This window comes from Streptomyces sp. GQ60, from assembly GCF_059758875.1.
On the sequence record NZ_JCAXEG010000003.1, the window covers coordinates 507,882 to 564,758 of the forward strand.

A 56,877-nucleotide genomic window follows, 5' to 3' on the forward strand; every position below is an offset into this window, starting at 1 on the left:
CGGTCGCCTCGCTGACCGCGGCCTGCGCGGCGATGTCCGTCAGCCGCAGCGGGGAGGTCATCCCCGCCACCACACCGCCGTGTCGGCCGGCAGCTCCGACGGGTCGGGCAGGTCCCCGCTCGCCAGCAGTACGGTGCCCGGCGCGGGCATCCGTACCGGCTCGGCCGTGGTGTTGACCGTGCAGGTGAAGTCCCCCCGGCGGAAGGCCAGGACGCCCGCCGGGGCCTCCAGCCACTCCACCGCGTCGCCCGCGCCCAGCTCCGGGTGCGCGCGGCGCAGGCGCAGCGCGGCGCGGTACAGCTCCAGGGTGGAGGCCGGGTCGCCGGTCTGCGCGGCCACGCTCAGGCCCGCCCAGTCGGCCGGCTGCGGCAGCCAGCTGCCGCCCTCACCGAAGCCGTACGGGGCTTCGGTGCCCGACCACGGGATCGGGACGCGGCAGCCGTCGCGCAGGCCGTCCTGGCCGGCGCCGCGGGCGAAGGCCGGGTCCTGGCGGACGGCGTCCGGGAGGTCGACGACCTCCGGCAGGCCGAGCTCCTCGCCCTGGTAGACGTACGCCGATCCGGGCAGCGCCAGCATGAGCAGCGCGGCCGCCCGCGCCCGGGCCAGGCCCTCCGCCCCTCCCCCGTACCTCGTCACATGACGCACCACGTCGTGGTTGGACAGCACCCACGTCGTCGGCGCGCCCACCGGGCGCATGGCGTCCAGGGACTCGTCGATGGTGGCGCGCAGCGCCTGCGCGTCCCATCCGGTGTTCAGGTAGTGGAAGTTGAAGGCCTGGTGCAGTTCGTCGGGCCGCAGGTACATGGCCGTCCGGTCGGCGCTGGGCGTCCACGCCTCGGCGACGCCGATGCGGTCGCCGGCGTACTCGTCGAGGACCCGGCGCCAGGAGCGGTAGATCTCGTGGACGCCGTCCTGGTCGAAGAAGGGCAGCACCTGGTTGCCGAGCAGCTTGAGCTGTTCGCCGCGGCCGAGGTCCGGCAGGCCGGGGGCCTTGACCAGGCCGTGGGCCACGTCGATGCGGAAGCCGTCGGCGCCGAGGTCGAGCCAGAAGCGCAGGATCGAGCGGAACTCGTCCTGGACCGCCGGGTGCTCCCAGTTGAAGTCGGGCTGCTCGGGCGCGAAGAGGTGCAGGTACCACTCGCCGTCGGCGACCCGGGTCCAGGCGGGTCCGCCGAAGATGGACTCCCAGTCGTTGGGCGGCTCCGCGCCGCCGTCGCCCCGCCCCGGGCGGAAGTGGAAGCGTTCGCGCAGCGGGGTCCCCGGACCTTCGCGCAGCGCCTGCTTGAACCATTCGTGCTGGTCGGAGCAGTGGTTGGGAACCAGGTCCACGATGATCCGCAGGCCCAGCTCATGCGCTTCGCGGATCACGGCGTCGGCGTCGTGGAGGCTGCCGAACATCGGGTCGATGGCCCGGTAGTCGGCGACGTCGTAGCCCGCGTCGGCCTGCGGCGAGGCGTAGAAGGGGCTGAGCCACACGGCGTCGACGCCGAGTTCCTTGAGGTAGGGCAGTCGGCTGCGGATGCCTTCGAGGTCCCCCATGCCGTCTCCGTTGGAGTCGGCGAAACTGCGCGGATAGACCTGGTAGATCACCGCTTCTCTCCACCAGCCGGGCTGGGTGCCGGTGGAGGTGGGGAGGCCGTCCAGCGAGGGTTCGGCGGCGAGGTGCTGGGTCATGTCGTCCTTGAATGGGTCGGGCCGGGGGTGAGAGGGGGCAGGCACCGGGTGGTCGGCCCGTGCGCGCGGGGGCGGGTCAGCCCTTGGTCGCGCCTGCCGTCATCCCGGCGACGAGGTGACGCTGGGCGAAGAGGAAGAAGAACGCCGCGGGGATGGCGATGAGGATGGAAGCGGCGCTCATCGCACCCCAGTTGGACGTGTATTGGGTGACGAAGGTCTGCAGTCCGCCGGCCAGGGTGAGGTTCTCGTCGCCGACCATGAAGGCGGAGGCGTACGCGACCTCGCCCCAGGCGGTGATGAAGGCGTAGAAGCCGGTGACGGCGAGGCCGGGCTTGGCGAGCGGCAGGATGAGGCGCCAGAAGGTGCCGAAGGGGTTGAGCCCGTCGACGCGGCCGGATTCGTCGATCTCGACCGGGATGGTGTCGAAGAAGCCCTTCATCATCCAGGCGCAGAACGGCACGGCGATGGTGAGGTACGTGATCACCAGGCCGAGCGGCTGGTTCAGCAGCCCCAGGTCTCCCATGAGGTTGTAGAGCGGGACGATGAGGATGGCCATCGGGAACATCTGCGTGATGAGCAGGGTCCACATCAGCGGCTTCATTCCGGGGAACTTGAAGCGGCTGACGGCGTATCCGGTGGTGGCGGCGATGAACACCCCGAGGACGGTGGTGATGCCGGCGACCAGGACGGAGTTGCCGAACCAGGAGAGGAAGGACGTCGACTCCAGCAGGTAGCCGTAGTTGTCGAGGGTCGGTTCCTTGACGAAGTCCGTGGAGATGGCGTGCTTCGCGGGCTTGAGGGAGGTCAGCAGGACCCACAGCACCGGGAAGACGGCGATCACGGCGGCCACGGTCAGGGTGGCGTGCAGGCCGGCGGAGGCGAGCGGGGAGCGGGTGCCGCGCGGGCGGCCGGCGGCCGCCTTCACTGAACTCACGGAACTCGGGGAACTCGCGGAACTCGCGGAACTCGCGGAGTTGGTCGTCACGGTCACCACACCTCTCCCTGCTTGCGCAGCGAGCGCCGGTAGACCAGCGCGAACATCGTGAGCAGCAGGAGGATCAGTACGCCCCAGGTCGCCGAGACCGCGAAGTCGCGCGGGCTCGTCACGAACGCCTCGCGGAAGGCCTGGGTCACCAGGATCTCCGTGGAGTCGCCGGGGCCGCCCCGGGTGAGCAGGAAGATCACCGGGAACATGTTGAAGGTCCAGATGGTGGAGAGCAGGATCACCGTCATGCTCACCGTGCGCAGGCCGGGAAGGGTGATGTGGCGGAACCGCTGCCACGGGCTCGCCCCGTCCATCTCGGCCGCCTCGTAGAGCTCGCCGGGGATCGACTGCATGCCGCCGAGCAGGGCGACCATCATGAAGGGGACGCCGAGCCAGACGTTGACGGCGATGACCGCGATCTTGGCCCAGGTCGGGTCGTCGAGCCACGGGACGGCGGAGATGCCGCCGCCTTCGAGGATCTTGTTGAGGATGCCGTTGTCGCGGTTGAACAGGAACCGCCAGGCGAAGACGGAGACGAATCCGGGGACGGCCCAGGGCAGGATGAGCGCCATCCGGTAGGCGGCGCGGCCCTTGAACTCGCGGTTGAGCACGGTGGCGAGGCCGAGGCCGAGCGCGAAGGTGACCGACACGCAGGCGACGGTCCACACCACCGTCCACACCAGCCGCTGCAGGAACACCGGGTCGGCGAGGACGTCGGCGTAGTTGTCGAGGCCGATGAACTGGTACGTGGCCTCGATGTGGTTGGCGCCGATGGTGCGGCCGACGTTGCGCTCGGTGGCGTCGGTCAGCGACAGGTAGACGCCGCGGACGAGCGGCCAGCCGATGATCACGCCGAGCACGAGCACCACGGGGGTGATCATGGCCCAGGCGTACCAGTGGGTGGCCAGGGCCCGCTTCAGCCCGGGGCGGTTGCCCCCTCCGGCCTTGCCGCCGGCCCTGCTGTCAGTCCTGCGGCTCCGGCCGCGGGCGGCGGGACCGGCGTCAGGACCGGTCTCGCTGCCCGCGGCCTTCGCCACCGACTGGCTGGTGTGAGCAGCCATGGTTCGTTACTTCCAGCCCTTGAGGATCTTGCGGAATTCGACGCCGGCCGCCTTGGCCGCGTCCTCCGGGCTCGACGCCCCGGTGACCGCCTTGGTGTATTCGACCTTGAGCGGCTCGAAGAGGGCGCCGTTCTCCGGGATCCAGGCGCGCTCGACGGCCTTGTCCACGGCCGGCTTGAAGAAGGTGACCATCTCGTTGGACTTGACGTCGGGCTGCTCGTAGGCGGCGGTCCGGGTCGGGAGCAGGCTCAGCTCCTTGGCGGACTGGACCTGCACCTCCTGCGAGGTCATGTAGTCCACGAAGGCGTTCGCGGCGGCGATGTTCTTGGAGCCCGCGTAGACGGCGAGGTCGTGGCCGCCCTGCGGGGCGCCCGCCTTGACGGAGCCGGCCGGGACCGCGGCGATGCCGAGGTTGGCCTTGTCCTTGAACTGGTCGCCCGCGTAGGTGTCGGCCACGGCCCAGGGGCCGTTGATCATCATCGCGGCCTCGCCCGTCTTGAAGGCGGTCTGCATGTTGGTCCAGCCGTCGGTGGCGTTGGTGATCGCCGCACCCGAGGTGACCAGGTCGCGGGCGGCCTTGAAGGCCTTGACGCCCGCCGCGTTGTCGACGGTGACCGTCTTGGTCTTCGCGTCGACGAGGTCGCCGCCCTCTCCGTAGATGAGGGGGAGGAACCAGTAGGAGTCGTCGCCGCGCAGGTAGAGGCCGGCCTTGCCGGTCTTGGCCTTGATGGCGGCCGCGGCGGTCTTCAGCTCCTCCAGGGTCGTGGGGGGCTGGACGCCGGCGTCGGCGAGCATCTTCTTGTTGTAGAAGAGGCCCATCGTGTCGATGACCTGCGGGACACCGTAGGTCTTGCCCTCGTACTTGCCGCTGGCCGCGGCCTGGGGCAGGAACTCGGCGTCGATCTTCTTGGCCGTCTCGGCCGGGACCTCGGCGAGGTAGCCGAGGGAGGCGAAGTCGGCGACCCAGCCCACGTCGGCGCGGATCACGTCGGGGGCCTCGGAGCCGCTGCTGAAGGCGTTCTTGACCTTGTTCTGCGCGTCGCCGTACGGGACGTTGACGTACTTGACCGTCACCTTGGGGTGCTTGGCCGTGAACGCCTCGGCGAGCTTCTGGAAGGACGCCTTCTCGGCGTCGTTCGAGGTGTCCCACCACGTGACCGTGCCGGAGAGCTCCCCGTCGGCCTTGGCGCCGCCGCTGCCGTCCTTGGTGTCACCGCCGCAAGCCGTCGCCGCGAGCGCCAGAGCCGCGACCAGCGCGGTGGCCGCTATGCCACGCCGCATATGAACTCCTTCGATGATCCCGGCCGCGCCTCGCGGTCCCGAGTTGCCGAGAACGTAACAAGCCTGAAAGCCGACCGAAAGACCTTGCGGCAATTTTCTGCAAGAAGCGGTGATCGTTACATCCGTGTGTCCGTACGGTTGCCGCAGCTTGCTGTTAGTTCGAACCCTCTTCGAGTCTCCGGGCCCGCAACCAGGCGGTGCGTACACGCGTTGACCCGATATGACCCACGAGTTGACCGCCTCCCGGCTTGCAAGCGCTTCCAGCAACGCCACCGCGAGCGGCGGCTGGTGGCGCGATGCCGTCATCTACCAGGTGTACGTGCGCTCCTTCGCGGACAGTGACGGCGACGGGATCGGGGACCTGCGCGGGGTCCGCGAGCACCTCCCCCACCTGGCCCGGCTCGGGGTCGACGCGGTGTGGCTGACGCCCTTCTACGTCTCCCCGCAGGCGGACGGCGGCTACGACGTCGCCGACTACCGGGCCGTCGACCCGCGCTTCGGGGACCTCTCCGACGCCGACGACCTCATCCGCGCCGCGCACGCGCTGGGGCTGCGGGTCATCGTGGACGTGGTCCCGAACCACACCTCCGAGGAGCACGCCTGGTTCCGCGCGGCGCTGGCCGGGGAGCCGGGGGCCCGGGCGCGCTACCACTTCCACCCCGGCCGGGGACCCTCCGGGGAGCTCCCGCCCAACGACTGGGAGTCGGTCTTCGGCGGACCCGCCTGGAGCCGGACCCACGACGGCGCCTGGTACCTGCACCTCTTCGCCCCCGAGCAGCCCGACCTGAACTGGGAGAACCCGGAGGTCGCCGAGGAGTTCTCCGCCGTCCTGCGCTTCTGGCTCGACCTCGGCGTCGACGGGTTCCGGGTGGACGTGGCCCACGGCATGGTCAAGGCCCCGGGCCTGCCGGACATCGGCCGCTGCGCGCAGGCCACCCTCATCGGCACCGAGCCGCTCCCCTTCTTCGACCAGGACGGCGTCCACGAGATCCACCGCTCCTGGCGGAGGCTGCTCGACTCCTACGAGGTCCCGCGCATCGGGGTCGCCGAGGCCTGGGCGCCCACCTCCGAGCGGCTCGCCCTGTACGTCCGCCCCGACGAAATGCACCAGGCCTTCAACTTCCGCTTCCTGAACTGCCCGTGGGACACCACCGCGCTGCGGACCGTCATCGACGAGTCCCTTGCCGCCACCGCCTCGGTGGGCGCGCCGACCACCTGGGTGCTGTCCAACCACGACGTCGTACGGCACCGCACCCGCTACGGCAGCCTGGCCCGGGCGCGGGCGGCCGCGCTGCTGATGCTGGCCCTGCCCGGGTCCGCGTACGTCTACCAGGGCGAGGAGCTCGGCCTGCCCGAGGTGACCGAGCTCCCGGACGCCGCCCGCCAGGACCCGGCCTTCGCCCGGAGCGCCGGGCAGGACGGGCTGCGCGACGGTTGCCGGGTGCCGATCCCCTGGTCCGGCGAGGAGCCCCCGTACGACTTCGGGCCGGCCGGGAGCTGGCTCCCGCAGCCGGCCGGCTGGGGCGGGCTCAGCGTCGCCGCGCAGACCGGCGACCCCCACTCCACCCTGGAGCTCTACCGCGCCGCCCTGGAACTGCGCCGCGCGATGCCGGGCCTCGGGGCGCCGGAGGCGGGGGCCGCGGGGGGCGGGATGCAGTGGCTCCCCTCGCCCGAGGGGGTGCTGCTCTTCACCCGCCCCGGCTTCGCGTGCACGCTCAACACCCGGCCGGTCCCGCTCGAACTTCCCTCGCCCGGACGCCCCGTCCTGTCCAGCGCCCCGGTGGATACGGACGGCCGCACCGTCCGGCTTCCCCCGGATTCGTGCACGTGGTGGTCATGGTGAACGTCCGACCGGTACAGTCCAATCCCGTGACCGCACGGCTAGCCGACATCGCAGCCCAGGCGGGGGTCAGCGAAGCCACAGTCAGCCGCGTGCTCAACGGCAAGCCCGGTGTGGCCGCAGGCACCCGTGAATCCGTACTGGCCGCCCTCGACGTGCTCGGCTACGAACGCCCCGTACGACTGCGCCAGCGCAGCGCGGGACTCGTCGGCCTGATAACCCCCGAGCTCGACAACCCCATCTTCCCGGCGCTCGCCCAGGTCATCGGCCAGGCTCTGACCCGGCAGGGGTACACCCCGGTGCTGGCCACGCAGACGCCCGGCGGGTCCACCGAGGACGAGCTCGTGGAGATGCTCGTCGAGCGCGGGGTGTCCGGGATCATCTTCGTCTCCGGGCTGCACGCGGACACCACGGCCGACATGGGCCGCTACGACCAACTCCGCGGCCAGGGCGTCCCGTACGTCCTCATCAACGGCTTCTCCGACAAGGTGCAGGCCCCCTTCGTCTCCCCCGACGACCGGGCCGCGATGCAGCTCGCCGTGACCCACCTGACCGCACTCGGGCACACCCGGATCGGGCTGGCCGTCGGGCCCAAGCGGTTCGTGCCGGTGCTCCGCAAGATCGAGGGCTTCCGGCTGGGCATGAAGGAGCGGCTCGGACTCGGCGAGGAGGAGGTCGAGGAGCTGATCCAGCACTCCCTCTACACGCTGGAGGGCGGCCAGGCCGCCGCGGCCGCGCTGATCTCGCGCGGCTGCACGGCGGTGGTGTGCGCGAGCGACATGATGGCGCTCGGCGCGATCCGGGCGGCCCGGCAGCAGGGGCTGAAGGTCCCGCAGGACGTGTCGGTGGTCGGCTTCGACGACTCCCCGCTCATAGCGTTCACGGATCCGCCGCTGACCACCATCCGCCAGCCCGTGCAGGCGATGGGCCAGGCCGCGGTAAGGACCCTGCTGGAGGAGATCGGCGGTACGCCGGCCCCGCACAGCGAGTTCGTGTTCCTCCCCGAGCTCGTGGTCCGCGGCTCGACCGCTTCGGGCCCGCAGCAGGGCCGGGCCGCCGCGCGCCCCTGAGGCGCGACTCCGTACCTTCCCCTAGGGACACAAGGGATCGGGTCGTCCGGGAGGCGGAGGGGCTGCGGCCAAGACCGTCCCGGGGGATGATCGAAGGCGAGTCCGCGTCTGGCAGACTCTTTTCCTATGGGTGAAGCGAGCGTGAAGACACTGGATACCCGGACGGACGTCTCGTCACCCCCCGTGACCGAGGAGCAGCACCGTCCGGAGTCGTCCGAGCGTGCCCTGCTCTCCAGGATGCGTGCCCCCCGGCGGCCCCGGATCTGGTTCGAGGTCCTGCTGATCGCGGTCAGCTACTGGACGTACTCGCTGATCCGCAACGCCGTGCCGGAGCAGAAGGCGGCCGCGCTCGCGAACGCCGACTGGATCTGGAAGGCGGAGCAGGCGCTCGGCATCGCCGTGGAGGAGAAGGTCAACCACGCCGTCAATTCGGTGACCTGGCTCGTGGTGAGCATGAACTATTACTACGCCACGCTCCACTTCGTCATGACCATCGGCGTGCTGGTCTGGATCTACCGTTTTCATCCCGGGCGTTACGCGGCCACCCGGCTCGTCCTCTTCGCCACCACGGGCGTGGCCCTGGTCGGCTACTACTTCTACCCGCTCGCGCCGCCCCGGCTCATGAACGGGCAGAACTTCATCGACACCGTGCTGGTCCACCACACCTGGGGCTCCATGGCCTCGGGCAACCTCAAGCACATGTCGAACCAGTACGCGGCCATGCCCTCGATGCACATAGGGTGGTCGCTCTGGTGCGGGCTGACGATCTTCGCGGTCGCCTCCGCCCCCTGGGCACGGATCCTGGGCCTGCTCTACCCGACGGCGACACTGGTCGTGATCGTGTCCACCGCCAACCACTTCTGGCTCGACGCCGTCGGCGGCATGCTCTGCCTGGCCTTCGGCTACGCCGTCTCCCGCTCCTGGTACGGATCCCTCCCGCACCGGCTGCCGCGCCGGCCCGAGGAGACCGGCCGCCACCCGGTGGCGGCGGCCCTCCTGAACCATCCGGCGCTGGCCCGCTTCCAGCGCTGAGCCCGGCCCGTCCACCCGCTCACCCCTCTCTGTGGGTGATCCGGCCTCCCGACATGGTGAGCCGGACCGGCGCCCCGGCCAGCTCGTCCGCCGCGGCGTCCACCGGGTCCAGGCCGAAGGCGGTCAGGTCCGCCCGGAAGCCGGCCGCGATCCGGCCCGCCACCGCTCCCTCCCCCGCCGCCAGCGCGGCGTGCGAGGTCATGCCCTCCAACGCCATCAGCCCGCTCAGGGCCGCCCCGGTCCAGGCCCCCGTACCGGCCGAGGCCGCGCCGCGCGGGTCGCGGGCGGTGGCCAGGACCTGGCGGGCGTCGTAGTGGGCGATGGGCCAGTCCGAGCCGAGGGCGAGCACCGCGCCGGCCTCGCGCAGGTCCCGGCAGCGCCAGGCGCGGCCGGCCCGCTCCTCCCCCAGCCGCCTGGACCACTCGTCGCTGTGGTCGGCCCTGGTGTACGCGGTGTGCGGCGGCTGCATCGAGGCGATCACCCCCAGGTCCGCGAACCGCTTCAGCTGGCCGTCCGGGACCGTCTCGATGTGCTCGATCCGGTGCCGCATCCGGCCGCGCGGGCCCAGTGACTCCACGGTGTCCAGGACGTGCCGGACGGCGGCGTCGCCGATGGCGTGGGTCGCGGTGCGCACCCCGGCCGCGTCGAGGACCCGTACCGCCTCGGCGTAGGCCCGCGGGTCGGGCCAGAAGGCTTCGGTGCCCCGACCGTGGCAGTCGGCGTGCTCCAGCCAGGCGGTACCGCCCTCGACGGTGCCGTCCATGAAGAACTTCACCCCGCCGACCTTCCAGTGGCGGCCCCTGAGCCGCTGGAGCTCGATCAGCTCGTCCAGGTCCTCGCCGGTGGCTCCCGGCATGCACCAGGGTGAGAGGTTCAGCCGCAGCGGCAGGTCGCCCTCGTACTCGGCGGTCGCGAGCAGCGCGGGTACGTCCCCGTCGCCGAGGTCCATGACGTGGGCGCCGGTCAGGCCGGTGGCGGCCATGTCGCCGAGGAGCCGGGTGAGGCGTTGCCGGCGCTCGGTGTACGTGGGCTTCGGCGCGAGCGAGCCGACCAGGGCCATCGCGGCGTGCTCGACGAGGTGGCCGGTGGGCCGCCCGTCGGGGTCGCAGACGATCTCGGAGCGCTGGGCGAAGGTGCGCGGGCCGGTGATCCCGGCGGCGGCCAGGGCCGCGCCGGAGGCGAGGGCGGAGTGGCCGTCGTAGAGGCGCAGGAACGCGGGGGCTCCGGCGAGGGCCTCCTCGATCAGGGCCTTGTCGACGGGGCGGCCGCCGAAGGCGTTGTGGTCGAGGCCGAAGCCGGTGACCCAGCCGCCGGGTCCCCGGTCGGCGGTGCGCAGGGCGGCGCGGAGCTGGTCGAGGTCGCGGACGGCGGAGAGGTCGGTGCCGGTCGCCATCTCGATCCCCCAGACGGGGTGGCTGTGGGCGTCGGTGAGGCCGGGGGTGAGGGTGGCGCCGCCGAGGTCGACGGTCTCGGTGCCGGGGCCGCGCCAGTCGCGGACGTCGGCCTCGTCCCCGACGGCGACGATCTCGCCGCCGAGGACGGCCACCGCGCGGGCCTCGGGGCGGGCGGGGTCGAGGGTGCGGACGCGGGCTCCGGTGAGGACGGTGTCGGCAGCGGGCACGGCTCTGCTCCTTGGGGACGGTTGGGCTGGTCGGGCTCTACGGGTGCTGCGGGTTCTACGGGTGCTGCGGGTTCTACGGGTGCTGCGGGTTCTACGGGTGCTGCGGCTACTGCGGGCCATCGGGCCGTGCGGGCCACGCGGCCTGTGCCGACGCTACGGGCGCCGCGGAGTCCCCGTGCGCTGCGGGTGCTACGGGGGCCGCGGGCGCCGCTGCCCCGGCCGGCTCCTCCGCGAATCGGGCGTAGACCTCGGGGCGGCGGGTCTTCAGGCGCTGGGCGAGGGCGAGCCCGGCGAGGAAGACGGCGGGGACGAGTGCCACGAGGAGGGTGTTCACGGTGGGGGAGGCCATCGTGAAGAGGGCCACCTTGGAGACGACCAGGCAGATCGCGACGGCCAGCAGCACGGCGGCGGCGACGGGCGCGATCAGGGTCCGCCAGGGCCCCTCCGCGTGCCGGACGCGGCGGAAGTAGACGGGTACGGCAATGGCGGCGAGCAGCATCAGGGCCATGAGGCCGATCATGCCGGGGGTGTTCACCCAGAGCAGGAGCTGCTGGTACGGGTCTGCCCCGGCGAGGGCGAAGCCGAGGACGATGACGGCGCCGAGGGCGGTCTGCGCCGCGCCCGCGACGTACGGGGAGCCGTGGCGCGGGTGGATCCTGCCGAGGGCGGCGGGCAGGACGCCTTCCTCGGCGAGGGCGAGCGCGTACCGGTTGATGGCGTTGTGGAAGGCGAGGAGGGAGGCGATGACGCTGGTGACGATGAAGACGTGCATCAGGTCGGCCGCCCAGGGGCCCACGTAGGTGGTGATGGCGGTGAAGAAGAGGCCGGCGGGGTCCTCGGCGGCCGCGGCGAGGACTTCCTCGGATCCGAAGGCCTGGATGACGGTCCAGACGACGAAGGCGTAGAAGAGGCCGAGGAAGGCGACGGCGATGTAGGTGGCGCGCGGGATGGTCCGGTCGGGGTCGCGGGCCTCGCGGCGGTAGATGACGGTGGACTCGAAGCCGGTGAACGCGGCGAAGGCGAAGGCCAGGACGGCGGCGGTGCCGGGGACGAGCACCGCGCCGGGGGCGAAGGATCCGAGGGAGAGGCCGTGGGCGCCGCCCTCGATGAGCACGCCGCCCGCGAGCAGGACGAGGATCCCGGTCTCGGCCACGAGCAGGACGCCGAGCAGTTTGGCGCCGAAGTCGATGGAGCGGAAGCCGCCGTACCAGACGAGGAGGAGGCCGGCGAGGGAGACGGGCAGCCAGGGGATGTCGAGGCCGGCGAGGGCCCGCCCGGTGTCGGCTGTGGTGGTGCCGAGGAGTCCGTAGACGCCGATCTCCATGCCGTTGTAGCCGATGAGGGCGAGCAGGGCGGCGCCGATGCCCACGCGCTTGCCGAGGCCGCGGGCGATGTAGGCGTAGAAGGCGCCGCCGCTGCGGACGTGGCGGCTCATGGTGGTGAAGCCGACGGCGAAGACCGCGAGGGTGAGGCCGGCGAGGAGGTAGCCGGCGGGGGCTCCGACGCCGCCGAGGAGGATCGCCACGGGGGCGACGCCGGCCATGACGGTGAGGGGGGCGGCGGCGGAGACGACGAAGAAGGAGATGTCGGCGGTACCGAGCGCGCCGCGGCGCAGCTCGGTACCGGTGGTTCTCGGCGGCTTCGGTCGCTTCGGCGGCTTCGGCGTTTCGGGCATGCGGGAGCACCCTTCTGCGAACGGCAGGCGGCGGGAGCCGAGAACCTAAAGGCTTTCGGTTTGCGGCAATGTAGCCTCCGGTTTTGGCGTACGGGAAGACCTGACGGCGGGAGAAATACGATGGCGCGGCCACGCACCCCACTGCTCGACCGGGAGCGGATCGGCGCTACGGGTCTGCAACTGCTCGCAGAGCAGGGCGAGTTCAGCGTGCCGCAGATCGCCCGCGCCCTCGGGGTGCAGACCGGGTCGCTGTATCACCACGTGGACGGCCGGGCCGGGGTGATCGAGCTGATCCGCGAGCGGGTGTGCGCCGGGATCGACGGCGGCACGCTGGACTCGCCGGAGCCCTGGGACCGGGCGCTGGAGGCCTGGGCCCGCTCGTACCGGGCCGCCTTCGCCGCCTATCCGCGGGCCATCCCGCTGCTGATGACGACCCCGGTACGGGCGCCCGCGGTGCTCGCCCAGTACGAACGGGCCGTGGCCCTGCTGCTGCGGGCCGGCTTCGCCGCGGAGCAGGTGATGCCACTGCTCACGGGCCTGGAGAACCTGGTCCTGGGCTCGGCCCTGGACCTCGCCGCCCCGGACGCCATGTGGGAGCCGACCCCCCGCACCCCCCTGCTCGCCAGGGCCCTGGCCGCCCAGGGCGCGGGCCGCGCGGAGGCCGCCTTCGAGGTGGGCCTGACGGCGTTCCTGGCGTACGCGCGGGGGCTGCGGGGCGGGGCGGAGCGGGAGGGGGCAGGGCGGTCGGGGTCTGCCTAGCCCGCTACGGCAGCGGGGTGCCGCCGTGGGTCGCGTAGACGGAGGTCTGCGACCTTGCGGCGGTCCGCCGGTCGTCCGCCGGTCGTCCGCCGGACGGTGGCAGGCCAGGCGCCGCGAGCCGAGCGGCGCGACAATGGTGGCGACCGGATAGCAACGCGTCTGCCGTCGTGGAGAGGCGGGACGTCGTGGTGGCGTACATAGCCGTGACCGCCCTGAGTCATGTCGGGCTGGTCCGCGAGCAGAACGAGGACAGCCTCGTCGTCGGGCCGTGGACGTTGTGCGGGACCACGACCCGGAGCCCGCAGACGCTGCTGTTCCCCCTCGGCAAACCGCTCGTCGTCGCGGTCGCCGACGGGCTCGGCGGGCAGCCTGCCGGGGAGGTCGCCAGCGAGCTGGTCGTACGGGAACTCGCCCTGCTCGGCCCGACGCTGGACGGCGTCGAGGCGGTCGCGGACGCGCTGAACCTCTGCAACCGGGCGGTGCACTCCGCCACCGCGGGCCGTCCGGAGCTGACCGCCATGGGGACCACGATCGCCGGCACCCTGGTCATGAAGGAGTCGCTGCTGTCGTTCAACGTGGGCGACAGCAAGGTGTACCGGGTGGCCCCGGACGGGCTGCGCCAGGTCAGCGTGGACGACAGCCCGCCGCCGGAGCCGGGGCAGCGCACCACGACGGCCGTGACGCAGACCCTCGGCGGAACCCGCGCGGAGCACGTCCTCACCCCCCACGTGGCGACGTTCCCGCTGTCCACGGGCGACCGCTACCTGGTGTGCAGCGACGGACTGACCGACCCGGTGCCCGACGAGGCCATCGACGAATTGCTGCGGGTGCACGACGACGGCAAGGCCGCCTTCGAGCTCTGGAGGGCCGCCACCGAGGCCGGAGGCCCGGACAACATCACGCTCGCGCTGGTCCGCATCGGCGCATGAGGAGCCGCTAGTTCAGGTACGCCGCGGCCTGGCGCTTCGCCTCGTCGTACGCCTCGCGCGCCCGCTGCACGTCGTCCATGCGGACGCCGGTCCAGTGGGCGAGGGCGCGGACCCGCTCGGCGGCCTCGCGGCCCAGCGGGGTGAGCGAGTAGTCGACGCGGGGCGGGATGACGGGCTTGGCGTCGCGGTGCACGAAGCCGTCGCGCTCCAGCGTCTGGAGGGTCTGGGTCAGCATCTTCTCGCTGACCTTGGCGACCGCCGCGATCTCCCTGCGCAGTTCGCTGAACCGGTACGAGCGGTCGAGGAGGGCGTCCAGCACGAGGACGCCCCAGCGGCTGGTGACGTGCTCCAGAACGAGCCGGTGGGGGCACATGGCCTCGGCCGGGGTCCACTGCTCACTTACTCCCATGCCAGTACCTTACTTCAAAGTGGGTACTGCCGTTTCGTTAGCGCCCACCATACGGTGAGTGCAAAGCCCGGAAACGGGAGCAAGGCCCAGATCAGGAGTGAACCCGTCATGAGCATCGTCGTCACCGGAGCCACCGGAGCCCTCGGCCGTCTCGTCATCGACGAGCTGCTCGCCCAGGGGATCCCCGCCGGGGAGATCGCCGCCGTCGTCCGCGACAAGGAGAAGGCCGCCCCGCTCGCCGCGCTGGGCGTCGAACTGCGCGTCGCCGACTACAACGCGCCCGAAACCCTCGCCGGGGCCTTCCGGTCCGGCGACCGCGTCCTGATGATCTCCGGCAGCGAGGTCGGACAGCGAGTGGCCCAGCACTCCGCCGCGATCGACGCGGCGAAGGCGGCCGGAGTGGCGCAGTTCGCGTACACCGGCATCCTGGGCGGACCCGAAGCGGACTTCGACCTCGCCGCCGAGCACCGGGCTACCGAAGAGCTGATCCTCGCCTCCGGTCTGCCGTACACCCTCCTGCGCAACGGCTGGTACACCGAGAACCACACCGCCAACCTGGCACCGGTGCTCGCCCACGGGGCGGTCCTCTCCAACGCGGGCGAGGGCCGGGTCGCCTCGGCGGCACGGGCCGACTACGCGGAGGCGGCCGCGGCCGTGCTGACCGGCGAGGGCCACCTCGGCCGGGCGTACGAGCTGAGCGGCGACGTGGCGTGGTCCTTCGCGGAGTACGCGGCGGCGGTGGCGGAGGCCGCCGGGCGGGTGATCGCGTACAACGCCGTGACCCCGGAGGCCCACCACGCGGTCCTCACCGGCGCGGGAGTCCCGGCGCGGTTCGCCGAGACCCTCGTCGACGTGGACCTCGCCATCGAGCGCGGCCGCCTGGCCGGCACCTCCGGCGACCTCGCCCGGCTGATCGGCCGCCCCACGACGCCGATGGCGCGGACGGTCGCGGAGGCCGTGGCCTCGGCCCGCAGCGCGAGCTGAAGGCCTCGGCCCGCAGCGAGCCGAAATCCGCGAGACGAAACGACTCGCCTCGCAGTAACCTGGGCCCATGGGTTCGTACTCGTACTACTTCTTCCGCTGATCAGCGGCGCGGACGCGGCGTGAGGGCCTTGCCCCTGCGCCGCGTGTCCGCGCTGCCCGCACCCAGAAGGAGAAGGAAGAAGACCGAGTACCCCGAGGGGATCCCCCATGCGCTCGCGCGCCCAGAAGCACCAGCAGTCCCAGCGCTCCCAGCTCGCGCTGTCCGACGTCACCAAGGCCTACGGCGACCGGGTCGTGCTCGACCAGGTCTCGCTGACCGTACGGCCCGGTGAGAAGGCCGCCGTCATCGGCGAGAACGGCTCCGGCAAGTCCACGCTGCTCCGGCTGCTCGCCGGGGCCGAGGAGCCGGACGGCGGCGAGGTCACCACCGCCTTCCCCGGCGGCACCGGACACCTCGCCCAGACCCTCGACCTCGCGCCCGGACGGACCGTCCAGGACGCCGTCGACCTCGCCCTCGCCGACCTGCGGGAGCTGGCTGCCCGCATCCACGATGCCGAGAACGCCCTCGGCTCCGGCGGCGAACCGGATCCCGCGGCCCTCCACGCGTACGGCGAACTCCTGACCGCCTACGAGGAGCGCGGCGGCTACGAGGCCGACGCCCGCACCGACGCCGCGCTGCACGCGCTCGGCCTCGCCCACCTCACCCGGGACCGCACCATCGGCTCGCTCTCCGGCGGCGAGGCCTGCCGGCTCGCGCTGGCCTGCGTCCTGGCCGCCGCGCCCGAACTCCTGCTCCTGGACGAGCCCACCAACCACCTGGACCGTCGGGCCGTCGACTGGCTCGCGGAGCGGCTGCTCGCCCACCGGGGCACGCTCGTCGTCGTCACGCACGACCGGGACTTCCTGGAACGGATCACCAGCACGGTCCTGGAGGTCGACCGGGACCTGCGCACGGTCGTGCGGTACGGGGACGGCTGGGCGGGGTACCTCGCGGCGAAGGCCGCCGCGCGCGGCCGTTGGGCGCAGCGGTACGCGGAGTGGCGGGAGGACATGGCACGCACCGAGGGCCTGGTCGCGGCGGCGGGCCAGCGGCTCGACCGCACCGGAAAGGACCCCGGCCAGGGCTTCGGCAAGCACCGCCGCTCCTCCGAGGCCAAGCTGTCCGGGCAGGTCAGGGCCGCCCGCCGGCACCTCCAACGGCTGTGCGCCGAGCCGGTGGCGCCGCCGCCGGTGCCGCTGCGCTTCGGCGCCGGGATCGCTGCTCCCGAGCGGGACGGCGCCGCCCCCGAGGGGCCGCTGCTCGAACTCTCCGGGATCCGGGTCGGCGACCGGCTCCGCCTCCCCGCCCTGAGCGTGCGGCCGGGGCAGCGGCTGCTGGTGTCGGGGCCGAACGGGGCCGGGAAGACCACCCTGCTGCGGGTCCTGGCCGGCGATCTGGCCCCGGACACGGGCACGGTCCGCCGCGCGGAGCACGTACGCCTCGGCTACCTGGCACAGGAGTTGCCCCACTCCCCCGTCCGGCTCCCGCTGCTCTCCGCGTTCGCGGCGGGACTGCCCGGGCCGCCCGAGGAGCACGCGGAGGAACTGCTGACGCTCGGCCTGTTCCGCGAGGAGGACCTGCCGGTACCGGTCGCGGCCCTGTCCGCCGGGCAGCGGCGGCGCCTCGAACTGGCCCGCCTGGTGACCCGGCCCGCCGATGTCCTCGTCCTGGACGAGCCGACCAACCACGTGTCCCTCGCGCTGGTGGAGGAGGTCGAGCAGGCACTCGCCGGCTATCCGGGAGCGGTGGTCGCCGTCTCCCACGACCCCCGCTTCCGCGCCGCGTTCGCCGGCGACCGGCTGGAGCTGCGGGACGGGGCGCCGCAGCGATGAGCCGCCCGCCCGGGCGGAGATCGGGGCACCGGGACCCCGCGCCGTGGGGGCCGCCACCGCCGCCCCCACGGGCCCTTCCACGCGTAGGTGCCTGCGGCCGGGTGGATGTCACGGCTCGGCGTACCGAGTGAGGGGTTGCCCGGGCGTCGCGACGGCGTACTACCCCCGTACTACCCCCCGTAGAACAGCTCGTCCACCACGCCCCGCGCGCGCCGGGTGATGCGGCGGTAGTCGTCCAGCATCTCGCCGACGCGGCCCTCCTGGTAGCCGAGGTAGCGGCCGACCGCCGCCAGTTCGCGGGCGTCCGAGGGGAAGGTGTCGCCCGCGCGGCCGCGGACCAGCATCACGGCGTTGCGCACCCGGGTGGCCAGGACCCAGGCCTCGTCCAGGATCTGCGCCTCCTCGGTCGGGATCAGGCCGGCCGCGTGGGCGGCGGCCAGGGCCTCGCGGGTGCGGGTGGTGCGCAGGCCCGGTTCCGCCCAGGCGTGCCGCATCTGGATCAGCTGGACGGTCCACTCGACGTCGCTGAGGCCGCCGCGGCCGAGTTTGGTGTGCAGGGTGGGGTCGGCGCCCCTGGGCAGGCGTTCGGATTCCATCCGGGCCTTCAGGCGCCGGATCTCGCGGACGGCGTCCTCCCCGAGGCCTTCCATCGGGTAGCGCAGCGGGTCGACCAGGTCGATGAAGCGGCGGCCGAGCTCGAGGTCGCCGGCCACCGGTTCGGCGCGCAGCAGGGCCTGGGACTCCCAGGTCAGGGACCAGCGGCGGTAGTAGGCGGCGTAGGAGGGCAGGGTGCGGACCAGGGGGCCGGAGCGGCCTTCGGGGCGCAGGTCCGCGTCGATGAGCAGCGGCGGGTCCGCGGTGGGGAGCTGGAGGAGCCTGCGCATCTCGGCGATGACGTTGTGGGCGGCCTTGGCGGCCACCTGCTCGTCGACGCCCTCGCGCGGCTCGTGGACGAAGAGGACGTCGGCGTCGGAGCCGTAGCCGAGCTCGTGGCCGCCGAAGCGGCCCACGCCGATGACCGCGAAGCGGGTGGGCAGGGTGTTGCCCCACTGGCCCTGGACGGCGGCGCGCAGGGCTCCGGCGACGGTGGCGGCGGTGAGCTCGGAGACGGCGCGGCCGACCCGGTCGACCAGGGCCCCGTGGTCCTCCTCGGCCGGGCTGTCCTCCGTGCCGTAGGAGCCGATGATGTCGGCGGCGGTGGTGCGGAACAGCTCGCGGCGGCGGACTCCGCGGACGGCGGCGACGGCGGCTTCCGGGTTCTCGGCGCGGCCGACGGCCGCGAGCACCTCCTGTTCCAGGGCCTCGTGGGTACGGGGAACCAGGCCTTCGGGGTCGCCCAGCAGGGCCACCGCCTCGGGGGCGCGCATGAGGAGGTCGGGGGCGAGGCGTCCGGCGGAGAGCACCCGGGCGAGGTTCTCCGCGGCGGCCCCCTCGTCGCGCAGGAGGCGCAGGTACCAGGGGGTCTTGCCGAGGGCGTCGGAGACCTTGCGGAAGTTCAGCAGGCCCGCGTCCGGGTCGGCGGAGTCGGCGAACCAGCCGAGGAGCACGGGCAGCAGGGTGCGCTGGATGGCGGCGGCGCGGGTGACTCCGGAGGCGAGGGCTTCGAGGTGGCGCAGGGCGGCGGCCGGGTCGGCGTACCCGAGGGCTTCGAGGCGCTGGCCGGCGGCGCGCGGGGAGAGCCGGGTCTCGCCGGGGGCGAGCTGGGCCACGGCGTCGAGGAGCGGCCGGTAGAAGATCTTCTCGTGCAGGCGGCGGACGACCGAGGCGTGCCGGCGCCAGGCCTTGTTGAGTTCGGCGACGGGTTCGGTGCGCAGGCCCAGCGAGCGGCCCAGGCGCCGCAGGTCCGCCTCGTCCTCGGGGACGAGGTGGGTGCGGCGCAGCCGGTAGAGCTGGATGCGGTGCTCCATGGCCCGCAGGAAGCGGTACGCGTCGTGCAGTTGGGCAGCGTCGGCGCGCCCGACGTAGCCGCCGGCGGCGAGGGCCTGGAGCGCGTCGAGGGTGGTGCCGGAGTGCAGGGTGGCGTCGGAGCGGCCGTGCACGAGCTGGAGGAGCTGGACGGCGAACTCGACGTCGCGCAAGCCCCCCGGGCCGAGCTTCAGCTCGCGCTCGACCTGCGCGGCGGGGATGTTGTCGACGACCCGGCGGCGCATCTTCTGGACGTCGGAGACGAAGTTCTCGCGCTCGGCGGCCTGCCAGACGAGGGGAGTTATGGCGGCGATGTACTCGGCGCCGAGCGCCTCGTCGCCCGCGACGGCGCGGGCCTTGAGCAGGGCCTGGAACTCCCAGGTCTTGGCCCAGCGCTGGTAGTAGGCGAGGTGGGAGGCGAGGGTGCGGACGAGCGGACCGTTTCTGCCCTCGGGGCGGAGGTTGGCGTCGACGGGCCAGATGGTGCCCTCGACGGTGGTCTCGGAGCAGATCCGCATGAGGTGGGCGGCGAGGCGGGTGGCGGCCTGGACGGCCTTGCCCTCGTCCGCTCCGGGGGCCGCGTCGCCGACGAAGATGACGTCTACGTCGGAGACGTAGTTCAGCTCGTTGCCGCCGCACTTGCCCATGGCGATGACGGCGAGCCGGCAGACGGCCGCGTCCTCGGGCGCGGCGGCGGTCGCGATGCGCAGGGCCGCGCGGAGCGTGGCGGTGGCCAGGTCGGCGAGCTCGGCGGCGGTCTGGGCTACGTCTATGGTCCCGCAGACGTCGCGGGCGGCGATGGAGAGCAGGCAGCGGCGGTAGGCGACGCGCAGGGTGACGGGGTCGGCCGCGCCGGCCAGTCCGTTCTCGAACTCGCGCAGGCCGGGGTGCAGATCGGCCGCCTCGTAGGTGACGAGGGCCTGCCAGTCCCGCGGGTGGCGGGCGAGGTGGTCGCCGAGGGCCTCGGAGGCGCCGAGTACGCCGAGGAGGCGGTCGCGCAGGGGTTTGGCGCTGACGAGGGTGTCGAGGAGGACGGGCAGATCCTCGGGGGCCTGCGCCTCGGCGATCCGGACGAGCCCGAGGAGCGCGAGGTCGGGATCGGCGGTGGCGCCGAGGGCGTCGAGGAGCACCGGATCGGTGCGTACGGCGGCCAGCGCGTCGGTGTCGAGCAGCCGGGCGGCGGCCGAGGGGTCGGTGAACCCGCTGCGCAGCAGCCGGCTGAAGGTACTGCTCCTGCGTCCCGGGACTGTCATCCCGCCGCCTCCCGCGTACGTCGGCCTGCCCTTGCCGCTGCCTCTGCCCTGGCCGGGCGGTTGCGCGGGGTGCCGCCTTCGGCGGGTGTCGCCGTCGGCAGGATCCGTGCGTCCGCCCGGGGAGAGCCTAGCCGGAGCAGGCGTTCGACTCACCGCGCGCAGGGTGGGACGGCTTGTCGGGCTATGTGCGGACCTGCGCCGGGACGGGGTTCGCTCCCCGTCGACCGGCACGGCAGCCCGGCCGCCGGAACCGACGGCTCCGGCGCTGCCGATCGCGGCGCAGAGCCGGGAAGTGGTCGGCACGAGGTCGGCACGAGGTCGACGAGAACCAGTCAACGCCCCCCGGGGGGCGTTTCCCGTGACCACGGACACGTACGAAGCGCCCACGCGACCCGCTCCCGGGCGGCCGTTTCCACACATCGGAAGTCATCGGCCAGCCGGGTGAACCAAGTCGCCCGGAATGACCTCTCAATGACAGACCGACAGCTTCACGCGGTTCTTCCTGCCGGAACGACCCAAGGCGTAGCCGATGCCCGTATCCCGCCGACGTTTCCTCCTCGCGACCGTGGTCCCGATGCTGACCATCGGGGTCACCGGCGCGCTCGCCGTTGCCTCCGGCCAGCAGACCGCGGCCGAGGCCGTCCCGGGAACCGATGCCTCGGCCGTCCTCCCGGCGAGCACCACGGCCGGTTCGGTCGTCCAGGTCGTCGCCCACCCGGACGACGACCTGTTCTTCATGAACCCGGACGTCAGCCGCTCCCTCGCGGCCGGCACCCCGGTCACCACCCTGTACCTCACCTCGGGCGAGGCCGACGGCCGCAACCAGGCCAACGGCCGTGCGGCCAAGGACCCCGAGCAGCCCCATGACCGGGGCCACTACGCGGAAGCCCGCCAGAACGGCATACGCTCGGCCTACGCCCACATGGCCACCGGCGACCGCACCAGCCCGTGGCGCCGTACGGTCATCCCCACCGCGGGCGGTGGCGACGCCGAGCTCGACGTCCTCGTGGCGAAGCCCCACGTCAACCTGGTCTGGCTGCAACTGCGCGAGGCCCGCGCCCCCGTCGCCGACAACCCGGACAGCCTGCGCGGCCTGTGGAACGGCCGGATACCGGCGCTCGCCCCGCAGCTCGCCGCCGGCACTCCGGTCGCGCAGCCGCCCACGTACACCAAGGACCAGGTGATAGCGGCGATATCGGGGGTCCTGGAGCGGTACAAGCCGACGACGATACGGATGCAGGACCCGACACCGGGCCGGTACCTCGACTCCGGCAGGCTCACCGACCATCAGGACCACATGTACGCGGCCCGGTTCGCGCAGGCCGGGGCCGCGGCGTACGCCGCACGGGTCCCGGTCGGGCAGCGGCCGCGCTTCACGGTCCAGAACTACCTGGGCTACCACAACGGCACCCTGCCGCACACGCTGGACCCGCAGACGGCCGAGAAGAAGATCGGCTTCCTGAAGACGTACGGCTGGCACGACAGGCAGAACTACTGCGGCTCGCCCTCCGGCTGCGGCGACCGCAAGGTGGCGGGCAGCCCGAGCGGCGGCAACTGGGCCTACTCACTGCGCTACGTCCGCGGCGACCACTCCTCCTGGCTGGCGCAGGGCACCACCGGCCGGCTGTACGCCTTCGCCGTGCTCGACGGCCAGATGGCCGTCTGGAGCCGCGGGGCGGGGACCGGCCCCGGCGCCGCCTGGCAGGGCCCGGTACTGCTGCCGGGGACCGGCATCGACCCGGGCGCGACCACCACCCGCCTCCCCGACGGGAGGGTCGCCGTCCTCACCACCCGCACGGTCTTCGGCGACCGGCCGGAGGACTACCGGCGCGAGATCGTCCACACCGTCCAGTCCGTGCCCGGCGGTCCGTTCGGGGCGTGGGTCTCGCTCGGCACCCCGGAGCCCGGCGACGGGCCCGGCACCTCCTCGATCAGCGCGCCCTCGGCCGTCTCCGACCCGGACGGGCGGCTGACGGTGTACGTCCGCGACTCCCGGCGCGCCCTGCTCGCCCGTACCCAGGAGCCCTCGGGCGCCTTCGGTGGCTGGCAGCACCTGGGGGGCGCCGACCTCCAGTCCGACCCGGTGGCGGCCGTCGACGCCGCCGGGCGCCGCCACGTCTACGCCGCGACCACCCAGTCGGTGGTGGTCTGGATCCAGCCCGCCCCGGACGCCCCGCTGGCCGGCCCCTTCCCGACCGGGCTCCCGGCCACCACCGTGCCCCTCACCGCCGCCCCGGAGGCCGCGGGCGTCCGCCTCTACTTCCGGCGCCCGGACTCGGGTGTCGTACGCACCGCCCTGGTCACGGCGGCGGCCGGCGGCGCGAAGCCGGCGGTCTCCAGCGTCACGGAGGCCGGCGGCCGGGCGGGCTACGGCGCGGTGGGCGTGGCGGGCCGCCTCATAGCGGGCCGCGCCGACTCGGGCACCGTCAGCACGACGGGCCTCGGCGGCCCGCCGGCGTGGAACGAGTCCCAGATGCTCTACGCGGGCGCCCCGGCAGGCATCCAGGAACCGGGCGGCGCCTTGACCACGGTGGTCCTGGGCCTGGACGCGGAACTCCACGTGGCCACCTCCCTCCCCACCCCGACCCGCACCACCTGGCACCGCGCGGTACCACCGGCGTAGCCGGCCCTGCCGCCGGACACACCGGGGGCGGTGGAGCGCCCTTTCCTGACGCCGTGTCACTCATGCAGCCGCTTTTTCCCATTTACGGTCTATTGCTCTGCAATATGCGGTAATGCTCCCTGCGTGACAACCCGTCACCACCTCTGACGCGAAGCCGATCCCCCTTCTCAGGGAGCCCGCGTGTGGGTGCAGGCAACGGGCCGACGGCCCTGGCCAGCAACAAGAAAGGTCCTGCTATGGCGTGGAACGTCCTCCGTACGGCCCCACCCGGCACAAGCACTCAGCACACGCTGCTCAAACGGGGAGCCTTTGCCCTGCTCCCGGCGGCGTTCCTGGCGGCGGCCACCTTGGCCCCGACCCTCGCCCATGCCGCAGAGGCCCCCGTCGGACTGGGGACCGCCACCAGTTACGGGATCCTGGCCGGTTCGACGGTCACCAACACGGGCAACACCGTCGTCAACGGCGACCTGGGGCTCTATCCGGGCACCTCGGTGACCGGCTTCCCCCCGGGCATCGTCAACGGCGTGAAGCGCGTCTTCCCCAACGCCGCCGCCGGCCAGGCGAAGGCCGACCTCGTCATCGCCTACGACGACGCGGCAGGCCGGGGACCCGGGAACGTGCTCGCTTCGTCCGAGATCGGCGGACTGACGCTGGCGCCCGGCGTCTACACGGCCCCTTCGTTCGTTCAACTCACCGGAACGGTCACTCTCGACGGGCAGAACGACCCCAACTCCGTCTTCATCTTCCGGATCCCCTCGACCCTGACCACGGCTCCCGCGAGTGTCGTGTCCCTCATCAACGGAGCCAGTGCCTGCAACGTGTTCTGGCAGGTGGGCAGCTCCGCCACCCTCGACACGACCACTCAGTTCAAGGGCACGATCTTGGCCCTGCAGTCCATCACGCTGAACAACAACGCCGAGATCGAAGGCCGCGCCCTGGCACGTGAAGGCGCGGTCACACTGGACGACAACACCATCACGACGCCGACCTGCGCCGCCGGCCCGACCGGGCCTCCCGGGCCGACAGGTTCGCCCGGGCCGACAGGTTCGCCCGGGCCGACAGGTTCGCCGGGCCCCACCGGCTCGCCCGGCCCCACCGGCTCGCCCGGCCCCACCGGCTCGCCCGGCCCCACCGGCTCGCCCGGCCCGACCGGCAGCCCTGGCGCCCCCGGTGCCCCCGGTGCACCCGGTGCACCCGGCCCGACCGGCAGCCCTGGCGCCCCTGGCGCCCCCGGTGCACCCGGCCCGACCGGTGCGCCCGGACCCATCGGGTCCGCCGGACCCGCCGGACCCGCCGGACCCGCCGGACCCGCCGGACCCGCGGGACCTCCCGGACCTGCCGGACCTGCCGGACCTGCCGGCCCCGCGGGACCCGCCGGACCCAAGGGGCCCCGCGGCGACAAGGGCGAGAAGGGCGACTCGGGCGATCACGGCCACGGCCACCCGGGCCACCACGACGGCGACGAGGGCGGGCCGGGTCACGGTCGCCCGGACCACGACCACGGCAAGCCGGGCCACGGTCACGACGACCACGACCAGGGCAAGCCCCCGTGGGCCGACCATCTGCCGGGCGGCCCGGACGCCGCTCGGGGTGACGCGCTTCCCGGCAACCCGGTCAAGAGCGTCAACTTCGCCCCGGTGAGCGCCACCACCGGTCAGCAGCCGAAGGGGGCATCACCCGCCCTCGCCACTAACGGCACGAGCAGCGAAAGCGGCATCATGGCCGCCTCCGCGGCCGCGCTGGCATTCGTCGGAGGCGCGGCTCTCTTCGCGATGAAGAGGAACCGCCGCGGTACGGCGACTCGACAGGACTAGTCGCCACAGCCGGGCCCCTGGACACGCACCCAGGGGCTCGGCCCCCGAAGTCAGGCCGCCTGCCGCACAGGGTTCACGGATTCAGGGTTCACGGGTCACGGGTCACGGGTCACGGGTCACGGATTCACGGGTTCACGGGAGCCGGCGTTCGGGCACCTCTCCGGAATTCCTCGCCGATGTACCCCGCGATGGCTTCGTCGATGAACTGCCTGGTACTGTCCGGGCTCAGCGCCCGGGCCTGCAGGTGGGCGTACATTTCCCTGTAGATCCCGACGTCGGATCGTTTCTCCACATAGATGTCGCCGGTGAACCTTTCCAGGTACACCACGCTGACGTCGGCGGCGTGGGCGAACTCGAGCAGCGCGAACTGTCCGGAGACACCGGGGTGCGCCCCCACCTCGTGGGGGAGGACCTGCACGGTGATGTTCGGCTGGGCTCCGAGGCGGGTCAGATGCTCCAGCTGCTCGCGCATGACCTCGCGGTTCCCCGCGACGCGTCGCAGGACCGACTCGTCCACTACGACCCATAAGCGCAGCGGGCTGCCCGCCGAGCCCAGCCGGTGCTGGCGCCGCAGCCGTACGTGGAGGCGGGTGGCGGCTTGTTCCGGCGTGATCTGAGGGATCGTTCCTGCAATGACCGCCCGGGCGTAGGCGGGACTCTGCAGCAGGCCGGGGATCACCAGGGGTTCGTAGCACCGGATCACCGCGGCTTCTGCTTCCAGGCCGATGTAGGCGCCGTAGGAAATGTCGCCGTAGGCGTTCCACCATCCCTGCCGCCCCGATTCGCCGGCCAGCCGCATCAGACGGTCGACGAGCCGCCGGTCCTGGACTCCGTACAGCCCGCAGAGATCGCGTACGTCGCGCGGCTTGATGAGGCGGCGGCCGTTCTCCATGAGGCTGATCTTGGGCTGGGAGATCAGCAGGCTCGCCGCCACTTGCGGCGTCGTCATACCCCTCATCTCCCGGAGCCGACGCAGCTCCGAACCCAGCCGACGCCTGCTGACGGTGGGATTGACGTTGAAGCCCACGGACCGTTTACCTCCGCTCGAAAAACCTTGCAATGGCGAGCAGATTGCCACGGTCAGGTCGAGTTGACCCGCCTTTTTCGCCGTGTCGTTGCGCAACCCGCGCGAAGCATTACCTGCGTTTCACAACGGACCCGCCTTCACTTTCTCCAGACAGTCACACTTTTCATATTTTCCATCGTGAATGAACTGCATGTCGGCTGGTATTTCCGCGCAATATGCCAGGCCGTAGAGCATGCCCGCCCGTATTCCGCCGACCGCGCCGACAGGGATGCACTCGGCCTCGGAGTCCGCGTCCGGGGGCCCCGGACGGCCCAGGGCGGTGAAACGCCTCCGGGCCGGCGGTCGTCGACCGTCGGCCCGGAGCGCCAGAACATTCCGGCTGGGCTACCGCTACAGCACCGGCATCATCTTGCGGAGCTCGAAGGCCGTGACCTCGCTGCGGTACTCCTCCCACTCCTGCTTCTTGTTGCGGAGGAAGAAGTCGAAGACGTGTTCGCCGAGGGTTTCGGCGACCAGTTCGCTGCGTTCCATCAGGGCGATGGCCTCGCCGAGGTTCTGCGGGAGGGGCTCGATGCCCATCGCGCGGCGTTCCGCGTCGGAGAGGGCCCAGACGTCGTCGTCGGCGCCGGCCGGGAGTTCGTAGCCCTCCTCGATGCCCTTGAGGCCCGCGGCGAGCAGGACGGCGTACGTGAGGTAGGGGTTGGCGCCCGAGTCGATCGAGCGGACCTCCACGCGGGAGGAGCCCGTCTTGCCCGGCTTGTACATCGGGACGCGGATCAGGGCCGAGCGGTTGTTGTGGCCCCAGCAGATGTACGAGGGGGCCTCGCCTCCGGAGCCGGCGGTGCGGGAGGAGCCGCCCCAGATGCGCTTGTAGGAGTTGACCCACTGGTTGGTGACCGCCGCCGTTTCGGCCGCGTGCTTCAGGAGGCCCGCGATGAAGGAGCGGCCGACCTTCGAGAGCTGGTACTCGGCCCCCGACTCGTAGAAGGCGTTGCGGTCGCCCTCGAAGAGGGAGAGGTGGGTGTGCATGCCCGAACCGGGATACTCCGAGAAGGGCTTCGGCATGAAGGTGGCCTGGACGCCCTGCTCCAGGGCGACCTGCTTCATGACCAGGCGGAAGGTCATGATGTTGTCGGCCGTCGAGAGGGCGTCGGCGTAGCGCAGGTCGATCTCCTGCTGGCCGGGGGCGCCCTCGTGGTGGCTGAACTCGACCGAGATGCCCATGGATTCGAGCATCGTGATCGCCTGGCGGCGGAAGTCCATGCCGACGTTCTGCGGGGTGTGGTCGAAATAGCCCGAGTTGTCGGCCGGGGTGGGCCGGGTGCCGTCCAGCGGCCTGTCCTTCAGCAGGAAGAACTCGATCTCCGGGTGGGTGTAGAAGGTGAAGCCCAGGTCGGAGGTCTTGTTCAGGATGCGCTTGAGGACGTACCGCGGGTCCGCGTAGGAGGGCGAGCCGTCCGGCATCAGGATGTCGCAGAACATCCGAGCCGTTCCGGGGGCCTCCGCACGCCACGGCAGTATCTGGAACGTGCTCGGGTCCGGCTTGGCGATCATGTCGGACTCGTAGACCCGGGCGAACCCCTCGATCGCCGAGCCGTCGAACCCGATGCCCTCGTCAAAGGCCTGTTCCAGCTCCGCCGGCGCGACCGCTACGGACTTCAGGAAGCCCAGTACGTCGGTGAACCACAGGCGCACGAAGCGGATGTCGCGCTCCTCGAGCGTCCGGAGGACGAATTCCTGCTGCTTGTCCATGGCTTCATCCTCGCAGTTCAGGCGGCCTGAGCACCACCGCCGCGGGGGCGTGGGCACAGTCGGGCCGGCCCAGTATCGCCAGCGGTGGTTTCCGCCAGATTACGCACCCCGGAAAGCCGGTGGCACCCCCGCACTGACCTCGGGCCGGTCATGAGCATTACCATCGGCGCCCATGGGGGGCCATGCGCGGGACGAGCAGGGACGTCGGAGACGTCCGCTGCTCCGGCATGCCGTCCTCCTGATGGCCTTCGGGGTGCTGGCCGGCGCGGCGTTCCTGTGCCGGACGGCCGGGGTCGGGCAGCCGGCCGCCGCGGGGGCGGTCGCCCGGGCCGGGCACACCGCCCACGCGCCGGGGGCGCAGCGCTTCGTCTGCGCGGCGCCGCACGACCGGCCCGGCTGCTCCCCGCTCTCGCACGTTCTCCCCGGACTGCTGCCCCCGGCGCCGCCCGCGGCCCTGGCGGCCGGCGGGACGCCCGTGCCCGCCGTGGGCCCCGCGCCCGCGGCGTGGATCCGGCCCCCCTCGGCGCTCGCGCGCGGCCCCGACCTGTACGCCCTCCAGGTGCTGCGGACCTGACGGTCCCGGTCCGGCGGCGCTCAGGTAGCGCGTTCTCCACTCCACCCCCCTCAGCAAAAAGGATTCAGGGCCATGGCCAGCAGGAAGTCCGAAACCAACAACTCCCGCCAGTCGCGGATAGCCGAGATGCGCCGTGCCGACCAGGCGCGCGACCGGCGCAACAAGGCCATCGCGATCACCGCGTCGGCCGCCATCGTCACCGGGCTCATCGGCTTCGGCGCGTGGGTGATGATCGACCGGCAGAACAAGAAGGAAGCCGAGGAGGCCGCCGCCAAGGCGCCGGTCGCCGGCGAGCAGACCTGGGACGCCAAGACGCTCGGCCGCAAGCACGTCGAGACCCCGGTGAAGTACGAGATGAACCCGCCGGTCGGCGGTGACCACCACCCCCGCTGGATGAACTGCAACGGCGACGTCTACACGAACCCGATCCCCGAGACCAATGCCGTCCACTCGCTGGAGCACGGCGCCGTGTGGGTGACGTACAACGAGAAGGCCGACAAGGCCGACGTCGAGAAGCTCGCGGCCAAGGTGGCCAAGACCCCGTACACGCTGATGAGCCCCGCCAAGGAGCAGTCCGGCGCGATCATGCTCAGCGCGTGGGGCAAGCAGCTGACCGTGGACAACGCGGACGACGCCCGGGTGGCGGCCTTCCTCACCAAGTACGTGCAGGGCGCGCAGACCCCCGAGCCGGGCGCCGCGTGCACGAACGGGCTGGCCGACAAGTGACCCGTACGCCCGGTCGCGGCTCCGTGACCCGTACGTACTGGGCCGCGGGCTCGGCCGTCGGCCTGGCGCTGCTGTTCGCGGTGGGGGCCACGGTCGCCACCGCGGGGGGAGCCGACTCCGCGCCCGCGTCCTCCCGTACGCCGGGGCTCTACTCCGCCGACGCGGGATTCGCCCGGGACATGGCCGTGCACCACCAGCAGGCGGTCGAGATGTCCTTCATCGTGCGCGACCGCACGAAGGACGAGCCGGTACGGAGCCTCGCCTACGACATCGCCAACACCCAGGCCAACCAGCGCGGCATGCTCCACGGCTGGCTGGACATGTGGGGACTGCCGAAGACCGTCGCCGACGAGCCGCCCATGTCCTGGATGGGGGCCGGTGGCGGCACGCACGGCACGGCGGGCCACGGCATGGGCGGGGTCGTCGCCAAGCCCGGCGCGCTGATGCCCGGCATGGCCACCAAGGAGGACCTGGCGCAGCTCGGCTCCGCCGAGGGCCGGGACGCCGAGGTGCTCTACCTGCGGCTGATGACCGACCACCACAAGGGCGGCGTCGCGATGGCCCAGGGCTGTGCCGACCAGTGCGGCAACGCGGCCGAGCGGGCCCTGGCCCAGGGCATGGTCGAGGCCCAGCAGTCGGAGCTCGACCTGATGGCCGACATGCTCAAGCAGCGCGGGGCGGAGCCGCCGGCCGCGGGGTGACCCGTCGTCCGCGAGCGGCACCGTCGTCCGGGGGCTCCGCCCCCGGACCTGCGCCTCAAAACGCCGGCGGGGCTGGGTTTTCCAGCCCGCCGGCGTTCGCGGGCGGGTCCGCGCCGACAGCCGCGGGGTCACCCGTACGGCCCACCGTCACCCGTGTGGAGTCGCGGGGGCCGAACGGGCGACCGAGGATGAGGACGCCGAGGCCGGCGCACCCGCGCCCGGCCGCTACGGCGTGCTCAGGAGGTTTACTCGATGACCACCGCCGGAGAGATCATGCACCGCGGGACCCAGTGGATCCCCGCCACCGAGACCCTGGACCGGGCCGCTCAGCTGATGAGCCGGCTCAATGTGGGCGCGCTGCCCATCAGCGACGAGAACGAACGGCTCTGCGGCATCCTGACCGACCGCGACATCGTCATCGGCTGTGTGGCCAAGGGCCACGACCCGTCGACGACCACGGCCGGCGACATGGCCCAGGGCACCCCGCGCTGGATCGACGCGGGCGCGGACGTCTCCGAGGTGCTGGAGGAGATGCAGAGCCACCAGATCCGCCGGCTCCCCGTCATCGACAACAAGCGGCTCGTCGGGATGATCAGCGAGGCCGACCTGGCCAAGCACCTGTCCGAGCAGCAGATAGCCGGCTGGGCCGAGAAGGTCTACGCCCGCGGCTAGAACCCGCAGCTGGACCCGCGGCCATACCGCCTCCCGAGCCTGCGGAGCATCCGGTCACACCGCGTACAGGACCGCCCGCGCCACTTGGTGCGGGCGGTCCAGCATGACCAGGTGCCCGGCGGGTTCCGCGACCACGAAGCGGGCGCCCAGCACGTCGGCCAGTGCCGCCTGGCGGCCCAGCCAGCCCAGATCCGGGCGGCGCGCGCCGGGGTCGTGGCCGGCCAGCACGGTGGCGGGCGCGGTCAGCGGCAGCTCCGCGCGCAGCGCCAGCACCTCGGCGGCCGTGTCGGGGTAGCGGGAGTTCTCCAGCAGCGCTCCGCGCCAGACCCGGCCGGTCCGGTAGCAGCGGCGTACGAGGTCCCGCGCGGCCGGGTCCGCGCCGCCCGCGCGGGATGCCCGTACGGCGGTCCGCCGGGCCCAGGGGCCCAGCGCGGCCGGCAGCCCGGCGGCGGTCACGGCCCGCCCGAGCACCCGGGCGGCGCCCGTGCGCACGCCGGCGGGCAGGACCGTACGGGGCCGCTCCTCCACGCTGCTGTCGACCAGCACCAGGGCGGCGGTGCGCCCGGGGTACAGCCGGGCGAAGGCCTCGGCGTGGAACCCGGCGATGGAGTGCCCGGCCACGGTGACGCGCTCGGCGCCCAGACCCAGCGCGTCCAGCAGCCCGGCGATCCGGTGCGCCTCCCCGGCGGCGCACGGCGGACGCACGGCGGGGGCGCTGAGTCCGTGGCCGGGACGGTCGAAGCGGATGACGGTACGGCCGGCGGCGACGAGCAGCTCCGCCACCGGGTCCCAGTCGAACCAGGCCATGGCGAGCCCCGCGCTGAGGACGACGGGAGGGCCGGAGCCCTCCACCAGGACGTGCAGGGGCGTCCCGTCGGCGGCGTGGCCGGCGGGGCCGGCCGAGGGGCGGACGAACCTCCCGGGGGCCGCCCCGGACCCGGATCCGCTCACGTCCGGCGTTCCCGGTGGACGGAGTACGCGAGCAGGCCCAGCCAGACGGCCACGAGCAGCACCTGGAGCCGCTGCCCGGCGCCGAGCGCCCAGGTGCCGTGCCCGGCGGTGAAGAGGGCGATGGAGACCAGGGTCCAGGCCGTGGCGAGCAGTTCGAGCACGACGAGCGCGGGCCCGAAGCGCGCGAGCGGCGCGAGGCGGCCGTAACGGCGGGCGGCCAGCGTGAGGGCCACGATCCCGACGAGCGCCCCCGTCATGGCGAGACTGCTGCTGACGGCGTGCGCCTGATGGGTGGCGGGGACCAGCCCGGCGGTCTCCCGCGCCGCGCATTCGGGGTCCACGGTCGGCGTGCAGCTCAGCGGCAGCCAGGCGTCCGCCGCGGTGGAGGCGCCGAAGACGGTGATCCCGGACCAGCCGGCGACGGACCAGAGGCGCCGCGGTTCCACGCGTCTGGCGACGCGGACCAGGGCCGGCAGGCCGCCGAGGAAGACCAGGAGGCCGGCGGTGAAGTCGGTGGCCCGGAACAGACCGCCGAGCGGCTGGTCCTGGGCCGCGAGCTCGCTGACGTACGTCTCGATGGGGTTGAGGCCCGTGGAGAGGACCACTTCGAGCACCCACGCGGTGTAGGCGGCGGCGCCGAGCCCTATGAGGAGGGCGACGGAGCGGGCGGCGGTCCCGGCCGTGGGGGCGGGACCCCTCGCGGCGGAGGGGGTGTTCACGGAACTCCGGGATTCCCGGGGTCTCCGGGAGTTCACGGGCTCCGCGTGCTGGAGCGGGCCCCCGGGGTCCCGGGGGTTCACAGGATTCAGCGGCGCGCCATTTATGGACATAGTGTGACTAATCCTAAACGCGGCCGCGCTCGGTCCGGCGATCGGGTACCCACCCCGGGTAGGGTTCCCGGCGTCGCGGGCATGCGCACGCCGGGCCGTCCGACGCGACCCCACGCCATGGAGGACGTGCCGTCGGCCCGTTTCGTTCCCCGGGGCGCCGTGCGCCGTCCGGGTCGCCGCACGGCGGCCGCCCGCCAGGACGCGCCGTACCGCGCCGCTCGGGGGCGCGGCACGCGCGCCGGGCGGGCCCCGGGGTGCGCAGGCCGGCATCGGGGTGTCGCAGGGGGCCTAAATGCTCGACGGGCCCCCCGAATTCCATGACAGGCTGGTGATCGTCACGCGCCGATTGCGACCTGAAGGACTTCCCGCCGGTATGAGCACCCCGCCGAACCCGCCCAGCACCCCGTCCGGCCCGCCGACGGAGCCCGCGGGGACCCCCGTACCCGCGGCGGCCCCCATACCGGCACCCGCGCAGCCCCTGTCCCTCGACAAGCCCCCCGCCCTGACACCGCCCCAGCCCCTGACCCCGGCCCCGGCCCTGACCGAGACCCCGGCAGAGACCCCGGCAGCGCCCGCGGACGCGGTTCCGGCCGAGCCCGCGGACGCCGCCCCGGCTGTCCCTGCGGCCGCCCCGGCCGAGCCCGCGGACGCCGTCCCGGCGGACGCCGGCGCCGGCGCACCGGCAGCGGCCCCGGCCGGGCAGCAGCCCGTGGAGGCGGCCCCCGCCCCCGGTTCCTTCGCTCCGGTCACCCCCGCCCCGGCGGCCGCCACCGCTCCCCCGGTGTCCGCGTGGGGAGCCCCGTACGGCGCCCCCGGCGCCCCCGCCCCCGTCCCCGGCAACCCCTGGGCCACGCCCGCGGGCGGTTACGCGGGCGGCTACCCCGGCGGCCCGCAGGCGCCCGGCTTCCCGCCGCCGCCGGCCGCCGCGAACGGCCTGGCCCTCGCCGCCCTGCTCCTCGGGCTGTTCGGCATCTTCGTCGGCCTGATCCCCTTCTTCTTCTGGGCCGGCACCATCCTCGCCCTGACCGGCGTCGGCATCGGCATCGCGGCCGTCCTCAAGTCCCGCCGCGGCGCCCCCCGCGCCACCATGGCCGCGTTCGGCACCGCCCTCAGCCTCCTCGGCCTCGGCGCTTCCGTCGGCGGCTGGTACATCACCACGACCGTCGTCGACAAGATCGACAAGAACATCGCCGACAACCGCTCGGGCGACGGCTATGACTACGACTACGAGCCGACGTTCCCGAGCGCCCCGGCGACGCCGACGCCCAAGCCCTCGCCCTCCGACATCCCGGGCAAGACCTCGGCCCTGGCCTGGGGCGCGCCCTACACCTACGACGACGGCGTCCAGGTCACCGTGCAGCGCGCGGTCCCGTACAAGCCCGCCTCGACGGCCTTCCCGCCCGCGGCCCGCAACGGCAACGCGGTCAAGGTGACGGTGAAGATCGTCAACAACTCGGGGGCCGCGCTCGACGTCGGCCTGGCCCTGCCGCACGCCCGCGACGACCAGGGCGCCGAGGCCGAGATGGCGTTCGACGGCTCCGTGCCGAAGATGTTCAAGGGCTCCGTCATGGCCGGCCAGTCGATGACCGGCACCTTCGCCTTCGTCGTCCCCGAGGGCACCAAGAGCCTGCACTTCGAGATCTCGCCCGGCACCGAGTACGACGACGCGATCTGGAGCGGCCCGATCGGCTGAACCGGCGACCGTGGGAACAGAGGGAAGTGCGACGACCGCAGCGACTCCCAGGACATCGCGTCAGAAAGACGATTAGACTGGGCCGCGTGCCTCAACTACGCCTCGCTCTGAATCAGATCGACTCGCAGGTCGGCAACATCGCCGCCAACGCCGACTCGGTCGTCCACTGGACCCGGCACTCCGCCGAACAGGGCGCCCACCTGGTGGCGTTTCCGGAGATGGTGCTGACCGGGTACCCCGTCGAGGACCTCGCCCTGCGCGGCTCCTTCGTCGAGGCCTCCCGTACGGCGCTGCTCGAACTCGCGCGGCGGCTGGCGGCCGAGGGCTTCGGGGACCTCCCCGTCGTCGTCGGCTACCTCGACCGTACGGAGAAGGCCGCGCCCCGGCTCGGCCGCCCGGCCGGGTCCCCCGAGAACGCGGCCGCCGTGCTGTACGGCGGGCAGGTCGTCCTGCGCTTCGCCAAGCACCACCTCCCCAACTACGGCGTCTTCGACGAGTTCCGGTACTTCGTGCCGGGCGACACCCAGCCGGTGATCCGGGTGCGGGGCGTGGACGTGGCCCTGGCCATCTGCGAGGACCTCTGGCAGGAGGGCGGGCGCGTCCCCGCCACCCGCTCCGCCGGGGCCGGGCTGCTGATCTCGATCAACGCCTCCCCGTACGAGCGCAACAAGGACGACCTCCGCCTGGAGCTGGTGCGCAAACGCGCCCAGGAGGCCGGCTGCACCCTCGCCTACCTTGCGATGATCGGCGGCCAGGACGAGCTGGTCTTCGACGGCGACTCGATCGTCGTCGACTCCGCCGGCGAGGTCATCGCGCGCGCCCCGCAGTTCTCCGAGGGCTGCGTACTGGTCGACCTGGACCTGCCGGCCGCCTCGGCCGTCCCGGTCGAGGGCGCCGTCGACGACGGCTTGCGCATCGACCGTGTGATCCTCACCGAGGAGCCGGTGGAGCCGTACGAGCCCGTCGTGACGGGCGGGTACGCCGACCGGCTGGACGACGACGAGGAGATCTACGACGCGCTGGTGGTGGGTCTGCGCGCGTACGTCCGGAAGAACGGGTTCCGGTCGGTCCTGATCGGCCTCTCCGGCGGCATCGACTCCGCGCTCGTCGCCGCCGTCGCCTGCGACGCGATCGGCGCGCAGAACGTGTACGGCGTCTCGATGCCGTCCAAGTACTCCTCGGAGCACTCCCGGGGCGACGCGGCCGAGCTGGCGAAGCGGACCGGCCTGAACTTCCGGACCGTGCCGATCGAGCCGATGTTCGACGCGTACATGGGCGCGCTGGGCCTGACCGGGCTCGCCGAGGAGAACCTCCAGTCCCGGCTGCGCGGCACCCTGCTGATGGCGCTCTCCAACCAGGAGGGCCACATCGTGCTGGCCCCGGGCAACAAGTCGGAGCTGGCCGTCGGCTACTCCACCCTGTACGGGGACTCGGTGGGCGCGTACGGCCCGATCAAGGACGTCTACAAGACGGACGTCTTCCGCCTCGCCGAGTACCGCAACCGCGCGGCGGCCGAGCGCGGCGAGACCCCGCCGATCCCGGAGAACTCCATCGTGAAGCCGCCGAGCGCCGAGCTGCGCCCGGGGCAGGTGGACACGGACTCGCTGCCGGACTACCCCGTGCTCGACGGGATCCTGGCGCTGTACGTGGACCGCGACCAGGGTCTGGAGGAGATCGTCGCGGCAGGCTACGAGCCCGAGCTGGTCGCCAAGACCCTGCGGATGGTGGACACCGCCGAGTACAAGCGCCGGCAGTACCCGCCGGGCACGAAGATCTCCGCGAAGGGCTTCGGCAAGGACCGCCGGCTGCCCATCACGAACGGCTGGCGCGAGCAGGCGTAGGCAGCGGGTCCGGCGCCGGGTTCCGTCCCGGCCCGGGCCTGCCCGGCCCCGCCTACGGCTTCACGGTGACCCGGGCGGCGATCGGCAGGTGGTCGCTGCCCGTGCGGGGCAGGGTCCAGGAGGCCTCGGGGGTGACCCCGCGGACCAGGATCTGGTCGATCCGGGCCATCGGGAACTGCGCGGGCCAGCTGAAGCCGAAGCCGTCGCCCGACGCGCCCTGGGTGGAGCGCAGCTGCGAGGTGACCTCGGACAGGGCCCGGTCGTTGACGGTTCCGTTGAGGTCGCCGAGCAGGATGACCCGTCGCAGCGGTTCCGCGGCGAGCGCGGCCCCGAGGGCGTCGGCGCTGTTGTCCCTCTGGTTGGCGGTGAAGCCGGCGTTGAGCTTGACGCGGACCGAGGGGAGGTGGGCCACGAAGGCGGCCACTTCTCCGTAGGGGGTGTGGACCGTGGCGCGCATGGCCCGGGTCCAGCCCATCTTGATGTCCACGGGCCGGCTCGCGACCAGCGGGTACTTGCTCCAGATTCCGACGGTGCCTTCGACGGAGTGGTACTTGTACGTGCCCTTGAGGGCCTTCTCGTAGACGGGGACGACGCTGCCCTTGAGCTCGGTCAGGGCCAGTACGTCGGCTCCCGCTTTCGCGACCGAGGCGGCGGTGCCGGCGGGGTCGGCGTTGTCGGCGTCGACGTTGTGGGTGGCGACCGTGAGGTTGCCGCCGGCCTGCGCCTTGTCGGTGACCAGGCCGCCGAAGAGGTTCACCCATACCGCGGCGGTCAGCAGTATCGCGATCAGCGCGGTCGCGGACTTGCGGAAGAGCGCGGCGGCGAAGAGCACCGGGACGGCCAGGCCGAACCAGGGCAGGAAGGTCTCGGTGAGGCTGCCGAGGTTGCCGATGTCGTTGGGCAGCTCGGCGTGGAAGATCATGACCATCGAGATCAGCACGGAGAGCGCGGCGAGGACGACGCCGCGGCGCCAGATGCCCGGATCCCGCCGCAGGTCGGTCAGCCGGCGCCGGAGACCCGTCCGGGAGGGCTCGGGCTCCGAGCCGTCGCTCCCCGTCTCCGTCATGTACGCCTGTGCCATGCCACTGCCCTCGCTGCCGTGCTCGCGCTCCGTCCCCGCCTCTTGACCCTAGGCGATGTACGGACCGTTCCGCGCCGATTGTCTCGGCCGTACGTCCGGGAGGACGAACGGCCTGGCGCCCGGGGTTCCGCTTGTCACCAAACGCGCACATTGGCCCGTACTCCGGCCGCCGGGGCGGGCCGGGCCCCGTGCCACTTCCCGCTGGGGCCCCGAGAGTGCCACCATGGTGGTGAGTCCGGGGACGCCGTAAGGGTGCCTCGAGATGAACATCAAGGAGCAGTTGCAATGACGCATGCCGTTTCGCCTGCCCGCGAAGCCTCCTCCGCCACCCTGTACGGAGGCTCGGGCACCCGGCGCATCACCGTCCGCGACCTCACCCTCGCCAAGGAACGCGGCGAGAAGTGGCCCATGCTCACCGCCTACGACGCCATGACCGCGTCCGTGTTCGACGAGGCCGGCATCCCGGTCATGCTCGTCGGCGACTCGATGGGCAACTGTCACCTCGGCTACGAGACCACCGTCCCGGTGACGATGGACGAGATGACCATGCTGTCGGCGGCCGTCGTACGCGGCACCAGCCGGGCCCTGATCATCGGCGACCTCCCCTTCGGCTCCTACCAGGAGGGACCGGTGCAGGCGCTGCGCAGCGCCACCCGGCTCGTCAAGGAGGCCGGGGTCGGAGCGGTGAAGCTGGAGGGCGGCGAGCGCTCGCTGCGCCAGACCGAGCTGATCGTGCAGTCGGGCATCCCGGTCATGTCCCACCTGGGCCTGACCCCGCAGTCGGTGAACGCCATGGGCTACCGGGTGCAGGGCCGCGGCGACGAGGCGGCGCACCAGCTCCTGCGCGACGCGAAGGCGGCGCAGGACGCGGGCGCCTTCGCGGTGGTGCTGGAACTGGTCCCGGCCGAGCTGGCCGCGGAGGTCACCCGGTCCCTGCACATTCCGACGGTCGGCATCGGCGCCGGCGCGGAGTGCGACGCGCAGGTGCTGGTGTGGACGGACATGATGGGGCTGACCGGCGGGAAGATGCCGAAGTTCGTCAAGCAGTACGCGAACCTCCGCGCGACCATGGGCGACGCGGCGAAGGCCTTCGCCGAGGACGTGGTCGGCGGAACGTTCCCGCAGGAAGAGCACGCCTTCCACTAGTCCGACGACCTGCGGAGGTCCGTCGGCCCGACGGCCCGCGGACCTCCGCCGGTGCTCCGTGGGCCGCTGTCGGTGGCTTGTCGGCGGCTTGTCGGTGGGTTGTCAGTGCCGTCTGGTCCCATGGTGGACATGACGCGAAACGACAAGAATCCCCTGAACGGCTCGCACGCCGTAGAGGTCCGGGGACTGGTCAAGCACTACGGCGAGACCAAAGCCCTCGATGGTGTGGACCTCGACGTCCGCGAGGGAACCGTCCTCGGGGTCCTCGGTCCCAACGGTGCGGGCAAGACCACCCTGGTCCGCATCCTCTCCACCCTGATCACCCCCGACGCCGGCACCGCCCGGGTCGCCGGCTTCGACGTGGTCCGCCAGCCCCGGCAGCTGCGCCGGACCATAGGCCTGACCGGCCAGTACGCCTCGGTCGACGAGAAGCTCTCCGGCTGGGAGAACCTCTACATGATCGGGCGGCTGCTGGACCTGTCCCGCAAGGACTCCCGGCGCCGTGCCGACGAGCTGCTGGAGCGGTTCTCCCTCACGGACGCCGCCAAGAAGGCCGTGATGACCTACTCCGGCGGCATGCGGCGCCGGCTCGACCTGGCCGCCTCGATGATCGGCAGCCCGGCCGTGCTGTACCTGGACGAGCCGACCACCGGTCTGGACCCCCGTACCCGCAACGAGGTGTGGGACGAGGTGCAGCGGATGGTCGCCGAGGGGGCCACCGTCCTGCTCACCACCCAGTACATGGAGGAGGCCGAGCAGCTCGCGAACGAGCTGACGGTCATCGACAAGGGCAAGGTCATCGCCAACGGCAAGGTCGACGAGCTGAAGGCCCGCCTCGGCGGCCGAACGCTGCGGATCCGCCCCACCGACCCGGCCGACCTGCCGGGCATGGCCCGCTCGCTGGCCGAGGCCGGTCTGGACGGGGTGGCCGGTTCCCAGGCCGTGCCCGACGAGGGCGCCTTGCTGGTGCCGATCCTGGCCGACGAGCAGCTGACCGCCGTGGTGGGCCTGCTGGCCGCCCGCGGGTACGGGATCTCCGACATCAGCACCTACCTGCCCAGCCTGGACGAGGTGTTCCTGTCCATCACCGGACAGAAGCCCACCGTCGAGGACTCCATCCCCAACCAGCAGACCGAGGAGGTCGCGGCATGAGCACCGTTACCACGACGAAGCCCAGCCCCACCGCGGCCGCCCCGGCCGCCGGGCCCGTCCCGGCGGACGAGGGCCGGATCGGGCTGCGGGGCAACCTGCGTCACATCGGCGCGCTGGCACGGCGCAACGTCCTGCAGATCAAGCAGGACCCGGAGTCGATGTTCGACGTCCTGTTCATGCCGGTCATCTTCACGCTGCTGTTCGTCTTCGTCTTCGGCGGCGCGATCTCCGGCAAGGGCAACCAGGACGAGTACGTCAACTACGTGGTCCCGGGCCTGATGGCGATGATGGGCATGAACATCGCCATGGGCGTGGGCACCGGGGTCAACGACGACTTCAAGAAGGGCGTGATGGACCGCTTCCGGTCCATGCCGATCGCCCGCTCCTCGGTGCTCATCGCCAAGATCGTGGTCGAGCTCGGCCGGATGATGGTGGCCATCGCGATCCTGCTCGGCATGGGCTTCCTGCTCGGCCTGTCGATCAAGTCCTCGGTGCTCGACCTGTTGCTCGCCATCGGGCTGTCGGCGGTCTTCGGCGCCTCGCTGATGTGGATCTTCATCCTGCTGGGCCTCAGCATGAAGACCCCCCAGGCGGTCCAGGGCGTGGCGATGCTGGTCCTGATGCCGCTGCAGTTCGGCAGCTCGATCTTCGCCCCGCCGACGACGATGCCCGGCTGGCTGCAGAGCTTCACCGACGTCAACCCGCTGTCCAACCTGGCCGACGCGGCCCGCTCCCTGATCAACGACACCCCGCTCGGCAACTCCGTGTGGATCACCCTGGCCTGGTCGGTCGGCATCACGCTGGTGACCATGCCGCTCGCCGTGCGCAAGTTCCGCCAGAAGACCTGATCCGTGGACCGGTCCGTTCCGGATCGCGTCCCGGGCGGACCCCCGTACCGCTGAGGCGGCCGGGTCAGACGAGGGCGGTGGCCTCCTCCAGGGTGAGGCCGCCGCCTTCGGCGTACGCCGCCTCGTACGCGGCGTCGCCGAGCGCGGCCCGGGCCAGGCGCTCGGCCAGCTCGGCGTCCGCGCGCTCGACGGTGACCGGGAAGTGGGCGGGCGGCAGCAGCGCGCGGTAGGCGCCGATGAGCCGCGCGGCGTCGTACGCCCGGACCCGGCCGCCGAGGTGCGCGAGGGAGCGGGCTCCGGTGATCAGGTACGCGGCCGGGAGGTGGGGGGCGAGCATCATCGAGAGCGGGTCCCGGACGGCTTCCATCGCCTGGCGGAGCCGGGCGACGGCGTCCTCGTACCGGCCCTCCTCGTTGTCGATCCAGGCCAGCAGGCCGAGCAGGAAGCCGTCGAACATGGCGAAGGCGCCGACGGCGAACTCCTCGCGCAGGGCCTGGAGCTGCGCGCGGGCCTCGGGGAGCCGGCCGGTGCGGCCGTAGATGCAGGCGAGGAACATCTGGGCGGCGGGCACGGCCTCGTTGCCGAACTGGTGGATGGCTCCGGCGAGCAGGCCGGTGAGGAGCTCCTCGGCCTCCTCCAGGTGGCCGTCCTCGGCGAGGTTGCCGGCCATCCGCACCTGCAACACCGTGACCTGGGCCTTGGCCCCGAGCCGCCGGGCGTACTCGATCGCGGCGCGGTAGTCCTGGGCGGCCAGGGCGTACTCCCCTCGCTTCTCCCGGGCCTCGGCGCGGGCGGAGAGGGCTTCGGCGCAGCCCCAGTCGTCGCCGAGGGACGCGTAGAGGGCGAGGCTCTCCTCGGCGTCGCGCGACGCGTCGCCGGCCCCGTCGGCGCGGTTGGCGAGGATGTTGGCCCGGAGCTGGAGGGCGGAGGCCAGCTCCCAGCGGTAGCCGAGCGCGCGGGCCGTCTCGACGGTCTCCTCGCTGACGCGGTGGAGCAGTTCGGCGTCCCCGGAGATCATGACGGCGTAGATCCACAGGAAGGAAGGGGCCCGGCAGGTCTGTGGCAGCCCCGGGCGGTAGGCGGCGACCACGCCCTCGGCCTGGGCGCGGACCTCGGGGGTGGACCAGGTGGAGCTGATCTGGTCGCGGGCGACCAGGCACAACAGGTGGATGCCGCGCCAGGCCTCGGTGAGCAGTTCGCCCTCGTAGGGCGGGGGCGCGTCGACGATCTGCTGGTAGACGGGCCGGGCGGGGACGACGGGCGCGGCGAAGGGGTCCGGGCCTAGGGCGGCCGCGGCACCCGCCCAGTGGCGGGTCTCGGCGCGCAGGTCGTGCATGTGCCAGTACCAGCCGAGGGAATGCACGAGGCAGAGCACCTCGCCCACGTCCTTGGCGGCGACGGCGCGGCGCAGGGCGGTGCGCAGGTTCTCGTACTCGGTGGCCAGCCGGTCGGCGGCGGCGCGCTGGCCGTGGCCGCGCAGCAGCGGCTCGGTGGTGCGGGCGAGTTCGCGGTAGTGGGTGAGGTGGCGGCGCTCGGTCTGCGCCCGGTCCTCGCCGGCCTCGGCGAGGCGGTCGGCCGCGTACTCGGCGACGGTCTCCAGGAGGCGGAAGCGCATCCCGGCGGGGCCGTCGGGGGCGGCGACGACGAGGGACTTGTCCACGAGGGATCCGAGCAGGTCGGCGACGTCCGCGCGATCGAGGTATCCCCCGTCCGCGCAGACGGCCTCGGCGGCGTCGAGGTCGCAGCCGCCGGCGAAGACGGACAGCCGTCGCAGGACGGCCCGTTCGGGCTCGTCGAGGAGGTCCCAGGACCAGTCGACCACCGCGCGCAGGGTCTGCTGGCGGGGCAGGTGGGTGCGCGAGCCGCCGGTCAGCAGCCTGAACCGGTCGTCCAGCCGGTCGGCGATCTGGCGGGGGGTGAGCAGCCGCAGGCGGGCGGCGGCCAGCTCGATGGCGAGCGGCATCCCGTCGAGCCGACGGCAGATCTCCACGGCGGCGGCCGGGTCCTCGTCCACGGTGAACCCCGCCCGGGCGGCGGCCCCGCGGTCGCCGAGCAGCCGGAGCGCGACGGGGTCGGGCAGCGGGTCCACCGGGCGCAGCGTCTCGCCGGGCACGCCGAGGGGTTCGCGGCTGGTGGCCAGGATCTGTACGCCGGGGCAGCGTGCGAGCACCTCCTCGGCCAGGCGGGCGGCGGCGTCGACGACGTGCTCGCAGTTGTCGAGGATCAGCAGCATCCGGCGCCGCGCGCAATGTTCTGCGAGCCGGTCGAGCGGGTGGTCCCCGCCGCGCTCGGTCAGTACCCGCATCTCTTCGGCGGAGCCGCCGCGCAGCTTGGTCTCCCGCGCCCCGAGCGCGGCGAGCACGGCCTCGGCGACATCCTCCGGATCGTCCACGGGAGCAAGCTCCACGAACCAGACCCCGTCGGCCCAGGCGGGTCCTCCGGCGGGAGTGCGCGTGCCGGTGCCGGCGGCGGGGGGTGCGTCCGGCGTACCGCGGCCGGTCCGCGCGTGTGCCTCGGCGGCCTCTTGCGACAGCCGGGTCTTGCCGGCGCCGCCGGGTCCGAGCAGGGTGACGAGCCGCGACCGGGCGAGGTCGTCCCCGATCACCCGGATGTCCTCCTCCCGCCCGACGAAGGTGGTCAGCCGCATCCGCAGGTTGCCCGCACCCGGGCCGGAGCCGGGCGGCACCTGACCACCCCCGACCACCGCGGCGGCCCCGTGGGGGTCCCCGCCCATGGTCCCGGACGGCACCGAGGAGGGCCGGTGCGGCTCGGCCGGGGTGCCGGGCCGGCCGTTGTGGCCGTGGCCGGGCACGGGCCCGCCGGGTCCGGCCGCCGGGGCGGCCGAGCGGCCCGGCCCGGTCCCGGCGGGTACGCCGGACCCCGCGGGTACGCCGGACCCGGCAGGGTACGCCGGGCCCGTCGAGTCCTCGGCGGGGTGGCCGGGCCCCCGGTCGGGAGCGGATCCGCCCTGCCCCGTCCGGGCGGGCTGGTCGGTCCGGACGGCCCCGGCGGTCGGCGCCGCCCTGCCCGTGCCGCTCGGCGCCGGAGGAAACGGCCCGGGTCCGGCTGCGGCATCGGAGTGACCGTGTACGGCCGGCGCCCCGGGAAGGGGCTCGGGACCGGCCGTCGGGCCGGAGGCGGGTCCGGCCGTCGGGCCCGAGCCGGCGGGGCCGGCCGTCGCGCCGGAGACAGGTCCAGCCATCGGGCCGGAGGGTCCGGGGCCAGCCGTCGGGACGGAGGCGGGTCCCGCCGTCGGACCGGGGTGGGGGCTCGCCGTCGGGGCGGTCAGGAGGGCCGTGTGGAGGGCGCGGAGGGTGGGGCCGGGGGTGGTGCCCAGGCGGGTGGCGAGGTCCCGGCGGACTTCGTCGTACGCGGCCAGCGCCTCCGCCGGGCGGCCCGCGTCGCGCAGCGCGCGGATGCGCAGGGCCTGCAGGGGTTCGTCCAGCGGCAGCCCCGCGCACAGCGCGGTGAGCTCCGGCAGGACCCGCTCCGCCTCCCCCAGCGCCAGCGCCGCGTCCAGGCGGCCCCGGCGCGCGTCCAGCCGTAGCGCCTCCCAGCGGGCGGCCTCCGGCCCTGAACCCGGCAGCGAGCTGAGCGGCTCGCCCCGCCACAGGGCGAGGGCCTCGTCGTAGAGGGCGGCCGCCTCCGCCGGGGTGCCCCGCGCCGCCGCCCGCGCCAGCCGCTCGAAGCGGTAGAGGTCGATGTCGTCCCGCTCGGCGACGAGCCAGTAGCCGCCTTCCCCGGAGCCCACCGCCTCGCGCCCCAGCACCCGGCGCAGCCGCCCCACCAGTGCCTGGAGGGCCGCGGGGCCGTCCGCCGGCGGGTCCCCGTCCCACACCTCGTCGATGAGCGAGGCCACCGGCACCGCCCGCCCCGGCCGCAGCGCGAGCGCGGTCAGGAGCGCGCGCAGCCGCGCCCCGCCGACGGGTACGGAGCTCCCGTCGTCGCGGAGGGCCTGGGTGGTGCCGAGCATCGCGTAACGCACCGGCCCATTGTCTCCGGCTCGGAGCTCCCCCGGGGCGCCGCCTCCGGGATAGGTTCCCCGTATGGGTCCCCAGGGCAGTCGCAACCGTAGCCACCACCGCAGTCACGACCGCGGCGACCGGCAGATCAGTCCCGTGTTCCTCGGCATCTTCGCCGTCATGGCGGTCACCGGGTGGGCCGTGTGGACGGGGTACTCGACCAGCACCGGACTGGCCGTCTTCCTCTTCGTCACGGCGGCCTGGATCGTCTCCCTGTGCCTGCACGAGTACGCGCACGCCCGCACCGCCCTGCACAGCGGAGACCTCAGCGTCGGCGCGAAGGGCTACCTGACGCTGAACCCCCTGGCCTATAGCCACGCAGTGCTGAGCTTCGTCCTTCCCGTTCTCTTCATCATCATCGGGGGCATCGGCCTGCCGGGCGGTGCTGTATACATCGAGCGCGGCCGGATCCAGGGCCGCTGGAAGCACAGCTTGATTTCGGCGGCAGGCCCCCTGACCAACGTGGCATTCGCCGTCGTGTGCACGGCGCCTTTCTGGCTGGATGCCCTGGAGGGGATTCCGGGGCCGTTCCGCCTCGCACTCGCGTTCCTGGCACTGCTCCAGGTCTCTGCGGCAATCCTGAACTTCCTGCCCGTCCCGGGCCTGGACGGCTACGGGGTCATCGAGCCCTGGCTGTCGCACGGCGTCCGCCGGCAGGTGGAACCGCTGGCGCCGTTCGGCCTGATCGCCATCTTCGCGCTGCTGTGGATCCCCGAGGTGAACGGGTTCTTCTTCGACGTGGTCTACGGCCTGCTGAGCCCCCTCGGCGTGACCGAGCCGGAGGCGTACTGCGGCCGCGAGCTGTACAGCTTCTGGCGCGACGAGTCGGGCTTCTGCCCGACCCCGCAAGGCTGAGCGGGCATCAGCGCAGGTCAGACGGGGCTAACAGCCCGGTACCTAGCCCCCTCAAGTACACGCACGCACTGCTCAGCATCGTCCTGCCCGTGCTCTTCGTGATCATGGGCGGACTGGGCCTCCCCGGCGGCGCCGTGTACACCGAGCGCGACCGGATCGAGGGCCGGTGGCGGCACAGCCTCATCTCGGCGGCCGGCCCGCTGACGAACGTCGCCTTCGCGGCCGTCTGCACGGCCCCGTTCTGGCTGAACGCGCTGGACGGGGTCCCGACGCCGTTCCGCTTCGCGCTCGCCTTCCTGGCCCTGCTCCAGGTCTCGGCGGCGATCCTGAACTTCCTGCCGGTCCCCGGCCTGGACGGCTACGGCATCATCGAGCCCTGGCTCTCCCCCGGCGTCCGCCGCCAGGTGGCGCCGCTGGCGCCCTTCGGCCTGCTGGCCGTGTTCGCGCTGCTGTGGATCCCGGAGATCAACGCGTACTTCTTCGACGCGGTGTACGGGCTGCTGTCGACGCTGGGCGTGAGCGAGCTGGAGGCGTACTGCGGCCGCGACCTCTACCAGTTCTGGCAGGACACCAGCGGCTTCTGCCAGGCGCCGTAGCCCGCGGCCGGGCCGCGATCAGCCCGCGGCCGGCCCGGTCGGCCCGGTCAGCCCGCCGCGCGGGCCGCTGCCGCGGCCTTCTCGATCTTCGCCTTGCGCACGTAGAACCACGCCATGTTCGACGTGATGCCCGCCATCAGCACCCACACGATCCCGAGCAGGCTGCCCTCGATGAAGGAGACCACGGCGGCGGCAGTGGCGAGGACGCAGAGAACGACGGCGAACACGGCAAGGCGGGGCATGACGGGGGCTCCTCGGGGGCACTGAAGCGGTTCAAGCCCTTCCAGTGTCCCCCATGCCCCGGCGTGCTCCCGTCGGGCCGATTTCCGCCATCCCGTGATCTTTTCCTCCCCCCACCGCTACGGTTCGCCCGAGACGCACCGCGCACGGGGGTGCGGAAGGACCGGGGGGAAGACATGCAGGAGATCCCGAAGGGCGCGAACGTCAGCCTGACCGCCCTCAGTGAGGACGCCGGGGCGGTCGTCGTGAGTTTGGGCTGGAGCAGCGCTTCGGGGGCGGGTGACGCCGACGTCTCGGTGCTGCTGCTGGACGAGAACGGCAAGGTCCGCGACGAGAACGACTTCTACTTCTACAACAACCCGTCGGCCGCCGACGGGAGCGTGCAGCTGCTGGGCAAGGTCCCGACGGACAACGGCGACGAGGACCGCATCAGCGTGGACCTGACGGCGGTCCCGGAGGGAGTCGCGCGGATCGTCGTGGCGGCCAGCCGGTACGCCGGCGCGCGCTTCGGGGACCTCGACGACCTGCGGATGACGGTCGCGGACCGCACCGGAGAACCGCTGGTCGGCTACTCCATCGACGACGCGGGCGTCGAGACCGCCTTCATCTTCGGCGAGCTGTACCGGCGGGGCGAGGAATGGAAGTTCCGCGCGGTGGGCCAGGGGTACGAAACCGGCCTCGCGGGACTGGCCACGGACTTCGGCATCCCGGTGCTGGAGGAGTCCGAGGAACCCGAAGGGGCTGGGCGGGAGCCGGAGGAGGCCGCCGCCCCGCCCGGAGGTGCGCAGGGCCTCGGAGCGGCCGGTACGACGACGGCGACGGGAGCGGACGCCCCGGCCGCCGACGTGTCCGCCACCGACCCCGCGACCGACCCCGTCGCCGAGCCCGGGCCCGGGCCCGCCGAGGCGGCCGCGCCCGTCGCCGTACCGGCGCAGACCCGCGGCCGGGGTCCCCGTACCACCAGGAAGAAGGTCACCCTGCCCAAGGTGGCCAAGAAGTCCCTCGCCGAGAACGACTCGTGGAGCCAGGCCCGTCTGTTCCCCGTCCCCTCGCTCAAGAGCGACAGGGAACGTGAGGTGCGCGCCACCTCGGTCCTGCTGTCGGTCATGGCGCAGGTGCCGGAGTTCGGCCGCCGCCTCACCGCGGGGTTCGGCGCGCCCGCCGGCCGGATGCAGACCTTCACGGAGGTCTCCCTCCCCCACGGGGACACGCCGCGGCGCCCGGACGGGGTGATCCGGGTGGAGCGCGCGGGGAAGCTGTGGACGGCGCTCGTGGAGACGAAGACGAACGGCAACCCGCTCAAGGCGGAGCAGGTCCAGTCGTACATGGACATCGCCGCGCGCCGCGGTTACGAGGCCGTGATCACCCTCTCCAACGACGTGGCCCTGGAGGGCCGCCCCATGGTGGAGGTGAAGGTGGACGGCCGGCGCAAGCACAAGGTCAGCCTCTGGCACCTGTCCTGGGCCGAGGTCGCCCACCAGGCACACCTGCTGATCCGCCACGAGGGCGTGGGCAATGCCGCGCACGCCTGGCTGCTGCAGGAGCTCCTGGAGTACCTGCGGCACGAGCAGTCCGGCTGCCACGGGTTCCAAAACATGGGCGCCGCCTGGGTGCCCGTGCGCAAGGGCATCGAGGACGAGACCCTCGGCCTCGGGGACGCCCGGACGGTGGAGGTCGTGGAGAGCTGGGAGCGGCTGGTCCGCCAAGTGTGTCTGCGCCTCGGCGGGGAGCTGGGGCAGAAGGCGCTGCCGGTGCAGCGGGCCCGGCGGGGCAGTGATCCGCAGGCCCGCCGGGTCGCGGCGGCGGACCGGCTGTGCGCGGACGGGAAGCTCTCCGCGGAGCTGCGCGTCGACGGGACCAGCAGCGTCATCGCGGTGAGCGCCGACCTCAGGACCTCCAAGGTGCGGACGTCCGTCGACGTGCCGGCCCCGGAGGCCGCGTACCCGCTGGCCATGGTGAAGCGGCTGCTGAAGCTGCTCGCCGAGGCTCCGGCGGACCTGCACGTGGAGAGTCTCCTCGAGGCGGTGCCGGGTGCCGGGGCAGGGCCGGGGAGCGGGCCGCGCGGCACGCTGGAGCGACTGCGGCCCGAGCCGGGCGATCTGCTGCCCGTGGACGGCTCGGCCGTCGTCGGATTCCGGCTGTCGCTGCTCAAGGGGATGGGGAACACACGGGGGAACACGGAGTCCGGGTTCATCCGCAGTGTGGACGATGCCGTGGAGCGCTTCTACCACGGCGTGGTGGCGCACCTGGGCCCGGTCGAGGGGCGCGGCGGGCGGCGCGGCTGAGGACGCGCGGGGCCACCCTGTCCGGCGGCCCCGCGTGGGGGCGGACGGGCGGGTGGCCCAGGGCCAGGGTGCCGGCGGGCCGGGTGGTCAGACGTCCGTGATGCGCAGGCCCGCGTGGGCCTTGTAGCGGCGGTTGGTGGAGATGAGGTTGGCCACCAGGGATTCGACCTGGTGGGCGTTGCGCAGGCGGCCCGCGAACACGCCGCGCATGCCGGGGATGCGGCCGGCGAGGGCCTGGACGATGTCGGTGTCGGCGCGGACCTCGCCGAGGACCATCACGTCGGTGTCGATCTCGTCGATCGACTCGTCCTGGAGCAGGACCGCCGAGAGGTGGTGGAAGGCCGCCGTGACGCGGGAGTCCGGCAGGAGGGCGGCGGCCTGCTGGGCCGCGCTGCCCTCTTCGACCTGGAGGGCGTACGCGCCCTGCTTGTCGAAGCCGAGCGGGTTGACGCAGTCGACCACGAGCTTGCCGGCGAGGTCCTCGCGCAGCGATTCCAGGGTTTTGGCGTGGCCCTCCCACGGCACCGCGATGATCACGATGTCGCTGCGGCGCGCGCACTCGGCGTTGTCCGCGCCCTCCACCCCGAGGCCGAGCTCGTCGGCGGCGGTGCGCGCGCGGTCGGCCGCACGGGAGCCGATGATCACCTTCTGGCCGGCGCGGGCCAGCCGGTAGGCGAGGCCCCGGCCCTGGTCGCCGGTGCCGCCGAGGACGCCTACGACGAGGCCGGAGACGTCGGGAAGGTCCCAGGGGTCCTTGGCGGGGGCCTTCGCGGGCTGCTGCGTGCTGTCTGTGGAGGTCATGGGGGCGAGGGTAGCCGCGAGATCGTCAGAGGCGAATGCGCGGACGGTGTGAGATGCCGGGGTGGGCTGGGAGAGGCCCGGGTGGGCGGGCCGGGGCCGGGTGGGCGCGGGAGAGACCCGGGTGGGCGGACCGGGCCCGGTGGGCGCGGGAGAGGCCCGGGTGGGCGGGAGAGGCCCGGGTGGGCGGGAGATGGGGGGAACGGCTCCCGTTTGTCCCTTCCATGGGGCAGGATGCCGATATGGACGCCGTGAGAGTCGCGCTGCTGCGCGAGGTGCTCGCCGGTACGGAGTGGCCCGGTGCCGCGCGCCGGTTCGCCGGGACGTTGCGGCGGTCGGTCGTGCCGGCCGGCGGGAACCTGCTGCTGGTCGGGACCGAGCAGTACGAGCCCTGGCACCTGGCGGCGCACCTGGTCGACGAGGCCGCCTGGTCGGGGCTGCCGGAGCTGGCGCCCACGCTCGTACGCCACCACGTGCTGCCCGGTGACGCCCCGCACCTGTCGGTCGGCCTGAGCCGGCTGGAGGGGGCCCGGCGCGGTCACACCCTGCTGGTGGTGGCTCCGGAGCAGCCCGGGGACGGACTGCTGGAGCGGGTGCACGACGCCCGCCGCGCGGGGGCGACCGTACTGTCCCTGGACGGCGGGGACCCTGATCTCGGGACGCTCGCGCACGAGGTGCTGTCCGTGCCGGACGGGGCCGCCGAACTGGACCTGGACACCGTGCAGCACCTGGTCAGTGCGGCGGCCGGGGAGAACAGCCTGCCGGTGCAGCGCGGGCCGGGGCGGTTCCGGGACCGGCTGGCGCGGCTGGCCGACCAGTTGGCCGCACCGCCGCCCAGCCGCTGGTAGCCGCAGCGGCTACGGCGTGGCCGTACCCGTATCCGTGCCCTCTTCGCTCTCGCGGCTCTTGTCGTTCCACTTGGGGTCGTTCTGCCATTCGAGATTGCGCTCCTGCGCCGTCTCCATGGCGTGGTTCGCCTCTTCGGGTGTCGCGTAGGGGCCGAAACGGTCCTTCGCCGGGCACTCGGGGCCTTCCTCGACCTTCTTGTGGACCAGGCAGTAGTACCACTCGCCGGGTTTGCCCACCTGGCGCTTCTTGAACAGGGCCATTGTCAGGCTCCTCTCTCTGTCGCCATGCTGCCCCATACCCGCTCGATACACTCGCTCGTATGTCTGGCCAGTCGCTGCTCGTACCAGGCGAGCTCACTCCCGTCCGTTCCGTTCCCGGAAACATCCGCCGGCCCGAGTACGTGGGCAAGCCCGCACCCACTCCGTACACCGGACCGGAGGTGCAGACGCCCGAGACCATCGAGGCCATGCGCATCGCCGGCCGGATCGCCGCCCAGGCGATGGAAGAAGCCGCCAAGCTGATCGCGCCGGGGGTGACCACCGACGAGCTGGACCGGGTCGCCCACGAGTACATGTGCGACCACGGCGCCTACCCCTCGACGCTGGGCTACCGCGGTTTCCCGAAGTCCCTGTGCTCCTCGCTCAACGAGGTCATCTGCCACGGCATCCCCGACTCGACCGTCCTGCGGGACGGCGACATCGTCAACCTCGACGTGACCGCGTACATCGGCGGGGTGCACGGCGACAACAACGCGACGTACCTGTGCGGGGACGTGGACGAGGAGTCGCGGCTGCTCGTGGAGCGCACCCGCGAGTCCTTGAACCGGGCCATCAAGGCCGTCCGGCCGGGCCGGCAGATCAACATCATCGGCCGGGTCATCGAGTCGTACGCGAAGCGCTTCGGGTACGGCGTCGTCCGGGACTTCACCGGTCACGGGATCAACTCGTCCTTCCACTCCGGCCTGATCGTCCCGCACTACGACAGCCCGCACGCCACCACCGTCATCGAGCCCGGGATGACCTTCACCATCGAGCCGATGCTGACCCTGGGCACCCACGAGTACGACATGTGGGAGGACGGCTGGACCGTAGTCACGAAGGACCGCAAGCGGACCGCGCAGTTCGAGCACACACTGGTGGTCACGGACACCGGGGCGGAGATCCTTACGCTCCCCTGACCCGGGGAAAGTCACCTCGCGGAGGTTTTTACCGACAAGGCGTCGGGAACACATTGACTTAGGTAAGCCTAAGTAGGAGGATCGGGTGTGGCGGCACGGCCGCCACACCCGGCCCCCTTTTCTTCCGAATTCTCGGAGGTCCGCCTTGGACGCCTTCTCCACCGTCATTCGTGTCGCCTCGCACGAGCAGCACACCGAGGCAGAGACCTCGACGTTCATGAGCGACCTGCTCGGCGGCCGGCTCGGGGTGGACGCGTACACGCGCTACACCGAGCAGCTCTGGTTCGTGTACAAGGCCCTGGAGGACGCCACCGAGGCCCTCAAGGACGACGCGGTCGCCGGCCCGTTCATACAGCCCGAGCTGATGCGCCTCGCCGAGATCGAGCGGGACCTGGCCCACCTGCGGGGTCCCGAATGGCGCGAGACCCTGGTCGCGCTGCCCGCGACCGAGGCCTACGCGGCCCGGGTTGCCGAGTGTGCCGCCTCCTGGCCGGGCGGGTACGTGGCCCACCACTACACCCGCTACCTGGGCGACCTCTCCGGCGGCCAGATCATCCGTGACAAGGCGGAGCGGACCTGGGGCTTCGAGCGCAAGGGCGACGGCGTCCGCTTCTACGTCTTCGCGGACATCTCCAACCCGGCCGCCTTCAAGCGGACCTACCGCGAGCTGCTGGACGCGATCGCCGCGGACGACCTGGAGAAGCAGCGCATCATCGACGAGTGCAAGCGCGCCTTCGACTTCAACGGCGCGGTCTTCCGCGAGCTGGGCGAGCAGTTCCCGCTGAGCGCGTAGCGCCTGCGGCGGGCTGGACGGTGAAGGGGGGTGGGCCCATCGGGTCCACCCCCCTTCCTGGCTGCGCCCGAGGCTCCTGGGGCTTCGCCCCAGACCCCCCGCCTCCGCGCCTCAGTCGGCGAAGCGGACGCGGCCGCCGATTTCCACGGTGCCGTCCGGGCCCGGGGCGGTGAGGATCTGGGAGCCGGCGCCCTGGGTGATGTTCAGGGCGCGGTTCAGTTCGGCCGTCAGCAGGATCGCCGCCGAGCCGGTGGCCTCGTCCTCGGCGATCGCCCCGTCGGGGCGGCGCGGGAACCCGCGGGCCCGGATCCGGCCCGCGGCCTCGTCCTCCCACGCCCAGGCGTACAGCCAGCCCTCGCCGGGCGGCGGACTGGGCAGCGCGTCCACCTCGGCGGCGTCGGCGTACTGCTCGGTGCGTTTGCCCTCGACCCACTCGGGGCGGGCGGTGATCCAGGTGAACTCCCCGTCGTCGCGCGCCCATACGGCGCCCGCCGGGGGCTGGAGCTCCTCGACGTCGAGCAGCCACGCGACTCCGACCAACGGGTGCCCGGCGAAGGACATCCGGGTGCCGGGGGTGCGGATGTCGACGATCCCGCGCTCTGGATCGTCGACGAACACCGTCTCGCTGTAGCCGAGTTCGGCCGCCAAAGCCTGCCGGGAGGCGTCGTCCGGGCAGGACCGGCCGTCGCGTACGACACCGAGCGCGTTGCCGTGGCTGCCGTCACCCGCGCAGAAGACCCTGAGGACGTCTAGATCGTTCACGCCGGAATTGAAGCACGGGTCAGTTCTGGGCCGTGCGGCGCCTGCGCGCGACGAACACCGCGCCCGCGCCCGCCGCGATGATGGCGGCGGAGGAACCGAGCAGCGCGCCGGCCGGTATCTCGGCGCCGGTGGCGGCGAGGCCGCCCCCGACGGTGCCGGTGCCGCCGGAGGTACCGGCGCCGCCGGTGCCAGCCGGGCTCGTGGGCAGGACGGCGTCCTTGTCCACGGAGACGGTCAGGTTCACGTCGTCCGCCCGGGTGCCCGCCGGGTACATGGAGCCGGTGGTGTCGTTGGCGAAGGCCGCGGAGCCCTCGGCCGTGAGTGCGGTGCGCACGGCGTTCAGGGTGAGCACGCCGTCCTTGGTCTTGTAGTCGGCTTCTCCGAGGTCGAGCGTGGCGAAGGGGATGTCCGCCTTGACCCCGGCGGCCGTCTTCACGTCGAGGACCAGGGTGCCCTTGGCGCCCTGGGCGTTGATGCGGATGTTGCCGAAGGTCATGTCGATGCCGTGGGCCGCGTACTGGAAGCGCAGGTTGCCCTCGAACGTGGCGTTCAGCTTCTGCGCCTTGGTGTCGAGGGTGCCCTTGCCGCCGGCGAAGGCGAAGCTGTCGCCGTTCGCGAGCGCACCGTCCGCCGGGGTGACGGTGCCGCCCGCGCTCTGGACGTACCTGCGGAAGGACTCCTTGATGCCCCAGGCCAGCTTGCCGCCGAGGATCTGCTGCGGGCCGCCGGTCGCCGGGGAGCTGGCGGAGGCGGAGGGCGAGGGGGAGGCCGGCTTCGACGGGGAGGGGGATGCCGGGACCGACGCCGACGGGGACGCGCTCTGCGAGGGGGAAGCCGAGGCGGAGGCGGACGGGGAGGCGGACGGGGAGGGGCTGTGGGAGGGCGGCGGCGGGAACTCCAGTACGGCAGTCAGCGGGTCGCCCGCCTTGTCCTTGTAGCCGTCCGAGCCGAGGAGCTTGGCGGCGTCGGCGGTCAGGGTGGTGGCCAGGCCCTCCATCGACGGCCCGGTGAAGGCGACCTTCGCGAAGCCGACGTCCTTCGTGAGCACGCCGTCCCGCGTGACGTCGATGATCAGCATCTTCTTGCCGGTGTCGATGCGCAGGTTCGCGAGCTTCACCTCGAAGCGGTGCGCGGCCGACGTGAAGGTGACGCTCCCCTTGAAGGCGGCGGTCACGAGGTGGGTGGCCGGGTCGTACTGGCCGGTGGCCGAGCCGAAGGTGAAGCCCTCGTCGGTCTTCTTCGCGCCGTCCGCGACCGTGATCTCGCCCTGGGCGATGGTCGTGACGTAGGTGCGGTAGCTCTTCAGGAGACCCCAGTCGAGGGTGCCGCCGACGACCGGGATCGCCGCGCGGGTGCCCTGCGCAGCGGGGGCGGCCGGTGCGCTGCCCGCCGCGGTGGCGGGCAGGACGAAGGCGGTGGCGCCGATCGCCACGGCGGTGGCCGCGGCGGCCGCGAGGGCGAGGGGACGACGGGTGGATGACATGGCGGGGTCTCCTGAAACGGGGGTGTGAGGAGGCGGAAGAGTGCGGTGCGGGGCCTGCCGGGGCAGGGCGAAGCCGAGCCCTGGCGGTACGGGTCCAGCGGGGCTTGCGGGTCGGTTCGGTACGGGGCTTGCGGGCCGGGCGGCTTCGGGCGGACCCGGCCCGCGGAGCGGGGGTGGTGCGGGGCCCGGCGGATGCGGGCCGTAGGGGCCCGCCGGTACGGGCCGTGCGGGCGGTACGGGTTCGGGGCGCGGGTCAGCCGCGCGGGGCGGCTCCGTCGGCCCCGGAGGAGTCCGGGAACTCGGAGGCGCCGGGGGCGGGAGCCTCGGCGCCCGGGGCCGGAGCCGGAGCCGCCGTGGCCTCGGTGCCCGGGGCCGGAGCCGGGGTCTCGGCGCCCGCAGCCGGGGACGGGGCCTCGGTCGAGGTGTGCTCGGCCGGGGCCGGCACCTGGTCGGTGTGGGTCGACGGGGCCGGTTCCTTGCGGCGGTTGCGGAGGACGAGGAAGGCCGCTCCGCCGGCGAGGACGAGCACGGCCACCGCGAGGGCGGCGTACAGCCCGGTGTTCGAGGACTCCTTCGCGGCGGCGGCCGGAGCCGGGGACGCGGCCGGGGCCGGCGGGGCCGCGGGGGTGGCCGTCGAGCCGAGGTTCGGCAGGGCCGGGAGCTTCGCGGCGGCGTCGAGGGCGACCGCGAGGGAGACGGGGTCCATCTCGGTGCCGGACCCGTACGCAGAGAATGCGGCCATGGAGTTGAAGGCCGCCGCCCCGCCCTCGGTCAGGGTGGCCGGGGCTTCGGTGAGGGTGGCGAGGCCGCCCTCGGTCGTGAGGCCCTTGGCGTCGAACTCCACGAGCGGGACGGCGGGCTTGGTGTCCGTGCCGCTGGTGACGTCGGCGGACAGCACGCCCTTGCCGTTCTCCACCTTGGCCGTGACCTTCGAGAGCTTCAGGTCGAGGTGGGCGCCGGTGAAGTGCACGGACCCGGCGAAGGCGGCGTCGAGGGTGCCCTTCGCGCCGTCGTACGCGCCCTTGCCCTGGGGGAAGCGGAACAGCGCGCCGCCGTCCTGGGCGCCTTCGGCCAGCTCCCACTTGCCCTGGCCGATGGAGCCGGAGACGTACTCGCGGAAGGTGCGCCGCACCCCCCAGTCCACGGCCGCGTCGGTGAACTGCCCGGCGGCCGGCGGGGACTGCGAGGCGGCCGGGGTGCTCGGCGAGGGCGCCGGCGAGGCGGGCTGTTCGGCGGCCGGGGGAGCGGCCTTGACGTCCACGGAGAGCGAGACCGGGTCGAGCTGCGCGCCCGCCGCGTAGTAGCCGGCGAAGGCCTTGGCGCCCTGGTCGGTGAGGGTGGCCGGGATGTTGGCGAGGGCGACGGGGCTGCCGCCGCCCTTCATGTTCACCCCGCCCAGGCTCAGCTTGGCGAAGGGCACTTGGGAGGCGGTGGTGACCGCTCCGCCCTCCTTGGCCTTGCTGGAGACGTCCACGTAGAGGGTGCCGCCGCCGCTGCTGATCTTGACGGTGGGGCGGCTGACGCTCATGTCCAGCTCGTACGTGCCGTCCGCCTTCTGGTGGCCCTGGAAGGAGACGCCGCCGCTGAAGGAGGCCTCCAGGGAACCGCTGTCCGGATCGTAGGAGCCGCTCGCGGAATGGAAGCGGAACAGGCTGCCACCGGCCGTGGCGGCCCCGTTCTTCAGCTTGAACCCGCCTTTCGCCACCGGACCGGTGACGTAACTCTGGAAGGAGGACTTGATGCCCCAGTCGAGTCGGCCGCCCTCCACGGTGCGGGCCGCGGCCTGGGCGGCGGTCGCCGGGAGCAGGACGGCCCCCAGAGCCGCCAGGGTCGCCAGCAGGGCGACGGCGGACGCACGGGTGGGTCTTGCCGACATGAATGTCCCCTCCAGGGTCTAGCGAGCGAGGTTAGGCTAACCTAAGCTACGTTCGGCCGGGTGTGAAACCCCCTGGCACCCGGAACCTCGAACCGGGTCCCCACTCCCAGCGAACCGGGTCCACCACCCCAGTCGGACGATCAGGACGGTGCCTTCGTGCCTACGCCCGCCGCCTCAACCCGCATGTCCCGCTTCGCCGTCGCCCTGACCTCCGTGGTCCTGGCACTCGGCGTGAGCGCCTGCGGAGGTACGGCCGCCCCCTCCCCCACCGGAGCGGGCGCCCCGGCCGTCCCGGACCGGGTGGAACCGCTCGCCCCTGCGCCCGTGCCCGTCCTTCCGGCGACCGTGGCCTCGGCGGACGGCGCCCGGGTCACCGTCACCTCGGCGGACCGGGTGGTGCCGCTGACGGGCGGTCTCAACGAGATCGTGCACACCCTCGGACTCGGTCCCAAGGTCGTCGCCAAGGACATCACCGCCACCTTCGAACAGGCCGCGGAGCTCCCGGTGGTGACGCGGGGCCACGACGTGTCCGCCGAGAGCGTGCTGTCGCTGCGCCCGACCCTGGTGCTGGCCGAGACCACCTCCGGCCCCGCCGAGGCGATCCAGCAGATCCGCGACGCGGGCGTCCCGCTCCTGGTGGTGGCCCCGGCCAAATCCCTGGAGGACGTGGCCGAGCGCACCGACACCGTGGCCGCCGCACTGGGCGTCAAGGAGGCCGGCGCGCAGCTGAACCAGCGCACCGCCGACCGGATCGCCGCCGCCCGCAAGACCCTGCCCGCCTCGGGCAAGAAGCCGCGCGTGGCCTTCCTCTACCTGCGCGGCACGGCCTCCGTGTACCTGATGGGCGGCTCCGACTCCGGCGCCGGCTCCCTGCTGGAGGCGGCCGGCGCACTGGACACGGGCCCGGAGTCGGGGCTCGGCAAGGACTTCACCCCGATCACCAGCGAGGCCCTGGCGGCCGCCGCGCCCGACGCCATCCTCGTCATGTCCAAGGGCCTGGAGTCCGTCGGCGGCGTGGACGGGCTGGTCAAGATTCCGGGAGTGGCCCAGACCCCGGCGGGCATGGACCGGCGGGTGATCACCGTGGACGACGGGGTCCTGCTCAACTACGGCCCGCGCACCGACCAGGTCCTGACCTCCCTCATCACCCAGCTCTACGGCAAGGCCTCCTGACGTGTCCCTCTCCTCCAAAGCCCCCGGGACGCCGCCCGGAGCGGGCCCCCTTCCCGCTCCCGGGCGGTCGGCGTCCCGGGGCGCCCCCACCGCCGCCGGCGCACCGCCCCGGCGGCGGTGGGGCTCCGCCTGGCTCACCGCCGCGCTGGCCGTCGCACTCGTCCTGCTCGCGCTGGTCTCCGCCGGA

General features: G+C 72.9%; 46 protein-coding genes and 1 pseudogene (2 of these 47 running past the window's edge). 26 read left to right on the plus strand and 21 right to left on the minus strand.

The genetic code is table 11. The features are described from left to right. From AC6CKD_RS10935 to AC6CKD_RS10955, 5 genes are all read right to left on the minus strand, one after another. Positions 1–61: the 5' portion of a LacI family DNA-binding transcriptional regulator gene (locus AC6CKD_RS10935; RefSeq protein WP_498326794.1), read on the minus strand. It extends 950 nt beyond the left edge of the window; the window shows 61 of its 1,011 coding nt (coding positions 1–61); it begins with the start codon at positions 59–61; its stop codon lies beyond the left edge, outside the window. Next, positions 58–1,674 (minus strand): glycoside hydrolase family 13 protein, encoded by a 1,617-nt coding sequence (locus AC6CKD_RS10940; RefSeq protein WP_498326796.1) that lies wholly within the window; start codon positions 1,672–1,674, stop codon positions 58–60. Before AC6CKD_RS10940 ends, AC6CKD_RS10935 begins: the two co-directional genes overlap by 4 nt. A 76-nt stretch (positions 1,675–1,750) precedes the next feature. After that, a complete protein-coding gene (locus AC6CKD_RS10945; protein ID WP_498326798.1) occupies positions 1,751–2,608 on the minus strand; it encodes a sugar ABC transporter permease in 858 nt (285 codons plus the stop codon). 53 nt (positions 2,609–2,661) lie between these two features. After that, positions 2,662–3,720, minus strand: a complete 1,059-nt coding sequence (locus AC6CKD_RS10950; protein WP_498326799.1) for a carbohydrate ABC transporter permease — start codon at positions 3,718–3,720, stop codon at positions 2,662–2,664. Positions 3,721–3,726: 6 nt separating this feature from the next. Next, the gene (locus tag AC6CKD_RS10955; RefSeq protein WP_498326800.1) at positions 3,727–5,001 is read right to left on the minus strand and encodes an extracellular solute-binding protein; all 1,275 of its coding nucleotides are present in this window, start codon (positions 4,999–5,001) and stop codon (positions 3,727–3,729) included. Positions 5,002–5,221: 220 nt separating this feature from the next. Between AC6CKD_RS10955 and AC6CKD_RS10960 the strand changes: the two genes are divergently transcribed. The 3 genes from AC6CKD_RS10960 (at position 5,222) to AC6CKD_RS10970 (ending at position 8,943) form a co-directional block, all read left to right on the plus strand. Continuing rightward, positions 5,222–6,844, plus strand: coding sequence for a glycoside hydrolase family 13 protein (locus AC6CKD_RS10960; RefSeq protein ID WP_498326801.1), 1,623 nt, complete (start codon positions 5,222–5,224; stop codon positions 6,842–6,844). A gap of 26 nt (positions 6,845–6,870) precedes the next feature. Further along, positions 6,871–7,911, plus strand: a complete 1,041-nt coding sequence (locus AC6CKD_RS10965; protein WP_498326802.1) for a LacI family DNA-binding transcriptional regulator — start codon at positions 6,871–6,873, stop codon at positions 7,909–7,911. 126 nt (positions 7,912–8,037) lie between these two features. Then, a complete protein-coding gene (locus AC6CKD_RS10970) occupies positions 8,038–8,943 on the plus strand; it encodes a phosphatase PAP2 family protein (RefSeq protein ID WP_498326804.1) in 906 nt (301 codons plus the stop codon). Between the two features lie 19 nt (positions 8,944–8,962). Here AC6CKD_RS10970 and AC6CKD_RS10975 read toward each other — a convergent pair whose 3' ends face one another. After that, on the minus strand, positions 8,963–10,564 hold the full coding sequence (locus tag AC6CKD_RS10975) for an amidohydrolase (protein WP_498326806.1): 1,602 nt from the start codon (positions 10,562–10,564) through the stop codon (positions 8,963–8,965). A 106-nt stretch (positions 10,565–10,670) separates the two neighbouring features. Next, positions 10,671–12,239 carry an APC family permease gene (locus AC6CKD_RS10980; RefSeq protein WP_498326807.1) on the minus strand — a complete coding sequence of 523 codons (1,569 nt, stop codon included), beginning with the start codon at positions 12,237–12,239 and terminating at the stop codon, positions 10,671–10,673. Positions 12,240–12,359: 120 nt separating this feature from the next. On the opposite strand from AC6CKD_RS10980, the gene AC6CKD_RS10985 reads away from it, so the two are divergent. Further along, the gene (locus tag AC6CKD_RS10985; RefSeq protein WP_498326808.1) at positions 12,360–12,998 is read left to right on the plus strand and encodes a TetR/AcrR family transcriptional regulator C-terminal domain-containing protein; all 639 of its coding nucleotides are present in this window, start codon (positions 12,360–12,362) and stop codon (positions 12,996–12,998) included. A 188-nt stretch (positions 12,999–13,186) separates the two neighbouring features. Next, positions 13,187–13,927 (plus strand): PP2C family protein-serine/threonine phosphatase, encoded by a 741-nt coding sequence (locus tag AC6CKD_RS10990; RefSeq protein WP_498326960.1) that lies wholly within the window; start codon positions 13,187–13,189, stop codon positions 13,925–13,927. Positions 13,928–13,934: 7 nt separating this feature from the next. Here the strand turns inward: AC6CKD_RS10990 and AC6CKD_RS10995 are convergent, their stop codons facing one another. After that, positions 13,935–14,336, minus strand: a complete 402-nt coding sequence (locus AC6CKD_RS10995) for a winged helix-turn-helix transcriptional regulator (protein WP_498326809.1) — start codon at positions 14,334–14,336, stop codon at positions 13,935–13,937. Positions 14,337–14,444: 108 nt separating this feature from the next. Between AC6CKD_RS10995 and AC6CKD_RS11000 the strand changes: the two genes are divergently transcribed. Both AC6CKD_RS11000 and abc-f read left to right on the plus strand, forming a co-directional pair. Continuing rightward, positions 14,445–15,320 carry an NAD(P)H-binding protein gene (locus AC6CKD_RS11000; protein WP_498326811.1) on the plus strand — a complete coding sequence of 292 codons (876 nt, stop codon included), beginning with the start codon at positions 14,445–14,447 and terminating at the stop codon, positions 15,318–15,320. A 207-nt stretch (positions 15,321–15,527) separates the two neighbouring features. Further along, a complete protein-coding gene (gene abc-f, locus AC6CKD_RS11005) occupies positions 15,528–17,192 on the plus strand; it encodes a ribosomal protection-like ABC-F family protein (RefSeq protein WP_498326812.1) in 1,665 nt (554 codons plus the stop codon). A 170-nt stretch (positions 17,193–17,362) separates the two neighbouring features. On the opposite strand, the gene AC6CKD_RS11010 is transcribed toward abc-f, so the two are convergent. After that, the gene (locus AC6CKD_RS11010; RefSeq protein WP_498326813.1) at positions 17,363–20,350 is read right to left on the minus strand and encodes a bifunctional [glutamine synthetase] adenylyltransferase/[glutamine synthetase]-adenylyl-L-tyrosine phosphorylase; all 2,988 of its coding nucleotides are present in this window, start codon (positions 20,348–20,350) and stop codon (positions 17,363–17,365) included. 529 nt (positions 20,351–20,879) lie between these two features. Here AC6CKD_RS11010 and AC6CKD_RS11015 point away from each other — a divergent pair. Together AC6CKD_RS11015 and AC6CKD_RS11020 are read left to right on the plus strand one after the other, a co-directional pair. Beyond that, positions 20,880–22,973, plus strand: a complete 2,094-nt coding sequence (locus AC6CKD_RS11015; RefSeq protein WP_498326815.1) for a PIG-L family deacetylase — start codon at positions 20,880–20,882, stop codon at positions 22,971–22,973. A 236-nt stretch (positions 22,974–23,209) separates the two neighbouring features. Beyond that, complete coding sequence (locus AC6CKD_RS11020) at positions 23,210–24,787, plus strand: ice-binding family protein (protein ID WP_498326816.1); 1,578 nt, start codon at positions 23,210–23,212, stop codon at positions 24,785–24,787. A gap of 124 nt (positions 24,788–24,911) precedes the next feature. On the opposite strand, the gene AC6CKD_RS11025 is transcribed toward AC6CKD_RS11020, so the two are convergent. Next, complete coding sequence (locus tag AC6CKD_RS11025) at positions 24,912–25,814, minus strand: helix-turn-helix domain-containing protein (protein WP_498326961.1); 903 nt, start codon at positions 25,812–25,814, stop codon at positions 24,912–24,914. Positions 25,815–26,204: 390 nt separating this feature from the next. Further along, positions 26,205–27,566: a gamma-glutamylpolyamine synthetase GlnA2 gene (gene glnA2 / locus AC6CKD_RS11030; RefSeq protein ID WP_478689285.1), complete on the minus strand. Its 1,362-nt coding sequence runs from the start codon at positions 27,564–27,566 to the stop codon at positions 26,205–26,207. Between the two features lie 172 nt (positions 27,567–27,738). On the opposite strand from glnA2, the gene AC6CKD_RS11035 reads away from it, so the two are divergent. The 4 genes from AC6CKD_RS11035 (at position 27,739) to AC6CKD_RS11050 (ending at position 30,239) form a co-directional block, all read left to right on the plus strand. Further along, positions 27,739–28,140: a hypothetical protein gene (locus AC6CKD_RS11035; RefSeq protein WP_498326817.1), complete on the plus strand. Its 402-nt coding sequence runs from the start codon at positions 27,739–27,741 to the stop codon at positions 28,138–28,140. Between the two features lie 72 nt (positions 28,141–28,212). Next, complete coding sequence (locus AC6CKD_RS11040; RefSeq protein WP_498326819.1) at positions 28,213–28,866, plus strand: thioredoxin-like domain-containing protein; 654 nt, start codon at positions 28,213–28,215, stop codon at positions 28,864–28,866. Between the two features lie 23 nt (positions 28,867–28,889). Further along, positions 28,890–29,567 (plus strand): DUF305 domain-containing protein, encoded by a 678-nt coding sequence (locus AC6CKD_RS11045; protein ID WP_498326821.1) that lies wholly within the window; start codon positions 28,890–28,892, stop codon positions 29,565–29,567. A gap of 252 nt (positions 29,568–29,819) precedes the next feature. Next, the gene (locus AC6CKD_RS11050) at positions 29,820–30,239 is read left to right on the plus strand and encodes a CBS domain-containing protein (RefSeq protein ID WP_498326822.1); all 420 of its coding nucleotides are present in this window, start codon (positions 29,820–29,822) and stop codon (positions 30,237–30,239) included. 54 nt (positions 30,240–30,293) lie between these two features. On the opposite strand, the gene AC6CKD_RS11055 is transcribed toward AC6CKD_RS11050, so the two are convergent. Both AC6CKD_RS11055 and AC6CKD_RS11060 read right to left on the minus strand, forming a co-directional pair. Further along, complete coding sequence (locus tag AC6CKD_RS11055) at positions 30,294–31,190, minus strand: alpha/beta fold hydrolase (RefSeq protein ID WP_498326824.1); 897 nt, start codon at positions 31,188–31,190, stop codon at positions 30,294–30,296. Next, the gene (locus AC6CKD_RS11060) at positions 31,187–31,909 is read right to left on the minus strand and encodes a DUF998 domain-containing protein (RefSeq protein ID WP_498326825.1); all 723 of its coding nucleotides are present in this window, start codon (positions 31,907–31,909) and stop codon (positions 31,187–31,189) included. The genes AC6CKD_RS11055 and AC6CKD_RS11060 overlap by 4 nt, the downstream gene beginning before the upstream one ends. Before the next feature lie 484 nt (positions 31,910–32,393). Between AC6CKD_RS11060 and AC6CKD_RS11065 the strand changes: the two genes are divergently transcribed. After that, complete coding sequence (locus tag AC6CKD_RS11065; protein WP_498326827.1) at positions 32,394–33,713, plus strand: DUF4352 domain-containing protein; 1,320 nt, start codon at positions 32,394–32,396, stop codon at positions 33,711–33,713. 86 nt (positions 33,714–33,799) lie between these two features. Then, positions 33,800–35,554 carry an NAD+ synthase gene (locus tag AC6CKD_RS11070; RefSeq protein WP_498326828.1) on the plus strand — a complete coding sequence of 585 codons (1,755 nt, stop codon included), beginning with the start codon at positions 33,800–33,802 and terminating at the stop codon, positions 35,552–35,554. Between the two features lie 52 nt (positions 35,555–35,606). Here the strand turns inward: AC6CKD_RS11070 and AC6CKD_RS11075 are convergent, their stop codons facing one another. Next, positions 35,607–36,635, minus strand: a complete 1,029-nt coding sequence (locus tag AC6CKD_RS11075) for an endonuclease/exonuclease/phosphatase family protein (protein WP_498326830.1) — start codon at positions 36,633–36,635, stop codon at positions 35,607–35,609. Positions 36,636–36,920: 285 nt separating this feature from the next. Here AC6CKD_RS11075 and panB point away from each other — a divergent pair, with 285 nt between their 5' ends. The 3 genes from panB (at position 36,921) to AC6CKD_RS11090 (ending at position 39,781) form a co-directional block, all read left to right on the plus strand. Continuing rightward, a complete protein-coding gene (gene panB / locus AC6CKD_RS11080) occupies positions 36,921–37,781 on the plus strand; it encodes a 3-methyl-2-oxobutanoate hydroxymethyltransferase (protein ID WP_498326831.1) in 861 nt (286 codons plus the stop codon). Positions 37,782–37,901: 120 nt separating this feature from the next. Next, positions 37,902–38,933 carry an ATP-binding cassette domain-containing protein gene (locus tag AC6CKD_RS11085; RefSeq protein WP_498326833.1) on the plus strand — a complete coding sequence of 344 codons (1,032 nt, stop codon included), beginning with the start codon at positions 37,902–37,904 and terminating at the stop codon, positions 38,931–38,933. Beyond that, complete coding sequence (locus AC6CKD_RS11090) at positions 38,930–39,781, plus strand: ABC transporter permease (protein WP_498326834.1); 852 nt, start codon at positions 38,930–38,932, stop codon at positions 39,779–39,781. The genes AC6CKD_RS11085 and AC6CKD_RS11090 overlap by 4 nt, the downstream gene beginning before the upstream one ends. A gap of 64 nt (positions 39,782–39,845) precedes the next feature. On the opposite strand, the gene AC6CKD_RS11095 is transcribed toward AC6CKD_RS11090, so the two are convergent. Further along, positions 39,846–43,766, minus strand: a complete 3,921-nt coding sequence (locus AC6CKD_RS11095) for an AfsR/SARP family transcriptional regulator (protein ID WP_498326835.1) — start codon at positions 43,764–43,766, stop codon at positions 39,846–39,848. Between the two features lie 61 nt (positions 43,767–43,827). Between AC6CKD_RS11095 and AC6CKD_RS11100 the strand changes: the two genes are divergently transcribed. Together AC6CKD_RS11100 and AC6CKD_RS11105 are read left to right on the plus strand one after the other, a co-directional pair. Next, positions 43,828–44,658 carry a site-2 protease family protein gene (locus AC6CKD_RS11100; protein WP_498326836.1) on the plus strand — a complete coding sequence of 277 codons (831 nt, stop codon included), beginning with the start codon at positions 43,828–43,830 and terminating at the stop codon, positions 44,656–44,658. 44 nt (positions 44,659–44,702) lie between these two features. After that, positions 44,703–45,254, plus strand: a pseudogene (locus AC6CKD_RS11105) (site-2 protease family protein); the annotation flags it as partial. A gap of 47 nt (positions 45,255–45,301) precedes the next feature. Here the strand turns inward: AC6CKD_RS11105 and AC6CKD_RS11110 are convergent. Then, a complete protein-coding gene (locus tag AC6CKD_RS11110; RefSeq protein WP_498326837.1) occupies positions 45,302–45,496 on the minus strand; it encodes a hypothetical protein in 195 nt (64 codons plus the stop codon). Positions 45,497–45,670: 174 nt separating this feature from the next. Here AC6CKD_RS11110 and AC6CKD_RS11115 point away from each other — a divergent pair, with 174 nt between their 5' ends. After that, positions 45,671–47,779 carry a TerD family protein gene (locus AC6CKD_RS11115; protein ID WP_498326839.1) on the plus strand — a complete coding sequence of 703 codons (2,109 nt, stop codon included), beginning with the start codon at positions 45,671–45,673 and terminating at the stop codon, positions 47,777–47,779. An 87-nt stretch (positions 47,780–47,866) separates the two neighbouring features. On the opposite strand, the gene npdG is transcribed toward AC6CKD_RS11115, so the two are convergent. Further along, a complete protein-coding gene (gene npdG / locus AC6CKD_RS11120) occupies positions 47,867–48,580 on the minus strand; it encodes an NADPH-dependent F420 reductase (RefSeq protein ID WP_489365373.1) in 714 nt (237 codons plus the stop codon). 239 nt (positions 48,581–48,819) lie between these two features. On the opposite strand from npdG, the gene AC6CKD_RS11125 reads away from it, so the two are divergent. Then, complete coding sequence (locus tag AC6CKD_RS11125) at positions 48,820–49,425, plus strand: hypothetical protein (protein WP_498326840.1); 606 nt, start codon at positions 48,820–48,822, stop codon at positions 49,423–49,425. Positions 49,426–49,434: 9 nt separating this feature from the next. Here the strand turns inward: AC6CKD_RS11125 and AC6CKD_RS11130 are convergent, their stop codons facing one another. After that, positions 49,435–49,686, minus strand: a complete 252-nt coding sequence (locus tag AC6CKD_RS11130) for a hypothetical protein (protein ID WP_498326841.1) — start codon at positions 49,684–49,686, stop codon at positions 49,435–49,437. Between the two features lie 59 nt (positions 49,687–49,745). Between AC6CKD_RS11130 and map the strand changes: the two genes are divergently transcribed. Then, positions 49,746–50,603 (plus strand): type I methionyl aminopeptidase, encoded by an 858-nt coding sequence (map, locus tag AC6CKD_RS11135; protein ID WP_498326842.1) that lies wholly within the window; start codon positions 49,746–49,748, stop codon positions 50,601–50,603. Positions 50,604–50,748: 145 nt separating this feature from the next. Next, positions 50,749–51,396, plus strand: a complete 648-nt coding sequence (locus AC6CKD_RS11140; RefSeq protein WP_498326843.1) for a biliverdin-producing heme oxygenase — start codon at positions 50,749–50,751, stop codon at positions 51,394–51,396. 111 nt (positions 51,397–51,507) lie between these two features. On the opposite strand, the gene AC6CKD_RS11145 is transcribed toward AC6CKD_RS11140, so the two are convergent. The 3 genes from AC6CKD_RS11145 to AC6CKD_RS11155 all read right to left on the minus strand — a co-directional run bounded on the left by AC6CKD_RS11145 (position 51,508) and on the right by AC6CKD_RS11155 (position 55,517). After that, on the minus strand, positions 51,508–52,158 hold the full coding sequence (locus AC6CKD_RS11145) for a PhzF family phenazine biosynthesis protein (RefSeq protein WP_498326844.1): 651 nt from the start codon (positions 52,156–52,158) through the stop codon (positions 51,508–51,510). A gap of 19 nt (positions 52,159–52,177) precedes the next feature. After that, complete coding sequence (locus AC6CKD_RS11150; protein WP_498326845.1) at positions 52,178–53,641, minus strand: HtaA domain-containing protein; 1,464 nt, start codon at positions 53,639–53,641, stop codon at positions 52,178–52,180. A gap of 253 nt (positions 53,642–53,894) precedes the next feature. Next, the gene (locus AC6CKD_RS11155; protein WP_498326847.1) at positions 53,895–55,517 is read right to left on the minus strand and encodes an HtaA domain-containing protein; all 1,623 of its coding nucleotides are present in this window, start codon (positions 55,515–55,517) and stop codon (positions 53,895–53,897) included. Between the two features lie 156 nt (positions 55,518–55,673). Between AC6CKD_RS11155 and AC6CKD_RS11160 the strand changes: the two genes are divergently transcribed. Both AC6CKD_RS11160 and AC6CKD_RS11165 read left to right on the plus strand, forming a co-directional pair. Beyond that, the gene (locus AC6CKD_RS11160; RefSeq protein ID WP_498326848.1) at positions 55,674–56,690 is read left to right on the plus strand and encodes a heme/hemin ABC transporter substrate-binding protein; all 1,017 of its coding nucleotides are present in this window, start codon (positions 55,674–55,676) and stop codon (positions 56,688–56,690) included. Position 56,691: 1 nt separating this feature from the next. Continuing rightward, positions 56,692–56,877, plus strand: the 5' end (the start) of a protein-coding gene (locus tag AC6CKD_RS11165; RefSeq protein ID WP_498326849.1) for a FecCD family ABC transporter permease. 963 nt of this gene lie beyond the right edge of the window; the window shows 186 of its 1,149 coding nt (coding positions 1–186); it begins with the start codon at positions 56,692–56,694; the stop codon falls past the right edge of the window.

Excerpts from the sequence above, each read along its gene's own strand:
- AC6CKD_RS10940 (WP_498326796.1), bottom strand. The coding sequence starts at position 1,674 with ATGACCCAGCACCTCGCCGCCGAACCCTCGCTGGACGGCCTCCCCACC.
- AC6CKD_RS11000 (WP_498326811.1), top strand. The coding sequence starts at position 14,445 with ATGAGCATCGTCGTCACCGGAGCCACCGGAGCCCTCGGCCGTCTCGTC.
- AC6CKD_RS11075 (WP_498326830.1), bottom strand. The coding sequence starts at position 36,635 with ATGGCACAGGCGTACATGACGGAGACGGGGAGCGACGGCTCGGAGCCC.
- abc-f (WP_498326812.1), top strand. The coding sequence starts at position 15,528 with ATGCGCTCGCGCGCCCAGAAGCACCAGCAGTCCCAGCGCTCCCAGCTC.
- AC6CKD_RS11065 (WP_498326827.1), top strand. The coding sequence starts at position 32,394 with ATGAGCACCCCGCCGAACCCGCCCAGCACCCCGTCCGGCCCGCCGACG.
- AC6CKD_RS11130 (WP_498326841.1), bottom strand. The coding sequence starts at position 49,686 with ATGGCCCTGTTCAAGAAGCGCCAGGTGGGCAAACCCGGCGAGTGGTAC.
- AC6CKD_RS10950 (WP_498326799.1), bottom strand. The coding sequence starts at position 3,720 with ATGGCTGCTCACACCAGCCAGTCGGTGGCGAAGGCCGCGGGCAGCGAG.
- AC6CKD_RS11020 (WP_498326816.1), top strand. The coding sequence starts at position 23,210 with ATGGCGTGGAACGTCCTCCGTACGGCCCCACCCGGCACAAGCACTCAG.
- AC6CKD_RS11040 (WP_498326819.1), top strand. The coding sequence starts at position 28,213 with ATGGCCAGCAGGAAGTCCGAAACCAACAACTCCCGCCAGTCGCGGATA.
- AC6CKD_RS11050 (WP_498326822.1), top strand. The coding sequence starts at position 29,820 with ATGACCACCGCCGGAGAGATCATGCACCGCGGGACCCAGTGGATCCCC.
- AC6CKD_RS11090 (WP_498326834.1), top strand. The coding sequence starts at position 38,930 with ATGAGCACCGTTACCACGACGAAGCCCAGCCCCACCGCGGCCGCCCCG.
- AC6CKD_RS10980 (WP_498326807.1), bottom strand. The coding sequence starts at position 12,239 with ATGCCCGAAACGCCGAAGCCGCCGAAGCGACCGAAGCCGCCGAGAACC.
- AC6CKD_RS11085 (WP_498326833.1), top strand. The coding sequence starts at position 37,902 with ATGGTGGACATGACGCGAAACGACAAGAATCCCCTGAACGGCTCGCAC.
- AC6CKD_RS10995 (WP_498326809.1), bottom strand. The coding sequence starts at position 14,336 with ATGGGAGTAAGTGAGCAGTGGACCCCGGCCGAGGCCATGTGCCCCCAC.
- AC6CKD_RS10955 (WP_498326800.1), bottom strand. The coding sequence starts at position 5,001 with ATGCGGCGTGGCATAGCGGCCACCGCGCTGGTCGCGGCTCTGGCGCTC.
- AC6CKD_RS11100 (WP_498326836.1), top strand. The coding sequence starts at position 43,828 with ATGGGTCCCCAGGGCAGTCGCAACCGTAGCCACCACCGCAGTCACGAC.
- panB (WP_498326831.1), top strand. The coding sequence starts at position 36,921 with ATGACGCATGCCGTTTCGCCTGCCCGCGAAGCCTCCTCCGCCACCCTG.
- AC6CKD_RS10970 (WP_498326804.1), top strand. The coding sequence starts at position 8,038 with ATGGGTGAAGCGAGCGTGAAGACACTGGATACCCGGACGGACGTCTCG.
- AC6CKD_RS11115 (WP_498326839.1), top strand. The coding sequence starts at position 45,671 with ATGCAGGAGATCCCGAAGGGCGCGAACGTCAGCCTGACCGCCCTCAGT.
- glnA2 (WP_478689285.1), bottom strand. The coding sequence starts at position 27,566 with ATGGACAAGCAGCAGGAATTCGTCCTCCGGACGCTCGAGGAGCGCGAC.
- map (WP_498326842.1), top strand. The coding sequence starts at position 49,746 with ATGTCTGGCCAGTCGCTGCTCGTACCAGGCGAGCTCACTCCCGTCCGT.
- AC6CKD_RS11110 (WP_498326837.1), bottom strand. The coding sequence starts at position 45,496 with ATGCCCCGCCTTGCCGTGTTCGCCGTCGTTCTCTGCGTCCTCGCCACT.
- AC6CKD_RS10960 (WP_498326801.1), top strand. The coding sequence starts at position 5,222 with ATGACCCACGAGTTGACCGCCTCCCGGCTTGCAAGCGCTTCCAGCAAC.
- AC6CKD_RS11150 (WP_498326845.1), bottom strand. The coding sequence starts at position 53,641 with ATGTCATCCACCCGTCGTCCCCTCGCCCTCGCGGCCGCCGCGGCCACC.
- AC6CKD_RS11155 (WP_498326847.1), bottom strand. The coding sequence starts at position 55,517 with ATGTCGGCAAGACCCACCCGTGCGTCCGCCGTCGCCCTGCTGGCGACC.
- AC6CKD_RS10985 (WP_498326808.1), top strand. The coding sequence starts at position 12,360 with ATGGCGCGGCCACGCACCCCACTGCTCGACCGGGAGCGGATCGGCGCT.
- AC6CKD_RS11015 (WP_498326815.1), top strand. The coding sequence starts at position 20,880 with ATGCCCGTATCCCGCCGACGTTTCCTCCTCGCGACCGTGGTCCCGATG.
- npdG (WP_489365373.1), bottom strand. The coding sequence starts at position 48,580 with ATGACCTCCACAGACAGCACGCAGCAGCCCGCGAAGGCCCCCGCCAAG.
- AC6CKD_RS11035 (WP_498326817.1), top strand. The coding sequence starts at position 27,739 with ATGGGGGGCCATGCGCGGGACGAGCAGGGACGTCGGAGACGTCCGCTG.
- AC6CKD_RS11010 (WP_498326813.1), bottom strand. The coding sequence starts at position 20,350 with ATGACAGTCCCGGGACGCAGGAGCAGTACCTTCAGCCGGCTGCTGCGC.
- AC6CKD_RS11125 (WP_498326840.1), top strand. The coding sequence starts at position 48,820 with ATGGACGCCGTGAGAGTCGCGCTGCTGCGCGAGGTGCTCGCCGGTACG.